Source organism: Sphingomonas sp. BL-S-30 (assembly GCF_055521475.1).
In genome coordinates this window covers 3,112,164-3,167,989 of record NZ_CM145481.1, presented here as the reverse complement: position 1 = coordinate 3,167,989, position 55,826 = coordinate 3,112,164, and the positions used below count along the sequence as shown (strand labels likewise).

52 protein-coding genes and 1 tRNA gene (2 of these 53 cut by a window edge) are annotated in these 55,826 nt (G+C 66.6%); 33 read left to right on the top strand and 20 right to left on the bottom strand.

The annotated features are described in order from the left end of the window. From ACZ1I5_RS14670 to ACZ1I5_RS14635, 8 genes are all read left to right on the top strand, one after another. Window positions 1-1,050: the 3' portion of a sensor histidine kinase gene (locus tag ACZ1I5_RS14670; RefSeq protein WP_465169980.1), read on the top strand. It extends 330 nt beyond the left edge of the window; the window shows 1,050 of its 1,380 coding nt (coding positions 331-1,380); its start codon lies off the left edge, out of view; it ends in the stop codon at window positions 1,048-1,050. Continuing rightward, window positions 1,035-1,670: a LuxR C-terminal-related transcriptional regulator gene (locus ACZ1I5_RS14665; RefSeq protein ID WP_465169979.1), complete on the top strand. Its 636-nt coding sequence runs from the start codon at window positions 1,035-1,037 to the stop codon at window positions 1,668-1,670. The genes ACZ1I5_RS14670 and ACZ1I5_RS14665 overlap by 16 nt, the downstream gene beginning before the upstream one ends. Before the next feature lie 81 nt (window positions 1,671-1,751). Next, a complete protein-coding gene (locus ACZ1I5_RS14660; RefSeq protein ID WP_465169978.1) occupies window positions 1,752-2,372 on the top strand; it encodes a CerR family C-terminal domain-containing protein in 621 nt (206 codons plus the stop codon). After that, window positions 2,369-3,376: a secretion protein HlyD gene (gene hlyD, locus ACZ1I5_RS14655; protein ID WP_465169977.1), complete on the top strand. Its 1,008-nt coding sequence runs from the start codon at window positions 2,369-2,371 to the stop codon at window positions 3,374-3,376. The genes ACZ1I5_RS14660 and hlyD overlap by 4 nt, the downstream gene beginning before the upstream one ends. 4 nt (window positions 3,377-3,380) lie before the next feature. Continuing rightward, window positions 3,381-5,111: an ATP-binding cassette domain-containing protein gene (locus ACZ1I5_RS14650; RefSeq protein ID WP_465169976.1), complete on the top strand. Its 1,731-nt coding sequence runs from the start codon at window positions 3,381-3,383 to the stop codon at window positions 5,109-5,111. Beyond that, a complete protein-coding gene (locus ACZ1I5_RS14645; RefSeq protein ID WP_465169975.1) occupies window positions 5,108-6,241 on the top strand; it encodes an ABC transporter permease in 1,134 nt (377 codons plus the stop codon). Before ACZ1I5_RS14650 ends, ACZ1I5_RS14645 begins: the two co-directional genes overlap by 4 nt. Continuing rightward, on the top strand, window positions 6,241-7,344 hold the full coding sequence (locus ACZ1I5_RS14640) for an ABC transporter permease (RefSeq protein WP_465169974.1): 1,104 nt from the start codon (window positions 6,241-6,243) through the stop codon (window positions 7,342-7,344). Before ACZ1I5_RS14645 ends, ACZ1I5_RS14640 begins: the two co-directional genes overlap by 1 nt. A 5-nt stretch (window positions 7,345-7,349) precedes the next feature. Continuing rightward, window positions 7,350-8,747: an efflux transporter outer membrane subunit gene (locus ACZ1I5_RS14635; RefSeq protein ID WP_465169973.1), complete on the top strand. Its 1,398-nt coding sequence runs from the start codon at window positions 7,350-7,352 to the stop codon at window positions 8,745-8,747. On the opposite strand, the gene ACZ1I5_RS14630 is transcribed toward ACZ1I5_RS14635, so the two are convergent. Next, window positions 8,744-10,333: a DHA2 family efflux MFS transporter permease subunit gene (locus tag ACZ1I5_RS14630; protein WP_465169972.1), complete on the bottom strand. Its 1,590-nt coding sequence runs from the start codon at window positions 10,331-10,333 to the stop codon at window positions 8,744-8,746. The two genes, ACZ1I5_RS14635 and ACZ1I5_RS14630, sit on opposite strands and share 4 nt — an antisense overlap. A 43-nt stretch (window positions 10,334-10,376) precedes the next feature. Here ACZ1I5_RS14630 and ACZ1I5_RS14625 point away from each other — a divergent pair, with 43 nt between their 5' ends. Genes ACZ1I5_RS14625 through ACZ1I5_RS14615 form a run of 3 tightly spaced genes read left to right on the top strand, consistent with a single transcriptional unit; the run spans window position 10,377 to window position 12,549 of the window. Next, window positions 10,377-11,000, top strand: coding sequence for a TetR/AcrR family transcriptional regulator (locus tag ACZ1I5_RS14625; protein WP_465169971.1), 624 nt, complete (start codon window positions 10,377-10,379; stop codon window positions 10,998-11,000). Continuing rightward, a complete protein-coding gene (locus ACZ1I5_RS14620; protein ID WP_465169970.1) occupies window positions 10,997-11,443 on the top strand; it encodes a PaaI family thioesterase in 447 nt (148 codons plus the stop codon). The genes ACZ1I5_RS14625 and ACZ1I5_RS14620 overlap by 4 nt, the downstream gene beginning before the upstream one ends. Continuing rightward, window positions 11,440-12,549: an HlyD family secretion protein gene (locus tag ACZ1I5_RS14615; protein WP_465169969.1), complete on the top strand. Its 1,110-nt coding sequence runs from the start codon at window positions 11,440-11,442 to the stop codon at window positions 12,547-12,549. The genes ACZ1I5_RS14620 and ACZ1I5_RS14615 overlap by 4 nt, the downstream gene beginning before the upstream one ends. A gap of 126 nt (window positions 12,550-12,675) precedes the next feature. Here the strand turns inward: ACZ1I5_RS14615 and ACZ1I5_RS14610 are convergent, their stop codons facing one another. Continuing rightward, on the bottom strand, window positions 12,676-13,824 hold the full coding sequence (locus ACZ1I5_RS14610; RefSeq protein ID WP_465169968.1) for an isovaleryl-CoA dehydrogenase: 1,149 nt from the start codon (window positions 13,822-13,824) through the stop codon (window positions 12,676-12,678). A 114-nt stretch (window positions 13,825-13,938) separates the two neighbouring features. Here ACZ1I5_RS14610 and ACZ1I5_RS14605 point away from each other — a divergent pair, with 114 nt between their 5' ends. After that, the gene (locus ACZ1I5_RS14605) at window positions 13,939-15,375 is read left to right on the top strand and encodes an amino acid permease (RefSeq protein ID WP_465169967.1); all 1,437 of its coding nucleotides are present in this window, start codon (window positions 13,939-13,941) and stop codon (window positions 15,373-15,375) included. A gap of 194 nt (window positions 15,376-15,569) precedes the next feature. On the opposite strand, the gene ACZ1I5_RS14600 is transcribed toward ACZ1I5_RS14605, so the two are convergent. Beyond that, window positions 15,570-15,941, bottom strand: coding sequence for a hypothetical protein (locus ACZ1I5_RS14600; protein ID WP_465169966.1), 372 nt, complete (start codon window positions 15,939-15,941; stop codon window positions 15,570-15,572). 11 nt (window positions 15,942-15,952) lie between these two features. Beyond that, window positions 15,953-18,637: an aconitate hydratase AcnA gene (gene acnA, locus ACZ1I5_RS14595; RefSeq protein WP_465169965.1), complete on the bottom strand. Its 2,685-nt coding sequence runs from the start codon at window positions 18,635-18,637 to the stop codon at window positions 15,953-15,955. A gap of 291 nt (window positions 18,638-18,928) precedes the next feature. Between acnA and ACZ1I5_RS14590 the strand changes: the two genes are divergently transcribed. Together ACZ1I5_RS14590 and ACZ1I5_RS14585 are read left to right on the top strand one after the other, a co-directional pair. Next, window positions 18,929-19,177, top strand: a complete 249-nt coding sequence (locus ACZ1I5_RS14590) for a type II toxin-antitoxin system Phd/YefM family antitoxin (protein ID WP_465169964.1) — start codon at window positions 18,929-18,931, stop codon at window positions 19,175-19,177. Next, the gene (locus ACZ1I5_RS14585) at window positions 19,174-19,560 is read left to right on the top strand and encodes a type II toxin-antitoxin system VapC family toxin (RefSeq protein WP_465169963.1); all 387 of its coding nucleotides are present in this window, start codon (window positions 19,174-19,176) and stop codon (window positions 19,558-19,560) included. The genes ACZ1I5_RS14590 and ACZ1I5_RS14585 overlap by 4 nt, the downstream gene beginning before the upstream one ends. 41 nt (window positions 19,561-19,601) lie before the next feature. Here ACZ1I5_RS14585 and ACZ1I5_RS14580 read toward each other — a convergent pair whose 3' ends face one another. The 4 genes from ACZ1I5_RS14580 to ACZ1I5_RS14565 form a co-directional block, all read right to left on the bottom strand. Then, on the bottom strand, window positions 19,602-19,799 hold the full coding sequence (locus tag ACZ1I5_RS14580; protein WP_465169962.1) for a hypothetical protein: 198 nt from the start codon (window positions 19,797-19,799) through the stop codon (window positions 19,602-19,604). Between the two features lie 170 nt (window positions 19,800-19,969). Beyond that, a complete protein-coding gene (locus ACZ1I5_RS14575; RefSeq protein ID WP_465169961.1) occupies window positions 19,970-20,281 on the bottom strand; it encodes a hypothetical protein in 312 nt (103 codons plus the stop codon). Continuing rightward, window positions 20,278-21,801 carry a L,D-transpeptidase family protein gene (locus ACZ1I5_RS14570; RefSeq protein ID WP_465173977.1) on the bottom strand — a complete coding sequence of 508 codons (1,524 nt, stop codon included), beginning with the start codon at window positions 21,799-21,801 and terminating at the stop codon, window positions 20,278-20,280. Before ACZ1I5_RS14570 ends, ACZ1I5_RS14575 begins: the two co-directional genes overlap by 4 nt. A gap of 127 nt (window positions 21,802-21,928) precedes the next feature. Next, entirely contained in the window at window positions 21,929-22,696 is a 768-nt protein-coding gene (locus ACZ1I5_RS14565) for an energy transducer TonB (protein ID WP_465169960.1), read from the bottom strand. Between the two features lie 178 nt (window positions 22,697-22,874). Between ACZ1I5_RS14565 and ACZ1I5_RS14560 the strand changes: the two genes are divergently transcribed. Next, the gene (locus ACZ1I5_RS14560; RefSeq protein WP_465169959.1) at window positions 22,875-25,454 is read left to right on the top strand and encodes a TonB-dependent receptor; all 2,580 of its coding nucleotides are present in this window, start codon (window positions 22,875-22,877) and stop codon (window positions 25,452-25,454) included. Window positions 25,455-25,521: 67 nt separating this feature from the next. After that, window positions 25,522-26,058 carry a superoxide dismutase family protein gene (locus ACZ1I5_RS14555; RefSeq protein WP_465169958.1) on the top strand — a complete coding sequence of 179 codons (537 nt, stop codon included), beginning with the start codon at window positions 25,522-25,524 and terminating at the stop codon, window positions 26,056-26,058. A 139-nt stretch (window positions 26,059-26,197) separates the two neighbouring features. On the opposite strand, the gene ACZ1I5_RS14550 is transcribed toward ACZ1I5_RS14555, so the two are convergent. The 3 genes from ACZ1I5_RS14550 to thpR form a co-directional block, all read right to left on the bottom strand. After that, window positions 26,198-27,757 (bottom strand): MFS transporter, encoded by a 1,560-nt coding sequence (locus tag ACZ1I5_RS14550; RefSeq protein WP_465169957.1) that lies wholly within the window; start codon window positions 27,755-27,757, stop codon window positions 26,198-26,200. A gap of 83 nt (window positions 27,758-27,840) precedes the next feature. Next, window positions 27,841-28,677 (bottom strand): DUF4253 domain-containing protein, encoded by an 837-nt coding sequence (locus tag ACZ1I5_RS14545; RefSeq protein ID WP_465169956.1) that lies wholly within the window; start codon window positions 28,675-28,677, stop codon window positions 27,841-27,843. A gap of 9 nt (window positions 28,678-28,686) precedes the next feature. Then, entirely contained in the window at window positions 28,687-29,229 is a 543-nt protein-coding gene (gene thpR, locus ACZ1I5_RS14540; RefSeq protein WP_465169955.1) for an RNA 2',3'-cyclic phosphodiesterase, read from the bottom strand. Window positions 29,230-29,398: 169 nt separating this feature from the next. Here thpR and ACZ1I5_RS14535 point away from each other — a divergent pair, with 169 nt between their 5' ends. From ACZ1I5_RS14535 to ACZ1I5_RS14520, 4 genes are all read left to right on the top strand, one after another. Then, window positions 29,399-30,133, top strand: a complete 735-nt coding sequence (locus ACZ1I5_RS14535) for a Bax inhibitor-1/YccA family protein (protein WP_465169954.1) — start codon at window positions 29,399-29,401, stop codon at window positions 30,131-30,133. Window positions 30,134-30,214: 81 nt separating this feature from the next. Continuing rightward, window positions 30,215-30,997, top strand: a complete 783-nt coding sequence (locus tag ACZ1I5_RS14530) for a transglutaminase-like domain-containing protein (protein WP_465169953.1) — start codon at window positions 30,215-30,217, stop codon at window positions 30,995-30,997. An 88-nt stretch (window positions 30,998-31,085) separates the two neighbouring features. Further along, window positions 31,086-31,394 (top strand): hypothetical protein, encoded by a 309-nt coding sequence (locus ACZ1I5_RS14525; protein ID WP_465169952.1) that lies wholly within the window; start codon window positions 31,086-31,088, stop codon window positions 31,392-31,394. A gap of 269 nt (window positions 31,395-31,663) precedes the next feature. Beyond that, a complete protein-coding gene (locus ACZ1I5_RS14520; protein ID WP_465169951.1) occupies window positions 31,664-32,203 on the top strand; it encodes a hypothetical protein in 540 nt (179 codons plus the stop codon). A gap of 42 nt (window positions 32,204-32,245) precedes the next feature. On the opposite strand, the gene ACZ1I5_RS14515 is transcribed toward ACZ1I5_RS14520, so the two are convergent. Together ACZ1I5_RS14515 and ACZ1I5_RS14510 are read right to left on the bottom strand one after the other, a co-directional pair. Then, entirely contained in the window at window positions 32,246-32,968 is a 723-nt protein-coding gene (locus tag ACZ1I5_RS14515; RefSeq protein WP_465169950.1) for an extensin-like domain-containing protein, read from the bottom strand. Window positions 32,969-32,981: 13 nt separating this feature from the next. Then, window positions 32,982-33,734 carry an NUDIX hydrolase gene (locus ACZ1I5_RS14510; protein ID WP_465169949.1) on the bottom strand — a complete coding sequence of 251 codons (753 nt, stop codon included), beginning with the start codon at window positions 33,732-33,734 and terminating at the stop codon, window positions 32,982-32,984. A 159-nt stretch (window positions 33,735-33,893) separates the two neighbouring features. Between ACZ1I5_RS14510 and ACZ1I5_RS14505 the strand changes: the two genes are divergently transcribed. The 3 genes from ACZ1I5_RS14505 (at window position 33,894) to ACZ1I5_RS14495 (ending at window position 38,679) form a co-directional block, all read left to right on the top strand. Continuing rightward, window positions 33,894-34,889, top strand: coding sequence for an RraA family protein (locus ACZ1I5_RS14505; RefSeq protein WP_465169948.1), 996 nt, complete (start codon window positions 33,894-33,896; stop codon window positions 34,887-34,889). A gap of 26 nt (window positions 34,890-34,915) precedes the next feature. Further along, a complete protein-coding gene (locus ACZ1I5_RS14500; protein WP_465169947.1) occupies window positions 34,916-36,163 on the top strand; it encodes a mandelate racemase/muconate lactonizing enzyme family protein in 1,248 nt (415 codons plus the stop codon). 272 nt (window positions 36,164-36,435) lie between these two features. Next, the gene (locus ACZ1I5_RS14495) at window positions 36,436-38,679 is read left to right on the top strand and encodes a transferrin receptor-like dimerization domain-containing protein (protein WP_465169946.1); all 2,244 of its coding nucleotides are present in this window, start codon (window positions 36,436-36,438) and stop codon (window positions 38,677-38,679) included. Between the two features lie 184 nt (window positions 38,680-38,863). Here ACZ1I5_RS14495 and ACZ1I5_RS14490 read toward each other — a convergent pair whose 3' ends face one another. Further along, window positions 38,864-39,460: a TetR/AcrR family transcriptional regulator gene (locus ACZ1I5_RS14490; protein WP_465169945.1), complete on the bottom strand. Its 597-nt coding sequence runs from the start codon at window positions 39,458-39,460 to the stop codon at window positions 38,864-38,866. Between the two features lie 189 nt (window positions 39,461-39,649). On the opposite strand from ACZ1I5_RS14490, the gene ACZ1I5_RS14485 reads away from it, so the two are divergent. Continuing rightward, window positions 39,650-43,066, top strand: a complete 3,417-nt coding sequence (locus ACZ1I5_RS14485) for an acyl-[ACP]--phospholipid O-acyltransferase (protein ID WP_465169944.1) — start codon at window positions 39,650-39,652, stop codon at window positions 43,064-43,066. Between the two features lie 26 nt (window positions 43,067-43,092). On the opposite strand, the gene ACZ1I5_RS14480 is transcribed toward ACZ1I5_RS14485, so the two are convergent. Next, window positions 43,093-43,168: transfer RNA gene (locus tag ACZ1I5_RS14480), tRNA-Ala, on the bottom strand. 245 nt (window positions 43,169-43,413) lie between these two features. Here ACZ1I5_RS14480 and ACZ1I5_RS14475 point away from each other — a divergent pair. Both ACZ1I5_RS14475 and ACZ1I5_RS14470 read left to right on the top strand, forming a co-directional pair. Then, window positions 43,414-44,469 carry a DUF2171 domain-containing protein gene (locus ACZ1I5_RS14475; protein WP_465169943.1) on the top strand — a complete coding sequence of 352 codons (1,056 nt, stop codon included), beginning with the start codon at window positions 43,414-43,416 and terminating at the stop codon, window positions 44,467-44,469. A gap of 127 nt (window positions 44,470-44,596) precedes the next feature. Then, complete coding sequence (locus ACZ1I5_RS14470; RefSeq protein WP_465169942.1) at window positions 44,597-45,307, top strand: DUF6058 family natural product biosynthesis protein; 711 nt, start codon at window positions 44,597-44,599, stop codon at window positions 45,305-45,307. A 112-nt stretch (window positions 45,308-45,419) separates the two neighbouring features. Here the strand turns inward: ACZ1I5_RS14470 and ypfJ are convergent, their stop codons facing one another. Then, window positions 45,420-46,343: a KPN_02809 family neutral zinc metallopeptidase gene (gene ypfJ / locus ACZ1I5_RS14465; protein ID WP_465169941.1), complete on the bottom strand. Its 924-nt coding sequence runs from the start codon at window positions 46,341-46,343 to the stop codon at window positions 45,420-45,422. 153 nt (window positions 46,344-46,496) lie between these two features. Between ypfJ and ACZ1I5_RS14460 the strand changes: the two genes are divergently transcribed. The 3 genes from ACZ1I5_RS14460 (at window position 46,497) to ACZ1I5_RS14450 (ending at window position 49,244) form a co-directional block, all read left to right on the top strand. Further along, window positions 46,497-47,651, top strand: coding sequence for a patatin-like phospholipase family protein (locus tag ACZ1I5_RS14460; protein ID WP_465169940.1), 1,155 nt, complete (start codon window positions 46,497-46,499; stop codon window positions 47,649-47,651). A 23-nt stretch (window positions 47,652-47,674) separates the two neighbouring features. Continuing rightward, entirely contained in the window at window positions 47,675-48,460 is a 786-nt protein-coding gene (locus tag ACZ1I5_RS14455; RefSeq protein ID WP_465169939.1) for a 3-hydroxybutyrate dehydrogenase, read from the top strand. Window positions 48,461-48,542: 82 nt separating this feature from the next. Beyond that, complete coding sequence (locus tag ACZ1I5_RS14450; protein WP_465169938.1) at window positions 48,543-49,244, top strand: DUF4893 domain-containing protein; 702 nt, start codon at window positions 48,543-48,545, stop codon at window positions 49,242-49,244. Here ACZ1I5_RS14450 and ACZ1I5_RS14445 read toward each other — a convergent pair. Both ACZ1I5_RS14445 and ACZ1I5_RS14440 read right to left on the bottom strand, forming a co-directional pair. Beyond that, the gene (locus tag ACZ1I5_RS14445) at window positions 49,145-49,825 is read right to left on the bottom strand and encodes a hypothetical protein (protein WP_465169937.1); all 681 of its coding nucleotides are present in this window, start codon (window positions 49,823-49,825) and stop codon (window positions 49,145-49,147) included. The two genes, ACZ1I5_RS14450 and ACZ1I5_RS14445, sit on opposite strands and share 100 nt — an antisense overlap. Continuing rightward, entirely contained in the window at window positions 49,819-50,775 is a 957-nt protein-coding gene (locus ACZ1I5_RS14440; RefSeq protein WP_465169936.1) for a cation diffusion facilitator family transporter, read from the bottom strand. Before ACZ1I5_RS14440 ends, ACZ1I5_RS14445 begins: the two co-directional genes overlap by 7 nt. A 94-nt stretch (window positions 50,776-50,869) precedes the next feature. Between ACZ1I5_RS14440 and ACZ1I5_RS14435 the strand changes: the two genes are divergently transcribed. From ACZ1I5_RS14435 to ACZ1I5_RS14420, 4 genes are all read left to right on the top strand, one after another. Beyond that, window positions 50,870-51,127, top strand: a complete 258-nt coding sequence (locus ACZ1I5_RS14435; RefSeq protein ID WP_465169935.1) for an AbrB/MazE/SpoVT family DNA-binding domain-containing protein — start codon at window positions 50,870-50,872, stop codon at window positions 51,125-51,127. 3 nt (window positions 51,128-51,130) lie between these two features. Then, window positions 51,131-51,514: a type II toxin-antitoxin system death-on-curing family toxin gene (locus tag ACZ1I5_RS14430; protein WP_465169934.1), complete on the top strand. Its 384-nt coding sequence runs from the start codon at window positions 51,131-51,133 to the stop codon at window positions 51,512-51,514. 282 nt (window positions 51,515-51,796) lie between these two features. Then, window positions 51,797-53,185: a helix-turn-helix domain-containing protein gene (locus tag ACZ1I5_RS14425; protein ID WP_465169933.1), complete on the top strand. Its 1,389-nt coding sequence runs from the start codon at window positions 51,797-51,799 to the stop codon at window positions 53,183-53,185. Between the two features lie 132 nt (window positions 53,186-53,317). Further along, complete coding sequence (locus ACZ1I5_RS14420; RefSeq protein ID WP_465169932.1) at window positions 53,318-54,913, top strand: isocitrate lyase; 1,596 nt, start codon at window positions 53,318-53,320, stop codon at window positions 54,911-54,913. Window positions 54,914-55,096: 183 nt separating this feature from the next. Here ACZ1I5_RS14420 and ACZ1I5_RS14415 read toward each other — a convergent pair whose 3' ends face one another. After that, on the bottom strand, window positions 55,097-55,537 hold the full coding sequence (locus ACZ1I5_RS14415; RefSeq protein WP_465169931.1) for a hypothetical protein: 441 nt from the start codon (window positions 55,535-55,537) through the stop codon (window positions 55,097-55,099). A 45-nt stretch (window positions 55,538-55,582) separates the two neighbouring features. After that, window positions 55,583-55,826, bottom strand: partial view of a helix-turn-helix transcriptional regulator gene (locus ACZ1I5_RS14410; RefSeq protein ID WP_465169930.1) — the final stretch only. It continues 482 nt past the right edge of the window; only the last 244 of its 726 coding nucleotides appear in the window; its start codon lies off the right edge, out of view — the gene reads right to left on this strand; its stop codon occupies window positions 55,583-55,585.

Below are 55,826 nucleotides of genomic sequence, written 5' to 3'. Positions count from 1 at the left end.
ATCCTGCTGCCGCCGGCCGACAACGATCTGCGCATGTTCGCGATCTTCCTCTATGTCTGGTTCGTCGCGATGGTGATGATGACGGGGGGCGATGGACTGTCGGCGCTGAGCTGCCTCGCGCTCATCGTGTCGCTATCCGCCTTCGTGCTGACTCACGACGTGCCGTTCGCCACGCCGCTGGCACTTTTCCTGCTCATGGCCGGTGTTGCGATCGTCGGCATTCGCGGCCTCATCTGGCGTGCCGCCAACGATGCGTCCGACGCGCGGGCAATGACTCAGCGTGCCGCGGAATCGCTCGAACGCGCGCTCGCCATCGTGCGGGCCGAACGCGACGCCAAGACGCGCTTCATCGCCTCGGCCTCGCACGATCTCCAGCAGCCGATCCAGGCAGCGCATCTGTTCATGGATCAGGCGCTGGAAAGCGAGGACCCGGTATCGCGCAGCCGCGCGGCGCGCGGCGCGAAGAGTGCGTTCCAGTCAGTCCAGGCGCTGCTTGAAACGATGCTCGATCATTTGCGGCTCGACGCGGGTGCCGTCATTGCGCGCATCGGCGACGTGCCGATCGACCAGATTGCCGGCGCGGTAATGATGGAACATGGTCCGGCCGCCCACTCGGCGGGCATCCGCCTGATCCTGGTGAAAAGCCGGGTAGTCGTGCGCGCCGATGCGCGCCTGTTGCAGCGCGCGCTGGCCAATCTGGTCGGCAATGCCATTCGCCACGCGCACGGCACGCGCATCCTGGTCGGGGCACGTGTGCGGCAAGAGGCGGTCGAACTCAGCGTGATCGATGACGGCCGCGGCATCGCACCGGGCGATGTGGAGCGGTTGTTCGACGATTTCGCCCAGGGCTCGGACCATGGGCTCGAGAATCGCGGTGGCTTCGGTCTCGGGCTGTCTTCGGCGCGGCGCCTGGTCGAATTGCAGCGCGGCACCCTCGTGCTGGATCGGCGATGGCGGCGCGGCGCCGCTTTTCGTATTCGCCTGCCCGTCGGCCACCGCGTTGCGCCCGAGCCAGCCGTCCTTCGGGAGCCGACATGCGAAGCTGCCTGATCTGCGACGACCATCAATTGGTGCGCGAGGCGTTGGCGGGTGCGGTCGCTCGACGCTGGCCCGACGCGACGATCGAGCAGGCGGGCAGTTTTCCCGAGGCATGGCATCAGGCGGCGGCGGCTCCGGACCTTTGCCTGGCTGACCTGACCATGCCGGGCGCCGCCGAACGCGAGGGCATCGCGCACCTGGCGCGCCTGGCACCCGGCACACCCATTCTCGTGATCACCGGTTCGCATGACGACCAGCTGTTGCTTGATCTGATCGCGGACGGTGTCGCCGGCTTCGTGCCCAAGACATCCGGCACTGACATCATCCTGGCGGCGATCGAGCTCGTGCTTGCCGGTGGCCGCTATCTGCCGCCGCGCCTCGCCGAACTGGCGGCGGGCGCGCAAGGCGATGGCGAGACGCCAACTGCCCGTATCGCCAAGCCAGTCGTGACGGCACGCCAGGCCGATGTCCTCCGGCTGGTGGCCCAGGGTTATTCCAACAAGGAGATCGCGCGCGATCTGGTATTGTCGCCGGCGACGGTAAAGACTCATGTCGCCCAGGCTCTGGCGGCGATCGGCGCGGCGAACCGCACCGACGCCGCGATGCGCGCACGGGCGTTGGGCCTGATTTAGCGCAGCAGCCTGTTGAACCGACATGGCGGTATCGAGCAGCGCCAGTTGTACTGTTCGATCGAACGAACTAAAAGCGGAGTCGTGAAAAGCGAACCTCTTCTCGACACCGCCATCGAGCAATTCGGCCGGCTCGGCTTCGAAGGCGCCAGTACCCGCCAGATCGCGAAGGCGTCGGGCGCTGCGATGTCCTCGATCACCTATCATTTCGGCGGCAAGGAAGGGCTGTACCTTGCTGCGGCCGAGCGGATCGCGTCGGGCATTTCGGAGATGCAGGCACCGTTGTTCGCGGCGGCGCGCGCGGCCGCGATCGAGTCGCGCGAGCAGGCGGTCGACTGGCTGCTGCGGCTGATCGACGGCTTTGCCCAGATGATGCTGCGTCCTGAAACCGAACTCTGGGCGCGCTTCATCATCCGTGAACAGCTCGACCCGACCGAGGCGTTCGACCGCCTCTATCGCGGCGCGATGGAGCCACTGGCCGAGACGTTCGTCGCCTTGCTCGGCCGCATCCGCACCGATCTGGACCAGAAGGACGTGCGTGCGCTGGCACTCCTGTTCTTCGGCCAGGCGCTGGTGCTGCGCGCCGGCCGCGCCTCGGTCTGCCGGGTCATGGGCATCGACCGGATCGACGAGGAAACCGCCACCCTGTTGCGCGCCCGCTTGCGCGCGAATGTGCACTGCATCCTGATGGAGAAGCTGGCATGAATCGCCGCATCATCGTGTTGATCGTCGTGGTCGTCGGGCTCGTCGTCGCGGCCGTCGCCACCCGCGGCTTCGGCCTGTTTCCGCGCGCGAGCGACGGTGAGCTGACCCTGCACGGCAATGTCGATATCCGCGAGGTCGACATGGCGTTCCGCGTCGGCGGACGGATCAGCGGAATCGCGGTCGAGGAGGGCGCCAAGGTCAAGCAGGGCCAGACGCTTGCCGTCCTCGATACGGCGACGCTCGACAGCCGGATCGGCCAGGCCGATGCGCAACTCGCCCAGGCGCAGGCGCAACTCGCCAAGCTGCGCAACGGCAATCGCAGCCAGGATATCGCGCAGGCGCGCGCCCGTGTCGCCGCGGCGCAGGCCGTGGTGGAGAATAGCGAGCGCGACTATCGCCGCCGCGAGCCGCTGGTCGGCCCCGGCGCGATCAGCCGCGACGTGTGGGACCAGACGGTGGCGGATCGCGACCGGGCCCGCGCTCAGCTTGCCGAGGCACAGCAGGGCCTGTCGCTGCTGAATGCCGGCACCCGGCCCGAGGACATCCAGGCGGCGAGGGCGCAAGTCCAGGCAGCGGCCGAGGCGCGGCGCAATGCGGCGACCGACCTGTCCGACACGCGGCTCATCGCGGCATCGCCCGGCACGGTCGTCACGCGCGCCCGCGAGCCCGGCGCGATCGTCCAGCCGGGCGAGACGGTGCTGACGCTGTCGATCGACCGGCCGCTGCGCGTGCGCGCCTATGTCGACGAATCCGCGCTGAGCCGGATCAGCCCCGGCATGGCGGTGCAGGTGACGGCGGACGGCAACCCCAAAACCTATCGCGGCACGATCGGCTATATCTCGCCACGCTCCGAATTCACGCCGAAGTCAGTCGAGACCGAGAGCCTTCGGACCGACCTGGTCTATCGCCTGCGCGTCATCGTGACCGATCCCGACGATGCGTTGCGGCAGGGCCAGCCGGTGACCGTGCGCGTGCCCGGCGCCCGCCCGGCGCACCGGAACTAGGCGGGTGGCCGATGCCGTCGCCAGCGTCGAGGGCCTGGTCAAACGCTTCGGCGCCGGCCAGCCAGCGCTCGACGGCGTCAGGCTGTCGATCGTGCCGGGGCGGCTGACCGGGCTGGTCGGGCCGGACGGCGCGGGCAAGACCACGCTGATCCGCATCCTCGCCGGGCTGATGGCGCCGACTGAGGGCAAGGTGGAGCTGCTTGGCAAGGCGCCGGCCGATGCGCTGGACGACCTCGGTTACATGCCGCAACGCTTCGGCCTGTACGAAGACCTCACGGTGATCGAGAACCTGACGCTCTATGCGCGGGTCCGCGGGCTTCCCGAGGAAGAGCACCGCGCGACGTTCGACCGGCTGCTCGATTTCACCGATCTCAGGCGATTCCAGGACCGGCTCGCCGGCAAGTTGTCAGGCGGCATGAAGCAGAAGCTGGGCCTTGCCTGCGCGCTGGTGCGCACGCCCAGGGTACTGCTGCTCGACGAACCCAGCGTCGGCGTCGACCCGGTGTCGCGGCGCGAGCTCTGGTCGATGGTCGGCGACCTGACCGGCGAGGGCATCGGCGTGCTCTGGTCGACCGCCTATCTCGACGAGGCGGAGAAATGCGACTGGGTGTATCTGCTCAGCGAAGGCAAATTGCTGTTCGAAGGCCCACCCGCCGAACTGACCGGCAAAGTGAAGGACCGGGTGATCCGCGCGACCGGGTTCGAGGAACGGCGGCGGCAGTTCCTCACCCATGCGCTCGACCGCGACGACGTGATCGACGGATCGATCCAGGGGCGGTCGGTGCGGCTGCTGCTCGCGAAGGATGTGCCGGCGCCCGATGCGGCGGCGTTCGAGGCCGGGCCGAAGGTCAGGGTTGACAAGGCCGAGCCGCGTTTCGAGGACGGGTTCATCGAAATCCTGGGCGGCGGGCCGCCGGGCACGAGCGCGCTTGCCCATGCCTATCGCACGATCGAGCAAACCGAGACGCCGGCGATCGAGGCCAGGGGGCTGACCAAACGCTTCGGCGATTTCACCGCGGCACGCGACATCAGCTTCGAGATTCCGCGCGGGCAGATCTTCGGGCTGCTCGGGCCGAACGGCGCGGGCAAGTCGACGACGTTCAAGATGCTGTGCGGGCTGCTCACCCCGAGCAGCGGCACCGGATCGGTAGCGGGCAACGACCTGCGCTCGGCCCGGGCGGATGCGCGTGCCTCGCTTGGCTATATGGCGCAGAAATTCTCGCTCTATGGCGATCTCAGCGTCCGGCAGAATCTCGATTTCTTCTCCGGTGCCTATGATCTCGACCGGGCGCGGGCGAAGCGCGCGATCGACGAGATGATCCATATCTTCGCGCTCGGCGAGCATATCGACGAGAATGCGGCGCTGCTGCCGCTCGGCATCAAGCAGCGCCTCGCGCTTGCCTGCGCCGTGATGCACGAGCCGCCGGTGCTGTTCCTCGATGAGCCGACCTCGGGCGTCGACCCGGTTGCCCGGCGCGAATTCTGGACTCACATCAACGGACTGGTCGAGAAGGGCGTGACCGTGCTCGTCACCACGCACTTCATGGACGAAGCCGAATATTGCGACCGGGTGACGCTGATCTACCGCTCGGAGCAGATCGCCACCGGCACGCCCGATGCGCTGAAGGCCGATGCGGCCAAGATCGCGGGCGTCGACGATCCGACGATGGAGGACGCCTTTATCGCACTGATCGAACAGTCGGATCGCGACCGCGACACGGCGGAAGCGGCATGAGCGGTATCCGGTTCGACCGTCGTCGGCTGGCGGCGCTGGTGCGCAAGGAAGGCGCGCAGATCCTGCGCGATCCCTCGACCTTCCTGATCGCCTTCGTCCTGCCGCTGATCCTGCTGTTCCTGTTCGGCTATGCGGTGTCGCTGGATACGCCGCGCACGCGGATCGCGCTCGTGCTGGAGGACAGCAGCGCGTCGGCGCTCGGCCTCGCCCAGGCCTATCAGAACTCGCCCTATTTCGACGTGACCACGGCACGGTCGGTGGCGGCGGTGCGCGGCATGATGGTGGGCGGCGAAGTCCGTGCGATCATCGTCATCCCACAGGATTTCGGCAAAGGCGCGACCCGCGGCAAGGCGCCGCCGATCCAGATCATCACCGACGGATCGCAGCCCAACACCGCCAATTTCTCGGCCGCTTATGGCGAAGGCGTGCGCGCGAGCTGGGCTGCGGCCGAGGGGCTGGACGGCGGAGGACGGCAGGCGACCCCGCTGATCAGCGTCAACCCGCGCTACTGGTACAATCCCGGCCTGCGCAGCCGCTTCTTCCTCGTGCCCGGGTCGATCGCGATCGTCATGACGATGATCGGCACCCTGCTGACCGCTTTGGTCGTCGCGCGCGAATGGGAGCGCGGCACGATGGAGGCGATGATGGCCACGCCGATCAGCATGGTCGAGTTCATCGCGAGCAAGGTCATCCCCTATTTCCTGCTTGGCCTCGCCTCGATGGCGTTGTGCAGCGTCATTGCGGTCGTCGCCTTCGGGGTGCCGTTCCGCGGATCGGTGTTCGCGCTGTTCGCGATCGCCGCTGCCTTCCTGATGCCGGCATTGGGGCTCGGCCTGTTCATCTCGTCCGCGACCAAGAACCAGTTCGTCGCGAGCCAGGTCGCGTTGCTCACCGCGTTCCTGCCGACTTTCCTGCTGTCGGGTTTCCTGTTCGAGATCGGCTCGATGCCGTGGCCGATCCGCATGATCACTTATGCGGTGCCGGCACGCTATCTCATCCCGTCGCTCCAGACGGTGTTCCTGGCCGGCGATCTGTGGGCGCTGATCCTGCCCAATATCGCGATCATGCTCGGTTTCGGGGCGTTCTTCTTTTTCCTCAGCTTCCGGGCCACCCGCAGGAGTCTCGACTGATGCGGCGGCTTCGGGCGATGATCGTCAAGGAGATCTGGGCGGTGCTGCGCGACCCCAAGTCGCGCGTCGTACTGGTGGTGCCGCCTTTGCTCCAGCTCTTCATCTTCACTTTCGCGACCACGCTCGAGGTGCGCAATGTCGATATCGGCATTCTCGATCGCAGCAGCGGGGCGCACAGCGTGGAGATCGTGTCGCGCATCGCGGGCAGCCCGAACTTCCAGGAAATCCGCCGGCTTGAGTCCCCTGAGGCGCTGGAAAAGGCGATCGACCGGCAGGAGGTGATTGCCGCGGTGGTAATCGACGAGGATTTCGACCGAGCCGTGACGGCGCATCGGCCGGCGACGATCGGCGTGGTGCTCGACGGGCGCCGGTCCAACGCGGCGCAGATCGTGTCGGGCTATCTCTCGCAGATCGCCGGGAGCGTCGGCGCCGATCTTTCGCCGAACATCCGTGGCGATGTCACCGGCGGCAGCGTGGTGACCAACTGGTACAACCCCTCGCTCGATTATATCTGGTTCACCCTGCCGTCGCTGATCGCGATCATCACCTCGGTGGCGGGGCTCGCCGTCACCTCCCAGACCGTGGCGCGCGAGCGGGAGCTGGGCACGTTCGACCAGCTGATGGTCTCGCCGCTGCGCGTGCACGAGGTGCTGATCGGAAAGATGGTCCCGCCGATGCTGGTCGGCCTATTCAATGGCACGCTCTATCTGATCGTCGCGCCTTTGGTGTTCGGCGTGCCCTTCACCGGATCGCTGATCCTCTTCTACCTCTCGCTGGTCGCGTACATGCTGGCGTTGATCGGGATCGGCATGCTGGTCTCGGCAGCCTCGGCGACGCAGCAACAGGCGTTTCTCGGCTCCTTCCTGGTGACGACGCCGCTGATCCTGTTGTCGGGTTATGCCAGCCCGATCGACAACATGCCGGGCTGGCTGCAGGTTGTGACCTACGCCAACCCCGCGCGTTATTTCCTGGTCATCGTCCAGGGCCTGTTCCTCAAGGCGATGCCCGCGGCCGCGGTGTTCCACCAGCTCTGGCCGCTGATCCTCATCGCCTGCCTGACCCTGAGCGCGGCCGCCTGGCTGTTCCGCGCCCGCATGGAGTGACCCCGATGCCTCGTTTCCTTGCCGTACTGCTCGCAAGTGCGGCGCTGGCCGGCTGCACCGTCGGGCCGGACTACAAACGGCCCTCGACGCCGGGCGCCACCGCGAACTGGGTCGAGGCGGGAACGCCCGGCGAGGTCGATCTGGCATGGTGGAATCGCTTCGGCGATGCGCAGCTTTCGGCGCTGGTCGCGCGCGCGGTCGAGAGCAGCCCGGATCTGGCGGAGGCAGAAGCGCGGCTGGCAGAAGCACGCGCCAATCGCGATGCAGTGGCCGGCACGCGCCTGCCGTCCGTAACGGCCAAGGGATCGGCGACCGAGAATGTGCTGAGCCGTAACGGGCAATTGCCGATCGGACAGATCCCCGGATTCCAGCGCGAGTTCCGCCTGTTCGACGGTGGCTTCGACGCTAGCTGGGAGATCGACCTGTGGGGCCGCCAGGTCCGGCAGGGCGAGGCGGCGGCGGCGCGCGAGGACGCCGCGCTGTTCGCGCGGCGCGACGTGATGCTGTCGCTGATCGCCGAGGTGGCGCGCAATTATCTCGACCTCCGCAATGCGCAGGCCGTTGTCGCCACGACCAAGGCGACGGCGGGAGCCGATGCTGACCTTGCGCGGCTGACCCGGCTGCGCTTCGCGGCGGGCGAGGCCTCGCGGATCGATGCCGAGAGTGCCGAGGGCGCTGCCCGGGCCAGCGCGGCTGCGGTGCCCGATGCCGAGGCAAGCGCGACCGCGGCGGCCTATCGAATCGCTGTGCTCGTCGGGTCGACGCCCGAGGATGTCGGCGCGATGTTGCGCGCGCCCGCGCCGCTGCCGGCCAGCCCCGACGAGATACTGGTCGGCCTGCGCTCCGACTTGCTCGAACGCCGCCCGGACGTGCGCCGTGCCGAGCGCGAACTTGTCGCCGCAACTGCTGACATCGGCGTCGCGACTGCCGATCTGTTCCCGCGCTTCAGCCTGTTCGGCAGCCTCGGCCAGCAGGCGCGCAATCCCGGCGACCTTTTTTCCGGCGACAGCACGCGGTTGCAGATCGGCCCGAGCATCTCCTGGCCGATCTTCTCGGGCGGCACGATCCGCGCGCAGATCCGCGCCGCCGATGCGCGCGGGCAGGGCGCTGCGGCGCGTTATGAGAAGGCCGTGCTGGGCGCGCTGTCGGACAGCGAGACCGCGATCAACCGGTTCCTGAATGCACGAATCGCGGCGCAGGAAGCGGGCGCGGCGCTGGACCGCGAACGCGCTGCCTTCTCGCTGTCGGAGCGGCGCGTGGCGAGCGGCGAGGACGATCGGCTGGCGCTGGCGCGCGGGCGCAAGTCAGTGCTGGTAGCGGAACGGCGCGAGAGCGACGCCGCGGTGCGCAAGGCGCAGGCAGCGGTGGCGTTGTTCAAGGCGCTAGGGGGTGGTTGGAGCTAATGCGCGTCGACCGGTGCTGCGCTCACCTGTTTCGGCGGGCGGCAGAAGGGCACCATCACCAGCGCTGCGATGAACAGCCAGGCCATGATGCGAAACACGTCGTTGAACGCCAGGGTCAGCGCCTCGCGGCCGACGACGCGGCCCATGACGGCCTCCGCCATCAGCAGCGCGCGGGCGGGATCGGGCGTCATCTGCTGCATCATCCGCGCGAGGTCGCCGAGCGTGTCGGTCGCGATCCGTGACGAGGCGCCGAGCGACTCGCTGATGCGCAACGCGTGGAGGCGCGTCATGTCCTGCAGCCAGGTGGTGACCAGCGCGATGCCGATCGCGCCGCCGAGGTTGCGCATCAGGTTGAACAGGCCCGAGGCGTAGCGCAGTTCCGGCCCGGCAAAGCCGTTGAGCGCGAGGCCGACGCTGGGGACGATGCACAGCATGATCGCGAAGCTGCGCACTGCCTGGGGCACGAGCAGGGCGGCGAAGCCCCAGTCGGGCGTCATATAGGAGAAGAGCCACAGCCCCGCGGCGAACAGGCCGAGGCCGAAAGTGATGACGATACGCTGGTCCACCCGCTGCGACAGCGCCGCGGCGATGGGCACGCCGCAAAGCTGGACCAGACCGGCGACGAACACGGTGGTGCCGATCTCGTTCGCATTGTAGCCGCGCACCCGGCCGAGGAAGAGTGGGACCAGATAGGTGCCGGCATAGAGGCCGAAGCCGATTACCAGGTTGAACACGCAGGCGAAGACGAAGGTCGGCTTGCGGAAAGGCGAGAGCTTCACGATCGGACTGCTCGAGCGGAAGGACCGTTCGAGGAACAGCAGGAAAGCGATGAACGCCACCCAGGCGGCCGCGGCAATGCCGGTGTCGCCGAACCAGTCGTTTTTCGGGCCTTCCTCCAACACATATTCGAGGCCGGCGAGGAACACCGCCATCGCAGCGAGATGGACCCAGTCGATCCGTTTGAGCATCGACAGGTCGGCGCGGTCGACCCTGATGACCGAGAGGGCGAGGATGGTGACGAGCGTGCCGGGCAGCACGTTGACATAGAACACCCAGCGCCAGCCCGCCGCATCGGTGATCCACCCGCCGAGCGTCGGCCCGAGCGTCGGCGCAAGCACGGAGACCATGCCGAGGATCGCGGGGATCATCGCGCGCTGCTTGCCCTCGAACATGGCAAAGCCGGTGGCGAACACCGTCGGGATCATCGCGCCGCCGACGAAGCCTTGCAGTGCGCGAAAGGCGATCATCGATTCGATGCTCCAGGCGAGGCCGCACAGCGCGCTCGCCACGGTGAACAGGCCGGCGGAAAGCGCGAACAGCCAGCGGGTCGACATCGACTGGGCAAGGAAGGCAGCAAAGGGAATCATCACCAGCTCCGCCATCAGATAGGCGGTCTGGACCCAGCTGATCTCGTCCGGTCCGGCAGACAGGCCGGCCTGCACTTCGTTGAGCGACGCAGCGACGATCTGGATGTCGATCAGCGCCATGAACTGGCCGAATGCCATCACCCCGAAGATCAGGAATTTCCGCGCGTCCGGCAGCGCCATGGGATCGATCGGCGCACCGACGGCAGGGGTGGATGACATCGGTACTTGTCCTTGGGCTTGCCCTTGGCGGCCTTTATATTATATGCGTCATATAAAGGAGATCGACAAGGCCATGCGCTACGACAGCGATCACAAGAGCGAGACCAGGCGCCGTGTGCTCAAGGAAGCGGCCCGTGAAATCCGTGCCAAGGGCCCGGGCGGCGTGGCCGTTGCCGGCATCATGGCGCGGGCAGGGCTCACCCATGGCGGTTTCTACGCGCACTTCGAATCGAAGGACGCGCTGATCGCGGCGGCGATCGAGGCGATGTTCGAAAGCGCCGGGCGCCGGTTCGATGTGACCAAGGCCGCGAGTGATCCGCAAGGTGCGCTGATGGCCTATGTCGATTTCTACCTGTCGACCGGGCATCGCGATTCGCGCGAATATGGCTGCCCGCTGCCAGCCTTGTCCGGCGATCTCGCGCGGCTCGACCCGGAAGCACGGGTGCGCTTCGGGCAGGGCGTGGCCGGCCTGACCGGGCGGCTGGCGGCGTTGCTGGGCGGGCACGGTATCGCCGACCCGGAGAGTGCCGCCGCATCGATGCTGGCCGAGATGGTCGGCGCGGTGACGCTGTCGCGCGCGGTCGCCGACGCCGCGCAGTCCGATGCGATCCTCGCCCGGGCACGGCGATCGGTGATCGAGCGCTTCGGGCTGGAGAAGGCGCAATGACCGACATTGGCGATCGTGCCGCGATGAGCGGCATCGAGCAGCTGCGCGCGATACTCGACACGAGCCGTCAGCCGCCGATCGGCGAGACGATGGGCTTCTCGCTGGTCGAGGTCGAGGAGGGCCGCGCCGTGTTCGAGGGCAATCCCGATCACCGGGTCTATAACCCGATCGGCAGCGTGCATGGCGGCTATGCCGCGACCCTGCTCGATTCCGCCTGCGGCATCGCGGTGCATTCGAAGCTGGCGCCGGGGCAGGGCTATACGACGCTCGAGCTCAAGATTTCCTATGTGCGCGGCATGACGGTCGACACTGGCGTGGTGCGTGCCGAAGGGACGGTGATCAGCATGGGGCGCCGGGTGGCCTTTGCCGAGGCGAAGCTCACAGATGCGGCGGGTCGTATCCTTGCGACCGCCACCTCCACCTTGCTGGTGATCTCGTCATGAACATGGCCGCGACGATCGATGTGCCGGTCGAGGCGACGCAGCGCCGCAGGATCAGCCGCAACCCGCTGATCGCCGCGGCGATCGCCATCCTGATCGCGGTGGCCGGTGTGGCCTGGCTGCTTTCGCCGCGCACGGTGGAGAGCACCGACAATGCCTATCTCAAGGCCGACAGCAGTTCGGTCGCGCCCAAGGTCGGCGGCCTCGTGTCGGCGGTGCTGGTGCGTGACAACCAGGCCGTGAAGGCCGGCGATCCGCTGGTGCAGATCGACGCGCAGGAATTCAACGCGAAGCTGGCGGCGGCGCAGGCGGCGGTGGCGGATGCCGATGCGGGTGTCGCCACCGCGCGGGCCGCGCTGGCGGGGCTTGGCGCTGATGAAGGCCTTGCTGCCGCGCAGGTCCGGGCGGCGCAGACCTCGATCCAGTCGGCCGATGCCGAATATAGCCGTGCCGCCGCCGACCGCGTCCGCTTCGAGGCGCTGGTGGCGCAGGGCTTCGCCACGCGGCGCGACATGGAGCGAGTCCGCGCCACCGCGATCGGTGCTCAGTCGGCGCGAGCGCGCGTGCTGGCCGATCGCGACGTGACGAGCGAACAGGCCGCGGTGACTCATGCCCGCCGCCCGGTGCTGCTGGCGCAACTCGCGCAGGCCGAGGCCGCCGCCCTGCGCGCGCGAGCCGCGCTCGAGCTGGCGCGGCAGGATCAGGGTCATACCGTCATCCGCGCGCCGGTCGATGGCGTGGTGGGCAATCGGCAGGTCCAGACCGGCGACTTCGTTCAGCCTGGCTCGCGGATGCTGACATTGGTGCCCTCTCAGGCGCTCTATGTGGTCGCGAACTTCAAGGAGACTCAGACCCGGGCGATGCTTCCCGGCCAGGCCGCGACGATCAGGGTCGATGCGCTAGATGGGGATCGCCTGACCGGCAAGGTCGAGAGCTTTGCGCCGGGATCGGGATCGGAATTCACCCTGCTGCCGTTCGAACCGGGATCGGGCAATTTCACCAAGATCGTCCAGCGGGTGCCGGTGCGGATCAGGCTCGATCCGGGTCAGCCGGCGGTGGCGCGGCTGCGGCCGGGGCTGTCGGTGACCGCGAAGGTGAGCTTGCGGTAACTTCCGCGACCCATTCCAACTCCATCGTCACCCCGGACTCGTTCCGGGGTCCATCTCTCCTCTCGCGACGGCAGTGCTTGTTGCACGATGGATGCCGGAACAAGTCCGGCATGACGGAGGAAGTGGTCAAGCCCCGATCAATTCCCGCCCGATCAGCATGCGCCGGATCTCGTTCGTCCCGGCACCGATATCGAGCAGCTTCGCATCGCGCAGGAAGCGTTCGACCGGCCAGTCCTTGGTATAGCCGGCGCCGCCCAGCGCCTGAACGGCCTCGCCAGCGACGCGGAAGGCGTTCTCGCTCGCCAGCAGGATCGCGCCGGCCGCGTCGAAGCGGGTGGTCCTGCCGCTGTCGCACGCCCGGGCCACTGCATAGACATAGGCGCGGGCCGAGTTGAGCGCGACATACATGTCGGCGACCTTGGCCTGCATCAGCTGGAACGCGCCGATCGGCTTGCCGAACTGCTTGCGCTCGCGGATGTAGGGAATGACCACATCGAGACAGGCCTGCATGATGCCGAGCTGGATGCCGGCGAGCACGGTGCGCTCATAATCGAGGCCCGACATCAGCACGCCGACGCCGCCATTGAGCGGGCCCATGATATTCTCTTCGGGCACTTCGCAATCGTTGAAGACGAGCTCGGCAGTGGGGGAGCCGCGCATGCCCATCTTGTCGATCTTCTGGCCGATCGAGAAACCGGGCATGTCCTTTTCGATCAGGAACGTGGTGATGCCGCGGCTGCCGTCACCGGTCTTGGCATAGACGACCAGCGTGTCGGCATAGGCCGCATTGGTGATCCAGAACTTCGTGCCGTTGAGCACATAGCCGCCCTGCACCTCGTCGGCGCGCAGCTTCATCGAGACGACGTCGGAGCCGGCCCCCGCCTCGGACATGGCGAGGCTGCCGACATGCTCGCCCGAAACCAGCTTGGGCAGGTATTTCGCCTTCTGCTCGGGATTGCCCCAGCGGCGGATCTGGTTGACGCAGAGGTTGGAATGGGCGCCGTAGGAAAGGCCGATCGAGGCCGAGGCACGGCTGACTTCCTCGCAGGCGATGACATGCTCGAGATAACCGAGCCCGAGACCGCCATATTCCTCCTCGACGGTGATGCCGTGCAGGCCGAGCTCGCCCATGGCGGGCCACAGCTCTTTCGGGAACCAGTCCTCGGCGTCGATCTTCGCGGCCAGCGGCGCGATCTTCTCGCTGGCGAAGCGCTGCGTCACGTCGCGGATCATGTCCGCATTCTCGCCAAGGGCGAAGTCCAGCGTCATGTCCATACTCGTCTCTCCTGAAACCTGTTGGCTGGCGCTGTAGCGTCCCGCAATCGCCCGCGCCAGCATTGCACCGGTGCGGCGAACACGCCTAGGCTTGCGAAAAATTCGGGGAACGAGATGCGCAGCCTGTTCAGATTGAAGACGATCGTCGCGGCGGAGGACCAGCCGGAACAGCATCGCATGGCGCGGACACTTTCCTGGCCGCATCTGGTCGCGATGGGCGTCGGCGCGATCGTCGGCACCGGCATCCTCACCCTGATCGGCGTCGGCGCGGATCGCGCCGGTCCCGCGGTATTGCTCAGCTTCGCCGTTGCCGGCGCGATCTGCGCCTGCGCCGCGCTCTGCTATGCCGAGATGGCGACGATGATCCCGGCCTCGGGCAGCGCGTACACTTACAGCTATGCGGTGCTGGGCGAGATCATCGCCTGGTTCGTGGGGTGGAGCCTGATCCTGGAATATTCGCTGGTCGTATCGACCGTCGCCGTCGGCTGGTCAGGTTATGCGGTCGGGTTCCTGAAGGGGCTGGGCATCATCCTGCCCGACTGGATGACGCACGGGCCGACTCTGATGACGGAAGGCGGCATGCATCTCACCAATACGGGCATCAACGTGCCGGCGATCCTGATCATTGCCGTCGTGGCCGGCCTGTTGATGCTCGGCACGCGGGAGAGCGCGCGGATCAACAGCGCGCTGGTGATCCTGAAGATCGCGACGCTGACCCTGTTCGTCGCGGTGGCGCTGCCGCATTTCGATCCGGCCAATCTCCACCCGTTCGCGCCGAGCGGCTTCGGCAGCGTGGCGGACGATCACGGCGTGAAATATGGCGTGATGGGCGCGGCGGCGATCATCTTCTTTGCCTTTTACGGCTTCGACGCGATCTCGACCGCGGCGGAGGAAGCGAAGGACCCCGAGCGCGATCTGGCGATCGGCATCGTCGGGTCGATGCTGGCCTGCACGCTGATCTACATCGTCGTCGCGGCCGCAGCAGTCGGGGCGGTGCACTATACCGTCTTCTCGAAAAGCGCCGAGCCGCTGGCGCTGATCCTGCGCGAGCTGGGCAGCGGGGGCGTGGCGACGGTGGTCGCGGCTGCGGCGGCGATCGCCCTGCCGACGGTGCTGCTGGCGTTCCTGTACGGGCAGAGCCGCATCTTCCTGGTGATGGCGCGCGACGGCTTCCTGCCGCCCTCGCTGGCCGCGATTTCGAAGCGTGGGACGCCGGCGCGGATCACGGCGGTGACGGCGGTGTTCGTGGCGATCCTGGCGGGGCTGCTGCCGCTCGACGTGATCGCGTCGCTCGCCAATGCCGGGACGCTGGTGGCCTTTGTCGCGGTGGCGGCGTGCGTGCTGGTGTTGCGGCGGCGCAGCCCCGATGCGCGGCGGCCGTTCCGGACGCCGCTTGCCTGGGTGGTGGCGCCGGGCGCGATCCTCGGATGCTGCTATCTGTTCATGAGCCTGCAGCATGTGACCCAGATGTCGTTCCTGGTGTGGAACGGGGTCGGGCTGCTGGTGTATTTCCTCTATGCGCGGGCTCGGGCGGTGGAGGGGCTGCGTTAACGACCATCGTCATGCCGGACTTGTTCCGGCATCCATTCATCCGCGAGCGCTTTCGCTACTGATACGCGAGCCATCGCCAAGAGGAGGTATGGACCCCGGAACACGTCCGGGGTGACGGTGTGGTTGGGGATTGCGATGGGAAAGAGCGGCCATGCGAATGCCGCTCTTCCACGGCCGGATACTCGCCGTTTGACTCAACCCGTGCAGACCAACGCCGCGATCTCGTCACCCGAGGGCTGGTCGCTCATCGGTTCGATGAACGGCTTGGCCGGGTCGGCTTCCCGCGTACCCGTCTGGACCCCGTTATTGTAGAGCGCGACCCGGCCGAGCATCAGCATCTTGCTCGGGCAATCGAGGATGGCGTCGGCGACCGCCATATGCGTGTCGCCGACCTTGCCCAGGCGCAGGCGGAAGGCGCGCTGTGCACCCGCGGTCCTGATCGACCCGGTCGCGACGGCGCTGGAATAGCCGTCCGCCGTCACGAATTCCTTCCAGTCCTCCGCCGCCGCCGCGACGGGCGCGGCGGCGATCGAGAGGGCGAGCGACCAGAAAATCGCCTTACGCATGTGTCACTTCCTCAGGCGGCCAGCTTGCGCAGCACATACTGCAGAATGCCGCCGTTGAGGAAATATTCCAGCTCGTTGATCGTGTCGATCCGGCACCGCGTCATGAAGGTTTCGGTCGTGCCGTCGGCGCGGGTGAGGATCACCTCGACATCCTGGCGCGGGCGGATGTCCGCGACGTGCTGGATGGTGAAGCTCTCCGACCCGTCCAGGTTCAGCGTCTGGCGCGTGATCCCTTCCGCGAACTGCAGCGGGAGCACGCCCATGCCGACCAGATTCGAGCGGTGGATGCGCTCGAAGCTCTCGGTGATGACGGCGCGGACGCCGAGCAGGTTGGTGCCCTTGGCCGCCCAGTCGCGCGATGAGCCGGTGCCGTATTCCTTGCCGGCGATCACGACGAGCGGCACGCCGTCCGCCTTGAAGCGCATCGCGGCGTCGTAGATCGGCATGATCTCGCCTTCGTACTTCGACATGCCGCCTTCGACGCCGGGGACCATCTCGTTCTTGATGCGGATATTGGCGAACGTGCCGCGCATCATCACGTCATGGTTGCCGCGGCGCGCGCCATAGCTGTTGAAGTCGGCGCGGCTGACCTGATGTTCCTGCAGATAGGTGCCGGCCGGGCTGTCGGCCTTGATCGAGCCCGCGGGGCTGATGTGGTCGGTGGTGATCGAATCGCCGAGGATCGCGAGCGGGCGCGCCTCGATGATGTCGGTCACCGGCGCCGGGGTCATGGTCATGCCCTCGAAATAGGGCGGGTTGGCGACATAGGTGGAACCGGCGCGCCAGGTATAGGTGTCGGATCCCTCGACCTCGATGCCGCGCCATTTCTCGTCGCCGGCATAGACATTGCCGTAGCGCGAGCGGAACATGGTGTCGTCGATGTTCGCCGCCATCACTTCGGCGATCTCGGCGTTCGAGGGCCACACGTCCTTGAGGAACACGTCATTGCCGTCCGAGCCCTTGCCGAGCGGCGTCTCGACCATGTCCTCGGTCACCGTGCCCTTGATCGCATAGGCGACGACCAAAGGCGGCGAGGCGAGGAAATTGGCGCGCACGTCAGGCGAGACGCGGCCCTCGAAGTTGCGGTTGCCCGACAGCACCGAGGCGGCGACGATGTCGTTCTCGTTGATCGCGGTCGACAGCTCGCTCGCGAGCGGACCCGAATTGCCGATGCAGGTGGTGCAGCCATAGCCGACCAGGTTGAAGCCGAGCGCGTTCAGGTCCTCGGTCAGGCCGGCCTTGTTGAGATAGTCGGTGACGACCTGCGAGCCGGGGGCCAGCGACGTCTTGACCCAGGGCTTGGAGGTCAGGCCGAGCGCGCGCGCCTTGCGGGCGACGAGGCCGGCGGCGACCAGCACCGAAGGGTTGGACGTGTTGGTGCAACTGGTGATCGCGGCGATGACAACGTCGCCGTCGCCGATATCGTCCGGACGGCCCTCGACAGCGGCGCGGACCGGCTGTTCCTTGTGATAGACCTTGAACAGGTCGCCGTTGAACACTTCGTCGACCTTGTTGAGCGAGACGCGGTCCTGCGGGCGCTTCGGCCCGGCCAGGCTGGCCTGGACGCTGCTCATGTCGAGCTCGAGCGTATCGGTGAAGACCGGATCGACGCTGTCGGCATCGTGCCACAGGCCTTGCGCCTTGCAATAGGCCTCGACCAGCTCGACGGTTTCGTCGGGGCGGGCGGTGAGCTTGAGATACTCGATCGTCTTGGCGTCGATCGGGAAGAAGCCGCAGGTCGCGCCATATTCCGGCGCCATGTTGGCGATGGTCGCGCGGTCGGCGAGCGTCATCGAATCGAGGCCAGGGCCGTAGAACTCAACGAAGCGGCCGACCACACCCTTGGCGCGGAGCATCTGGGTCACGGTGAGCACGAGATCGGTGGCGGTGATGCCCTCGTTCATCGCGCCGGTCAGCTTGAAGCCGACGACCTCGGGGATCAGCATCGAGACGGGCTGGCCGAGCATAGCGGCCTCGGCCTCGATCCCGCCGACGCCCCAGCCGAGCACGCCCATGCCGTTGACCATGGTGGTGTGGCTGTCCGTGCCGACCAGCGTATCGGGGTAGGCGACCGTCGTGCCGTCGCCATGCTCGCCCCAGCTCGCCGAGGACCATACGCCCTGGCCGATATATTCGAGGTTCACCTGATGGCAGATGCCGGTACCCGGGGGGACGACCTGGAAATTGTCGAGCGCCTTGGAGCCCCATTTCAGGAATTCATAGCGTTCGAAGTTGCGGCTGTATTCGAGATCGACATTGTCCTCGAACGCCTTGGGCGTGCCGAACTCGTCGACCATCACCGAGTGATCGATGACGAGATGGACGGGGACCAGCGGGTTGATCTTCGCCGCGTCGCCGCCGAGCTTGGTGATGGCGTCGCGCATCGCGGCAAGATCGACCACACAGGGAACGCCGGTGAAATCCTGCATCAGCACGCGTGCGGGGCGATACTGGATCTCGCGGTCCGAGCGGCGCTCCTGCTGCCAGTCGATGATCGCCTTCACATCGTCGGTCGTGACGGTCTTGCCATCCTCGAAACGGAGCATGTTCTCGAGCAACACCTTCATCGAGAAAGGCAGGCGGCTGATGTCGCCATATTTCTCGGCCGCGTCGGCCAGCGAATAATAGTCATACGACTTCGAGCCGACCTTGAGCGTCTTGCGGGCGCCGAGCGTATCCTGGCCAATAGCGGTCATCTGGGGCGGGTTCCTTCCCTGTCTGGCCGGGCGCGGCGGGGAGGCGGAAGGTTCCGCGCGGGCGCGCTCCGGGATGTGCGAATGCGAAGAGTCGCGCGGGCCTTAGCAAGAGGGGTTCGGTTGGGGAAGGGTGGCGATGACGATCGGATCAGCCATTGCGCCCGGATGGCGGCGACGCCGTCAGGGTTGAATCGACGCGGTGCGTGTCGGGAATGTCAGTAAGGTCGCTGACATTTTGTTGCCCCTGACCGTCGGCTGAACTAAGTTCACTTGGTTTAGTCTGGAGGCTTTATGCTCACCGTCAATATCCACGAAGCCAAGACGCACCTGTCGCGCCTGATCGAACGCGCGTTGCGCGGCGAGCCGTTCGTGATCGCCAAGGCGGGCAAGCCGCTGGTGAAAGTGACCGCGCTCGATGTCGTCGAGCCGGCGGAGAAGCGCCGGACCGGGTTTCTAACGGGCATGATCGAGGTACCGGACGATTTCGACACGATGGGCCGGGACGAGATCGAGTCGCTGTTCGAGGGTGGCGCCAGGTGAGGCTGCTCCTCGACACCCATCTGCTGCTCTGGGCGGCGGGCGACCCCGCGCGGCTCTCCGCCGAAGCACGCGGGTTGATCGAGGACTCGCAGAATGTGCCGCTCTTCAGCGTCGCCAGCCTGTGGGAGATCACGATCAAACGTGGGCTCGGGCGTGAGGATTTCCAGGTCGATCCCCGGCTGCTGCGCCGCGGGCTGATCGACAATGGTTATGAGGAGCTGGCGATCACCGCCGAGCACGTGCTGGCGGTCGACGCGCTACCGCCGATTCACCGCGATCCGTTCGATCGCGTGCTGGTCGCGCAGGCGACGGCCGAGGGTGTGACATTGCTGACGGGTGATGCGTTGGTGAAGGAATATGGCGGGGTCGTTGTTGGGGTGTGAGCCTCGCCCTTGTCAAAAATCACTCTGACCCCTTTTTCTCGTTACGGCAGCGTCACCCAGATATCGACGGGCGCGATGAACTTGCCCGGCGCGGGCTTGCCGATATCGACGCGCTGCGCGGTCACGCGCTCGCCCGAGGCGAGGACGAAACCGGCACCGGGGCGCGGCATGCGGCCGAAGGTCATTTTCTGGATGGGGGCGCCGGTGGCGGCGTTCATGATGGTCGCGATGATGCTCATCGCCGGGCGATAGACGCAGGCCGGGGACACTGTCGATGGGGTGAAAACAGGCACCTCACCCGTTCGCCCTGAGCTTGTCGAAGGGCTGTTCTGCCTTTGCCGGAAGAAAAGGGCAGTGCTCCGACAAGCTCAATACGAACGGGGATAACGGCGTCCGGGGCCTCCGGTGCTTACTGAATCGTCTCGTTCGCCGACGCCTCGTCGCGGCGGACGCGGGCGGTCATGCCGGTCGCGTCGGCATCTTCCTGCGTCTGGGCATCCGGATCCGGTGGGGTCTCGCGCGGTGCCTCCACCGTGGCGGCGTTGAGCGTCTCCGGCACGGGCACCTCCTCGGGCACCACGACGTTCACGGTTTCGGCGTTGTCGGCGATATTCTCTGCCGGCGCGGCGGATTCCGGCGTCGACGAGTCGCAGCCGGCCAGCGCCGCGAGCGCTATCAATCCAGCCGCCAAACCTGCGATCTTGCCCCGGTTCATGCTCATGATCGTGTCATCTCCTCGAGTTCAGGCAGAACCAGCCGGCCGGACGACCGCGCCTCGATCTTTGCGGCCAGGCTCTTGTCCCAGCCATAAGGGTCGGCGCGGAAATTCATCTGGCCGCTCGCGCTGGCGAACGCCGTCCAGTACAGCAAATAGACCTCGACCGGCCGGGTCAAGGTCACGCGCAGCGTCTTGCCCTTCGCCACCTGTGCCGCGATCGCCTCGGGCGGCCAGGCCGGGTCGCCCTTCAACAGCAGTTCGGCGAGCTCGGCGGGCTTTTCCAGCCGCACGCAGCCATGGCTGGCGAGGCGGCTGAAGCTGGCGAATTTGGCGCGCGACGGCGTGTCGTGGAGATAGACCGAATAGGCGTTGTTGAAGTCGAACTTGAACCGGCCGAGCGCGCTCTGGTCGCCCGCCGCCTGTTGCAGGCGCGTCCCGTCGATCACCTTGAAGCCGTTGCGCTTGAAATAGCCCGGGCTCTTCTTCTCCTTCGGCCACAACTCCTTCGTCGCGATCGAGGTCGGCACGTTCCAGGGCGGGTTGATCACGATGCTGTTGATGGTCGAGGACAGCATCGGCGTCTCGTCGCCGGGCCGGCCGGTGACGGCGCGCATCGACATGACGGGCGTGTCGCCGTCGAACACGGTCAGCACCGCGGCGGCGATGTTGACCTGGATGCGGTCGCGCGGAAGCTCCTGCGGCAGCCAGCGCCAGCGCTCCAGATTGGCCATGATCTGGTGGACGCGGTCGATCGCGGGCACGTTGAGCGCGGCCAGGGTCTGAGTGGAGACGACGCCCGCCGGGTTCAGGCCGTAGCGGCGCTGCGCGCGCTGCACTCCGGCGGCTAGCTCGGCGTCGAAAACGTCGCCGGTGGCCACGACCTGCGAATCCTCCACCGCGAGCCGCTGGCGCAGCGCGAGCACGCGCGGCCCCTTGGCGCCGAGGGCGAGATCGGGGCCCGCAGGTACGGGCTGCCAGCCGCCCGCCGCCTCGATCGCGCGATAGGTGGCGAGGCCCTTCAGCAGCCCGTCATAGCCGGCATAAGGCGGCGGGAGGTTGGCGATCCATGACGCGACCCGGTCGCGCCGGAGCGCGTCCACAAAGCCTGGCAGGGGATCGTAAGGCGGCGGGCGCAGGCCCCAGTCGCTGTTGAAATCGGCGGTGTCGAGCCGGCCGGCATGCACGGCGCGCGCATGATCGAGCACGGCGTGGACAAGGGCATCGCCATCGAGCCTGCCCGGCGCGGCAGCGGGGACGGCGCGAAGACCCTGCGCCATCGCATTGGCATCGAGCATCGCGCGGAGTTGGTCCGCCTGGGCCGGGCTGGGGACCGGCAGCGGCATCGGTGCGGCGGGCGGCAGCAGTTGCTGCGGCGGGGGGACGGTCCGGACGATGGGCGGGGGAGCGACGGTCTGCCCGGCCTGGGCCGGCGCGGCCAGCAGCGCGGGCGCGACCGCCAGGCTGGTGAACCACCGCGCAAACACGCGTCCTTGCCTGTCACCCTTGTCGAAGTCGCGTGCCATCATCTTCCTGTCGTTTCGTGGCGTCGGGGCCATGTGGCACGCCGCTGATCGCCCTAATATGAATGGAATAGGGATTTCCAGTGCAGGCCGCCACCCGTGGCCAACAATGTTTGCGGGCATTGGAGTTTCAAGGCTTGGGAGTCGCAGTTGGTTCCGGGCGGTCGTCGATCAGCCAGCTATGATTCTCGACGATGACCGATTCGACCGGCGTGCCGTCCTCGTCCTTCGACGGCTTGAAGCGGAAGCGTTCCTTGATGAGGCGGCAGGTCGTCGCGTCGAGTTCGGCGTTGCCGCTCGATCCGGTGACGCTGCATTCGGTCACCCGGCCGCTCACCGCGACGACATAGCGCACCGCGACGGTGCCGGAAATCAGCGCTTCCTTCGCGGCGGGTGGATAGTCCGAATCCTTGAGACGGCCGCGGATCCAGCGCGGGGGTGTCCCGCCGCCATCGCCGTCGCCGTCACCCGCGCGGCCGCTGCCGGTGCCGTTTCCTTCGCCGCCCGCGCCCGTGCCGGGACCGGGCACGTCGGACGCGCCGCTCGAGGCCTGGGTGCCGATGCCGGGTTTCAGCGCCGCGACCACCGGCGGCGGCACGGTGACCTGCACGATGGGAACCGGCGCGACGATCTCGGTCGCTTTCGAGCGCAGATTGGCGGGCGACGCGGCGCCTTCGGGTTTTGTGCTCCGGATCGGGTGGGGCGTGATCTTCTCGGGCGGTGGCGGGACGGGCGGCGGCAGCACGCCGAACAAGGTGAGCGGGCTCTCGGCCGATCCGGGCATGCGTACCGCGAGCCCGGCGATCAGGGCGTAGACCAGCAGCCCCATCAGGGCGGCGGCGGCAAGCGCGGCCCTGATCCGGTCATTGGGGCTGGATTGCCGGTAGCTCATGATCATTTGCGGGCTTCCACGGGGAAACAACGATCCTGAACGCAAAAGGGATGAACCCGTGCTTGCCAGTCCTCTGTTCGATCCGCGTCGTTTCTTTTTGCGCTGCAACATAACGGTCACGGCACTGCAACACAGGCGACGCGGTCGGCACCTAGGCGCCCCTGCAACAATAAAGGGGCCTATCATGACGATCCGTTCGACGATTCTCGCGCTCACCTGCCTGCCCGCGCTGGTGATCGCTCAATCCGCCCATGCCCAATCGGCCCAGACACAGTCCGCGCCCGCGATCGATCAGGCCGCGCCCGAGCCAGGCGCGACGGATGACGGGGGCGACATCGTCGTGACGGCGCAGCTGCGCAGCCAGAATGCGCGCGAGGTGCCGATCGCGCTGACCGCCTATTCGGGCCGCTTCCTCGACGAGCTGGGCATCACCGATTTCGAGAAGCTGTCGCGCTACGTCCCCGGCTTCGTCGTGCAGAATCAGTCGCCCAACAATCCCGGCTTCGTCATTCGCGGCATCACCTCGGACAGCGGCAGCGCGTTCAACGAGCCGCGCGTCTCGGTCTTCCAGGACGGCGTCTCGATCTCGAAGTCGCGCGGATCCTATGTCGAGCTGTTCGATCTGGAGCGCGTCGAAGTGGCCAAGGGCCCGCAGTCGACGCTTTATGGTCGCGGCGCGCTGATCGGCGCGGTCAACATCGTCCAGGCCAAGGCCGATCCGAACGAGCAATACGGCTATTTCCGCGCCAGCTACGGCAATTTCAACGCCTATCAGGTCGATCTCACCGCCAACGCGCCGATCACCGATACGCTGGCGATCCGCATTGCCGGCCGGTCGAAGAAGCGCGACGGTTTCGTCGACAATCTGCTGGTCAAGGGCAATGACCGGGATTTCAACTCGGTCGACACCCAGGCGATCCGTGGCTCGCTGCGCTGGGCGCCGGGCAAGCTGACCGTCGACCTGATCGCCAATTATCAGGAAGACCATGCGAACGGCACGCCGTTCAAATCGATCGCCTATAATCCGACCGATCCGGTGACGGGCGCGGTGATCGGCGATCGCGGGCGCAATTCGGGCGCGGCGCTGGCGCCGCAGCCGGGCTTCGAGAACAGCGCGCCGCTGGGTCTCAACCGCACCGTCTGGGGCGCGACCGGCATCGCGAATTACGCGATCGACGATCACTGGTCGATCAACGCGATGGGGTCCTATCGCCGCTTCGACGCGCTGGAGATATTCGATGCGGACGGCATCTCGCTGCCCGCGCTGACCGCGGCGGAGGACGCCCGGGGCAACCAGACCATGGGCACGCTGCGCCTGAGCTACGACAGCGAGCGGCTGACCGCTTTCGTCGGCGGCACCTATTTCCATGAAGACGGCCTGCAGCGCACGCCGGCCTCGTTCGACGAACGCGTCGCGCTGGCGCGGGTGGCGAACGCGCTCAACGGCGGCGGGCTGATCCCCGGCCGGCCGGCGACCGACCCGGCGCCGATGAGCGTGCTCGGCAATCCGGCTTTCACGTCGCAACTGCTGCGCGGCATCGCCGGCGCGAGCGGCTTCGTGCTCGACGCGGCGACCGCGACGGGCATCGCCAACAATCTCAAGGCGAACCACCTCGAAAGCTCGACCAACTTCGGCCGTACCAACAGCATCGACCTCTTCGCCGATGCGACCATCCACGTCACTGACCGCTTCGATATCGGCGGCGGCATCCGCTACAGCCATGACGACAAGTCGACCGGCATCACCGCGGCGGTGCTGAACGGCCGCTCGATCCTGGGCGGCTTCATCGGCGCGCTGGGCCTGCCCGCGGCGCAGCGCACGCCGCTGCTCCAGGCGCTGGCGCTGCCGGGCGCGGTCCTGAACACGCTGCCGGCCAGCGTCGTGCCCTTTTTCGGCATCGGCCTCCAGCCGACCGCGGCCAATGGCACCCGGACCGACCGGGGCCTCAAGGACGAAGGCCTGACCTGGCGCGCCACCGCGCGCTACGAGGCGAGCGCCGACGCGAGCATCTACGCGACCTATGCCCGGGGCCGCCGCCCCGAAGTGCTGAGCGTATCGGCGCCGGGGGTTCCGTACGGTGCCCCGAATTTCAAGGTCCTGCCGTCCGAAACGGTCGACAGCTACGAGATCGGCGCGAAGACCGCTTTGCTCGATCGCCGGCTGTTCGCCGACGGATCGGTCTATCTGTACAATTACACCAACTTCCAGACGACCGAGCAGATCGGCACCCAGTTCATCCTCACCAATGCCGGCAAGGCGCGGACCTACGGGTTCGAGGGCCAGCTCCGTTATGTACCGTCCGAGGCGCTGACCGTGTTCGCCACCTATGCCTATACGCATGGCCGCTTCACCGAGGGCGCCCGCGACGGCAATCATTTCCGCCTGTCGCCCGACAATGCCGCCTCGGCCGGCTTCGTGCTGAAACAGCCGGTCGGCCCGGTGAAGATCGATTTCACCCCGAGCGTGACCTGGCAGTCGAGCGTGTTCTTCGACGACGACAACGACAAGCCCTCGCTCCAGACCGGCAACCTGATCCCCGATCTGGTGCAGGACGAATTCCAGAAGGGTTATGCGCTGGTCGATGCGCGGCTCGGCGTGGAATCGGCCAATGGCATCTGGCGGGTCGAGGGTTTCGTGACCAACCTGTTCAACCGCAAATATATCAAGGATGCCGGCAATACCGGCGACTCCCTGGGCCTGCCGACCTTTATCGGTGGCGAGCCGCGTTTCTACGGCCTGTCGCTGACGGTGCGCAGCCGCTGAGCGGTTGCGCGGAACCGTGCCGGCCCGTAGCGGTTGGAAATGGCGGGACGCCAACGGGAGACATCAGATGCGGATCGTGACGATCGGAACTGCGGCAATCATGGCGCTCGGACTTTCGGCTTGCGACAAGCATGGCATGGAGGTCGGGGCACCGATCGCCAATGGCGCCGGGGCGACCGCGAACCTGCGCACGGGCACCGGTGCCGATGCCGGCCGGGCCACCGCGCATGAAGTCGCGGGCGGCCTGCGCTTCACCATCGACGCGAAGGGCCTGCCGCCGGGCACTCACGGCGCGCATGTCCATATGACGGGCGCGTGCACGCCGCCCGACTTCGCGAGCGCGGGCGGGCACTGGAACCCGACCGCGATGAAGCATGGCTCGATGAACCCGGCAGGACCGCATGAGGGCGACCTGCCCAACCTGATCATCGGTACGGACGGGCGCGGCACGATCGGCATCACCATTCCCGGCGCGACCATGGCCGGGCTGCTCGATGCGGACGGCTCGGCGATCGTGGTGCATGCCGCGCCGGACGATCTGATGACCGACCCGTCGGGCAATAGCGGCGCGCGGATCGCGTGCGGCGTGTTCGCGGCGGGGTAATTTTTCCTTCTCCCCCTGTGGGAGAAGGTGGCCTTAAGGGCCGGATGAGGGGGAGTGAGGTTCGCGACACGAGCGAGTGTCCCCCTCACCCTTCCGTCGCTTCGCTCCTCCCTCCCTCTCCCACAAGGGGAGAGGGACTTCAGATCGCCTCGCCCGCTTCCCGCGCCCAATTCTCGCGATTGGCCTCCGCCTTCGGCACTAGCCGATAGGCCGCGATCGCTGCCGCCAGGGTGATCGGCACCGTCAGCAACAGGGAGAGCACGCCGACCGACAGGCTGCCGCTCAGGGTCGAGACCCGGCCGGCCAGATACGGCCCCATCGCCAGCCCGAGCAGCGTGGTGCCGATAAAGAAGGTCCCCGTCGCCGTTCCGCGCATCCTGGGCAGCACCAGATCCTGCATGGTCGCCGCCGAGGCGCCGAGCGCTGACGCCGCGAGGATCTGCGCGATCGGCAGCATCGTATAATAGAGCCACAGGTCGTGCGTGGTGAAGGCGACCCACACGGCCGGCACTGGGGCGACCGCGCCGAAGATGATCACCATCACGCGCCCGTTGGCGAAGCTCCGCCGCAGCCGGTCGGCGACGATGCCGCCGATCGTCACGCCGATGAACCCGCCCGCCGCGCCGCCGCCACCGATCAGCAGCCCGGCGGTCGCGGGGGAGGCGGCGAGATCGCGCAGCGCATGAGGTGCTGCCCAGAAGCTCACGGCATAGGCGATGAAGGCGTTGAGGCCATAGGCCACGACCACGCAGAGAAAGGCGGGATTGCCGATGATCAGGCGGAAGGTCGGCGGATCGCGCCGCTTGAGCGCCGAGGCCCAGGAGAAGACGGCATAGACGCCGATTCCGATCGCCACCCATTGCGGCCAGGGCTCGCCGATCGAGATCAGGCCGAACACGCAGGCGATAATGATCGCCAGGCCGATCAGGTTGAACAGCAAGGCGCGGGTGCGGCCCCGCGCCGCACCGATCAGGGTCAGCGGCGGCAATATGGTGAGCAGTTCTTCGAGGAACTCGCGGAACGGGGCGGGGTGGGGCGCCGGCTCGGGCAGCCCTTCGGACGCACCGCGCTTCGGCTCGCGCAGGGTCGCGATCCACAGCGCGACGAGCAGGCCGGGAATGCCGACGATCAGGAACGCCGCCTGCCAGCCGTGCAGGCCGAGCGGCCCGCCCTCGGGCCAGGCCTTGTTCCAGCGCTGCACGATCAGCCCGCCGATGCCGAGCGACAGCCCGCCCCCGACGTACAGGCCGGAGGAATAGATGGCGAGCGCGGTGGCGCGCAGGCGTTTGGGGAAATAGTCCGAGATCAGCGAATAGGCCGAGGGGCTGGCGGTCGCCTCGCCGACGCCGACGCCGATCCGCGCCGCCGTCAGCATCGCGCCGTTGCGGGCGAACCCCGAAAAGGCAGTCATCGCCGACCAGAGCGCCAGGCCGACCGTCATCAGCCGCACCCGGTTCCAGTTGTCGGCGAGGCGGCCGAGCGGAATGCCGAACAGCGAATAGAACACGCCGAACGCGGTGCCGTAGAGGAAGCCGAGATCCTCGTCCTTCAGCCCCAGGTCGCGCTTGATGTCCTCGGCCAGGATCGAGATGATCTGCCGATCGACGAAATTGAGGATGTAGACGAGAAACAGGATGCCGAGGACGTACCAGGCATAGGCTGGCGTGCGCGCTGGCGCGCCTGTCGGTGTGGTAGCCATCTCGATCCCCTCGCTATTTTCGGCGATGCTAGGGGGCGTATTGACCGGCCGCAATGGTCGTCATCGTCACCGACCCAAGCGCTTCAATCCCACCAGAAGAACCACCAGTCGTTCCCCATCAGCGTGGCGGCGAGCGCCGAAAGCGTCCCCACACCCTGATCGACGATATCGGCGCAATAGAGATATTGCTCGCGCGCGAGGTCGAGCGCTTCCTCCCTGTTCGCCGGGCGATGTGCGACGCGAAGGTTCATGGTGTCGCCGTTCAACCCGATGAGTTCGGCGCCGAAGCGTGCATGCCAGGCCTTGAGCGCAGCGACATGATATTCGGCTGACGGATTGTCGTTCCAGCCGCCCCATTTGAGATGGGCGATCGCTTCCCAGCCAGCCGTGGCGGGGATCAGGGCGATATGGACTCGATCGAGCGGACGTCGCTTCAAAATATCCTCGGTGACGGTAAGCGCTAGGCCGGTGTCTACCCGGGCCGGCCAGGCACCGAGTTCCGGTTGATGATCAGGCGCGACGTCGCCCACCCGGCCGTTGTCGGCGAGCCACTTTCGGGCTGCCTCGTCTTCCGCCCTCTTGCGCGCGCGCAGGCCCTCCGGATGGCCAAGCGCAGCCGCCGCGCCGAGGATAGCCGCGACGTCACGCTCATCCAGATCGTCGATCCCCTCGGCGATCCTCGCGAGATCCTCGTCGCTGCCGATGACGACCGGCCAGATGCCGGGCTTCTTCCTCTGCCGTTCCCATTCGGCAAGCGCCGCGTTGCCGTGGACGGTGACGAGCGGGAAGGGAAAGACGGGATCCGGCACGGGAGGTGTCGGCCCTTCCTGGTCAGCAGGTTGCGCCCGAGCCGCGCTACCGAGCCCTATTAGGGTTGCAGCCGCGGCGGCGGCAAGAAGCAGGGTGCGGCGGATCATCATGTTCTTGTCCTAATCGAGCCGCCAGCGCTCCACCACCTCGTATCGCGCGGCTTCGCCGCCGAGATGGCTTTCGAACAGGGTCATGTGCCCGATCGTGAAGCTTGGGCTGGCGAGGCCCGCATGCGTCGCCAGCCAGCGCTCGACTTCGGGGCCGAAGCCCGCGCCACGGCTGATCCGCGCGACAGTGATGTGCGGCAGATAGGCGCGGCCTTCCGGCGGCAGGCCCAGGCGGACCAGCGCATGGTCGACCTTGCGATGGAGCGCGGCGAGCGCGTCGTGCGGCGCGACGCCGGCCCAGAGCGCATCGACCCGGCCCTTTTTGTCGAACGCGCCGACGCCCGACAGCGCGACCTCGATCGGCGGCGCATGGACCTGGCCCAGCGCGAGCACGACATCCTCCGCCATACGCCCATCGACCTCGCCAATGTAGCGGACGGTCAGGTGAAGTTGATCATCGTCCTGCCAGCGTGCCTGGGGCACGCCGTCCATCGTCGCGGAAACGGCGGCGCGGACCGCGGGAGGCGGGCGCAAGGCGACAAACAGGCGGTGCATGAAGCTGATTTTACCGCACTTCCCGGTATTGTCATCCGCAAGCTGGTCAATTGTAATAAAGTGTTGCTGGCCTCTGCTGGGAGCCCACCGGATTATCTTGAAAACCCCCCTGATAAGGGCGATATTCCGGCTATCCGGCATGATGCCGGGTCAAAGGAGCTTTTTCGAAATGGCTAACTGGTCCGACCCCCAATCTGGCGCGACATCGTTCGCGACGGCAACGGGCGCACGCACCGAGGCGTTTGACGCGGGTCTGCGCCGCTACATGCTGTCGGTCTATAACTACATGTTCTCGGGCATCCTGCTGACGGGTATCGTCGCCATGGGCTTCGCCGCCTCCGGCATGGCCGCGCAGGTGTTCGGCGGCCCGGGTATCCTGAAATGGATCATCACCTTCGCGCCGCTCGGCTTCGTGTTCGGCATGAGCTTCGGCGGCGGGCGGATGTCGTCCGGCGCGCTGCAGGCGATGTTCTGGGGTTTCGCGGTGGCGATGGGCCTGTCGCTCTCGACCATCTTCCTCGCCTATACCGGCACCTCGATCGCGCAGTCCTTCTTCGCGACGGCGGCGGCGTTCGGCGGTCTCAGCCTCTATGGCTACACCACCAAGCGTGATCTGTCGGCGTTCGGCACCTTCCTGATCATGGGTCTGGTCGGCCTGATCGTGGCGAGCCTGCTCAACCTGTTCTTCCAGTCGGGCCCGTTCGCGCTGGTGATCAGCATCGTCGGCGTGCTGCTGTTCGCGGGCCTCACCGCCTACGACACGCAGCGCACCAAGAGCATGTACGCCCAGGTTGCCGGCACCGGTGCCGAGCAGCATGTGGTGATCATGTCGGCGCTGAACCTGTACCTCGACTTCATCAACATGTTCCTGTTCATCCTGCGCCTGTTCGGCAACCGGAACTAGAACGGGGCTTGAACGCTCAGGCGAGAGGCCCGGCGGGGAAACCTGCCGGGCCTTTTGTTTTACCTCCCGCAAAGGACCGCCATGCGCCTCGCGATCGACGTGATGCTCGATTACTGGATCGAAGACGCCGCCGATGTGCTGTTGCTGGTCGAGGCGGCGGCGATGGCGGACCAGCGGCTCGAGCAGCAGGACCTGCGCGTCTATTGCCCCGAGCCGCTGCGCGCGGTGCCGGGCGAGGAAGGGATCGGCCAGCGGACCTGGGCGCGCGGCCAGGGCAATTTCCGCGTGGAATATAAGGCGGTGGTCGCGATCGAGCGATCGGCGATCGATCTCGCATCGCTGGCGCCGACGGCGGCCAGGATGCTGCCGGCCGAGACCGTCGCCTATCTGCTGCCCAGCCGCTATTGCGAATCCGACTCGTTCGAGGGCTTTGTCGAGCAGCAGTTCGGCGGGCTCGAGGGCGGGAAACTCGCCGCCGCGATGCGCGACTGGGTGCGCACCAACCTGACCTATGCCTCGGGCGCGAGCAGTGGCGTGACCACCGCGCTGATGACCTTTGCCGATCGCCGCGGCGTATGCCGGGACTATGCGCATCTCCTCGTGACGCTCGCCCGCGCCGGCGGCATTCCGGCGCGCTGCGTCTCGGCCTATGCGCCCGGGGTCGATCCGCCCGATTTCCATGCGGTTGCGGAACTGTGGCTGGACGGGGCGTGGCATCTGGTCGACGCGACCGGCATGGCCTCCTGCGGCGATCTCGCCCGGGTGGCGGTGGGGCGCGATGCGACCGATATCGCCTTCATGACGGTGTTCGGCCGGACCACGATGAACGAACAGCGCGTCACAGTCCGCCGGATCGACGGCTGAACCGATTCCGGCGTCTTTGGGTCTCATGCGCAGGAACGCATCTGCGGAGTCGTTCGTTCTCCCCTCGTAACAGCCCAGGAGAGTGGCGATGACCGAGGACCAGAAGATAATCGATCAGAAGACGCCTGACAGCCAGGACGTGGCGCCGGGCCATCCCGAGGAGAATCAGGCGATTCATCATCCGCGCCAGGAAGCGGGCCAGGATGCGTCGATCGCCGCGCGCCTCGAGCGCAATCCCGAGAGCAAGGAAGCGCGGCTCGACGCAGCGCTGGACGAATCGATGGACGCGTCCGACCCGCCATCCTCGACTCAGCCCGTGCACAGCCATGAGCCGCCGGCATCCTCCGGCTATGACGCGGCCGAAGAGGCGCGGCTGAAGGAAGAAAAGGCGGGCTGATCCGCACGGATTGCCGGAATGGAATCTTGCCGCCCCCGTCCGCCCCGCGGGCTGGGGTGGCGTTGTTTATGTTGCTTAACTAGCGCACTCCACAGCCGTTTTCGTCGTGCGACGCACCGTTCGTCGCAACCTTTGTTGCATCGCAGCAGAAACTATGATTCGATGCTTAATGCCGGACGACGGCGCGTTAAGGGAGCTGCCAACTAACCTGGCGCATCATCGGCACCGGTTCCACATTTGCGGGGTGGGGTGACGATATGAGTGCAAAGATGAAACCGGCGAATGGCGCGATGACGCTGGCCGAAATGAAGGAATTTGCGAGCTTCAGTTCCTCGACGCAGCGCTATATCCGGCGCTCGCTCGACATTGGCCTCGACCGCGACGATGCGATGAGCCGCTGGTCGCGCGATGTCGTGGAAGCCGCCAGCATCCGCGCCCAGGCGCGCCTTTATGCCCGTCTCCCCGACATTCGGGTGATGATCCCCGATGACAGCGGCCTGGATGCGGTCGAGCCGTTCCTGGCGCCGCTGATGACGGTGACGGCGTTCGATCTGGGGCAGGGGCGCCTCACGACCTTTTCGGCCTATCGTTTCCTCTATGAACGGCTGATCGGCGCCGAGGTGCGGCCCTGGCTGCCCGCGGCCTTCTGCTCGGCGGCGGCATTGCCGCATCTGCATCCCGATCTGCGGCGCAAATTGCTCCAGTCGATCAGCGAAGCGGCCGCGACCGCATCGGGCTGGTCGAACCGCCAGCCTGCCTTCTTCCCCAAATGGGTGGAGAAGGTCGAGGCAGCCGCGCTGCCACACTGAGATCCGCCAAAAAGCCCCTCCCTCGGGGGGAGGGGTTCTTTCCTATCTGCACGCCCGCCAGCCGAACTCCCCCCGCTCGGCCTGGTCGAGATGAAGATGGTCACGGTGCGCCGCATTATAGTCCGGCGACAGGGTGGTCGAGAACAGCCGGCAGGCACCGTTGCGCACTTCGTGCAGGAAGGTCGCTTCGGGCCCGTCACCCTTCCAGTCCGCCGCCACCGTGACGCGCTTGCCGCTCGCCATGCGGAAGCCGGCGATGTCGATCGCATCGGCGGTGGCGTGCTCGCTCCAGCTGTTGCTGCCGCCGATGCGGCGGCAATTATAGCTGCCGAAATGCTCGATCGAGGCGACCGGGCTTCCCAGCAGCCGCCGCGCCGCGGGTTGCACGACATTCCATTCCCATACCGACAGCGCCGCCGCGACCGGGCAGGACGTGCCGAGATCGGCGGGCGCATAAAGCGCCCGGCGCGATCCGCCGGGCGCGAAACGCACGCCATCGGCATAGCTGCAGGTGCCGTATTTCACCGGCGCCAGCACCGTGTAGCGCACCCCCGCCTTGTCGAGCAGCGCCCGGCAATGCGGAAAATCGTCCGTCAGCCCGGCGAGCTTGCGTCCGGTCATCATCCCGACCGGCTGGCCGAGATCGAGCGGCGTCCAGGGCAGGTCCTGCGGCCGGCCACGCACCGCCGCGAACAGCAACAGTCCGACTGTCAGCAGGATCGCGGCGATCGTCATGCCGGCGACCAACCTTCGCACTGCCAGCATCAGCCGCGCTCCCTCAGCCTCGCATCGCGCTCGTGATCGGCTCGAAGGTGACGGGATAGCCCAGATCGTCGGGAATGCGCAGGTGCGGCACGCCGTCGATATCGTCGGTCCAGGGCGTGACCGGGCGGATCGGGTAGCGCGCCGCGTCGGCGGCCGCCTCCTCGAAGCTGGCGAAGCGCGCGAGCCGTTCGAGGTTGCGGCGCGTGGGAAAGATGATCCGCACGCGGCCGGCATCGGCGTCGTCGAGCACGCGCTGCGCGGTTGCCCAGAAGACGCGGACATTCTCGGTGTCGTCGACCACCGGCTCGGACACGCCCTCGGGCATGCGCGCGAGATAGAAGCGCGTGTCGAAGATCCGCAGATGCGCATGCGCCGGCAGCCAGCGCGCGAAGGGGACCAGCGCCGGATCGAGCGCGAGGCCGGCGTCACGCAGCGCCTCGCCAAGCGAGATGCCCGAGTGCAGCGAGGCGCGCAGGGCCGACAGCGTCGCGCCGTCCGGCACCGGGTTCAGCCCGATCGGCACGCCGACTTCCTCGATGGTTTCGCGGATCGCGGCGATGCGGGCCGCGATATCCTCGGGCTCGCCGGCAAAGGTCAGGGCGAGGGCATGGTCGCCCGGATCGACCCGGCCACCCGGGAACACCAGCGCGCCGCCCGCGAACACCATCGCCTTGGATCGCTCGACCATCAGCAGCTCGGGCGCGCCAGGCCCTTCGCGGAACAGGACGAGCGTGGCGGCGGGAATGGGCTGCGGCGTTTCGGACATCGTCCCGGTGTAGGCCGGGGGACTTCTATTGTCATTCCCGGGCTCAACCTGCTGTCGATATCATATACAATATGATTGGCACCCTACTCGTCTCGTTCTAGGAAGGCGTTGCGACGACTCCGCGGGAAGGGGCGCGCGAAACGAAAAGGGGAGAGAGATATGCGATCGCGCCTGTTGTCCGCCGCCTGTAGCGGCATCCTTGCCAGCTGCCTGATTGTTGCCGCCGCCACGCCGGCGCTCGCGCGGGACGGGTTCTTCTCCCGCGAGCAGGTGATCTCCTACACCCCCGAGTGGACCGGCGAGCGCTTCCCCGACGGGCGGCCAAGGGTGTCGGACGACATCATCGAACGCATGAAGTCGGTGACCCTGGAGGAGGCCTGGGCGACGTTGCGCGGCGCCGGCTATAATTATGAATATGAGGATGGCTGGCTGTCGATCTTTCCGGACAAGGTGCTGGTCGGTCGCGCGCTGACTGCCCAGTGGATGCCGGGCCGCCCGGACATTCAGAAAGTGATCGAGGCACAGGGCAAGCAGGATGCGCGCAAGGGCGCGATGAACGCCTGGCCGGTCGACATGCTGCAAAAGGGCGACGTCTATGTCGCGGACCATTTCGGCCTGAAGAAGGACGGCCCGTCGATCGGCGACAATGTCGGCAACGCGATCTACGCCCGCAGCGGCAACGGCATCGTCTATGACGGTGCGGTGCGCGACATCGAAGGGCTGAAGGAGCTGCCCAATTTCACCTCCTTCGTGCGCTCCTATGATCCGTCGCACCATTTCGGCGCGATGGCGACGGGCGCGCGGCTCAACTCGACTATGGTCGGCATCAACGGTCCGACCCGGATCGGCATGGCGACGGTGATGCCGGGCGACGTGGTGCTCGGGCGTGACGGCGGCGTGGTGTTCATCCCGCCCCAGCTCGCCGAGAAAGTGGTCAAGCAGTCCGAGATCACGCGCCTGCGCGACGAGTTCGGCCACAAGCGCCTGGCCGAAGGCAAATACACCGCGGGCCAGATCGACGCGAAGTGGAGCGAGCCGATCGAGGCCGATTTCACTGCTTGGCTCAAGGCCAATCAGGACAATCTCCCGGTCAAGAAGGAAGTCATCCAGGAGATGCTGAACAACAAGGCCAAGGGCATTCCTTACGAAGGCTGAGCCTTTCCTCCCGCGCGGATAAAGCCATGATCAATCGACGGACGATGCTCGGCCAGGCGGCCGCGCTTTACGGGGCCTTCCTGCTCGCGGCCAATGCGGGCGCGGCGACGCGCCCGCCCAGGCTGAAGATCAGGGAGATCCGCGCGGTCCGGCTGAAGAACGGGTTCAACAGCCGGTTCGTCCGCGTCTATACCGAGGAAGGCCTGACCGGCACCGGCGAGTTCCTCGACACGGTCGGTGCCGAATATATCATCAACAACAATTTCAATCCATTGCTGACGGGTCGCGATCCGCTGGCGATCGAGGCGATCATGAACGATCTGTGGGGCTGGCGGCGCGGCAATTTTGCAGGCGCGCCGTCGCCCTTGTTCATCCGCGGCACGGGCGGACCCTATTATGCCGCGATGAGCGGCGTCGAGATGGCGCTGTGGGATCTGGCGGGCAAGGCGCTGGGCGTGCCGATCAGCCAGTTGATGGGCGGGCGGCTGCGCGAACGCGTTCCGGTCTATCTCCATGCCAACGACCCGGCCGACGCAAAGCGTATCGTCGCCTCGACCAGGGTGCGGGCGCTGAAGATCGGCACCGATTACACGCCCGATGCGTGGCTGGTCGGCAAGGGGCTGAACCCCGACCGGCTCTGGGGCCAGCATCTCACCACGGCGCAGCTCACCGATGTCGAGAAGTTCGTCGGGGGTTTCCGCGACGCGCTCGGCCCGGACTACGATATCGGGGTGGAACTGCACGCGCGCTACGATGTCGAGACCGGCATCCAGATCTGCAACCTGCTCGAGAAATTCCGCCCCTTCTTCGTCGAGGAGCCGGTGCCGAGCGACAATGTCGATGCGATGGTCCGCATCCGCGACAACACCCGAGTGCCGCTGGCCGCGGGCGAGAATGTCTATGGGCGCTACGGCTTCCGGCCCTATCTCGAAAAGCAGGCGCTGAGCATCATCCAGCCCGACATGGCCAAGGCCGGTGGCCTCGCCGAAACCCGCAAGATCGCGGCGATGGCGGAGACGTACAATATCCCCGTGGCGCCGCACGGCGTGGCCTCGCCCTTCGCCACCATGGCGTTCGCGCAGGTGTGCACGACCATCCCGAACTTCCTGATCCAGGAATTCACCTATTACGAGAACAAGGCGTATACCGAGCTGTGCGACCCGGTCGCGCTGGTCGACGGCTATCTGCCGGTATCGACCGAGCCGGGAATCGGGATTTCGGTCAACGACGAGGTGTTGAAGGCCCGGACGGATCCGGAGTTCAAACCGCTGTGAAGATTTCCCCTCCCTGAAAGGGAGGGGGCAGGGGTGGGTCAGCGGCGAGCGGGGCTCGATGCCCCGATCGGCGCTTCGGAGCTTGGCGACCTGATTCTTTTGGCGCGCAGACGCGCGCACCCACCCCCAACCCCTCCCTTCCAGGGAGGGGCGTAAGAAGGCACTCGCCGCCGCGCCTTAAAAAGCATCGAACGGCCTCCCGCGCCCGATTGCGCTCCCGCCCGCGAGTGGCGCATGCTGCACCCACACAGGTCGCAGGGGGATTCACGGACATGGCGAAGCTCGGATTTCTGATGGCGGGCGCGTGCGCCCTCGTTCTCGCGCAGGCAGGCCTTGCTGCCCCGGCCGACCAGAAGGCGAATGAGGCGGCGTTCGATGCCGGCGTCAACTCGCAGGACCAGCTCGACTGGCTGAAGACCATGTCCTCCGCGCCCAACCATGTCGGATCGCCGCACGACAAGGCCAATGCCGAGTTCATCCTGGCGAAGTTCAGGGAATGGGGCTGGGACGCGAAGATCGAGACCTTCCAGGTGCTCTACCCGACGCCGATCTCGACCAATGTGGAAATGGTCGCGCCGGAGAAGATCGTGCTCGGTGGCCAGGAGCCGGCGGTGCCGGGCGACGACACCTCGGCCAACCTCGCCGGCGCGCTGCCGCCTTATGTTGCGTTCCAGGGCGACGGCGACGTCACGGGCGACCTCGTCTATGTGAATTACGGCCTGCCCGACGATTACAAGGCGCTCGAACGGCGCGGCATCAACGTGAAGGGCAAGATCGTCATCGCGCGCTACGGCGCCGGCTGGCGCGGGCTGAAGCCCAAGCTGGCGCAGGAGCATGGCGCGATCGGCTGCATCATCTATTCCGACCCGCAGCAGGATGGCTATGGCGATGGCGACACCTATCCCAAGGGCGGCGCGCGGCCCGATTTCGGTGTGCAGCGTGGGTCGGTGGCCGACATGACCGTCTATCCGGGCGATCCCCTCACGCCCGGGGTGGGCGCCACGGCGGATGCCAGGCGGCTCGACCGCAAGGATGCGGCGACGATCCTCAAGATCCCGGTCCTGCCCATGTCGTACGGCGATGCGGGCAAGCTGCTGGCGCGCCTGGGCGGTCCCAATGCGCCGAACGGCTGGCAGGGCGGCCTGCCGCTCGCCTATCACACCGGCGGCGACGGCGCGGTGAAGGTGCATCTCGCGGTCAAGTCGGAATGGTCGCTCAAGACCGTCTATGACGTGATCGCGAAGCTGAAAGGGTCCGACTATCCCGATCAATGGGTGATCCGCGGCAACCATCATGACGGCTGGGTGTTCGGCGCGTCCGATCCGCTGTCGGGCAACGTCGCCATGCTGTCCGAGGCCAAGGCGCTGGGCGGGCTGTGGAAGCAGGGCTGGCGGCCGAAACGCACGATCGTCTATGCCAGCTGGGATGCCGAGGAGCCGATGCTGCTCGGCTCGACCGAATGGGCCGAGACTCATGCCGCCGAGCTCAAGGCCAAGGCGGTCATCTATATCAACACCGACGGCAACGGACGCGGCTTTCTCGGCGCCGAGGGCAGCCATGATTTCCAGCATCTGGTCAGTTCGGTGGCCGCCGACGTGACTGATCCGCAGACCGGCGTCAGCGTCGCGGAACGCGCGCGGGCCGCGGTGCGGGTGCGCGCCTATGACAAGACCGGCCAGGTCAGCGACGCCGCGCTGGCGGCGGCGGAGAAGGGCGGGGACCTGCCGATCGGTGCGCTAGGGTCAGGCTCGGACTATTCCGCCTATCTGCAGCATCTCGGCCTGCCGGCGCTGAACATCGGCTTCGGCGGCGAGGACGAGAGCGGCGGCGTCTACCACTCGGTCTATGACAGCTATCATCACTTCACGACCTTCGACGATCCCGGCCTGAAATATGGCGCGGCGCTGTCGAAGACGGTCGGGCGGCTGGTGCTGCGCGTCGCCGATTCCGACACGCCGCCGCAGCGCTTCGGCGATTTTGCGGATACGGTCTCGACCTATCTCGGCGAAGTGAAGAAGCTCGCCGAGGATCGCCGCACCGAGGATCGCAAGCGCGAGAAGCTGCTGACCGACAAGGCTTTCCTCCTGGCGAGCGACCCGACCAGGCCGGTGGCCCCCGCGGCTGCGGAGACGAACACGCCGCACATCGAACTCGCGGCGCTCGAGGATGCGGTCGACCATCTCAAGGCGGCGGCCGCTGCCTATGACAGCGCTTATGCCGACAAGGGCGCGAAGCTCGATCCAACCCGGCGCGTGAAGCTCAATGCGCAGCTTCGCGACATCGATCAGCTGCTGCTCGACGATCGCGGCTTGCCGGGACGGAGCTGGTACAAGCACCTGATCTACGCGCCCGGCCGCTTCACCGGCTATGGCGCGAAGACGCTGCCCGGCGTGCGCGAAGCGATCGAGGAGCGCCGCTTCGACGACGCGAATGTCTATGCCGGGCGCACCGCCAGGGTGCTCGAGGCCTATGCCGCACGGCTCGAGGCAGCGAAGGCGACGATCGAGGGGAAGTAGAAGGAGGGGAGAGGGATTTCACCCGGGTGAGATACCCTCTCCGTTCGTGTCGAGCGAAGTCGAGACACCCTGAGCCTGGCGTGCGGATGGTTTCTCGACTGCGCTCGACACGAACGGAAAGAAGAAGTCCGCGATCGGATCAACCATCATGCCGGAACACGTCCGGAATTATGGTTCGGCTTGATCAGGTCCGACCCGCCACCGCCAGCACGTCCCGCACCCGCGCCAGCGCGACGCCTTGCGGGTCGGCCTCGCCCAGCAATGCGAAGGTGCCATTGAGCGCGAACTCGCAATGCCCATGGACCAGGGCGACCAGCGAGCGGGCGAGGGCGGGGGCCCTGTCGCGCCGTTCTTCGGGCAGCAGCAGCGCGATCTCGGTCTCGACGATGCCGGTCAGGCCGCTGCGTAGCCGCCGATAGCTCTCGGGCATCTCGGTACCCGGCGGCCGGCGATGAGCGTAGATCGCGACCCAAAGATTGGGATTGCGCTCGGCGAAGTCGAAATAGCCCGCGACCAATGCCGCGATCCGGTCGTCGCCCGCCGTCGCCAGCTTTTCGCGAAGCCAGGCGGCCCACAGGGTGAAGGTCCGGCTGTTGATCGCCAGCAGCAGCGCATCGAGGCTGCCGAACACATTGTAGATCGTGCCGATCGAATAGCCGATCCGCTTCGCCACCTCGCGCGCCGAGAAATCGGCATAGCCCCTTTCGGCCATCAGCGCATGGCCCTCGGCGAGGATCAATGCCTCGAGCTGTTCGCGCGAATGATCCGATCTCCGTCCCATGAGGATAGGAATAGGGTTAAAACTGAACACTGTCTAATTTATTTATTGAACAGTGATCAATTTTGTCGCATTGGAGCGTCGTCCGGCGAATCGCCGGGATGTTGTCGGGTGTCGGACGCGGTGAAGGTACGCCTTGGTGATGAGGCCCCGGTCCGCCATGATGCCCGCCCGCTGGGAGAGGCACAGCATATGTCGGCACCCGATTTCTCGTTGCTCGCGAAACGCCGCTTTGCGCCGATGTTCGTCGTCCAGTTCCTTGGGGCGTTCAACGACAATGTCCTGAAGTTCGCGATGCTCAGCCTCGCGACCTACACGCTGTTCCCGCAGGACCCGAACCATGTCGCCCTGCTCGGCAACATTGCGACCGGCCTGTTCATCCTGCCCTATTTCCTCTTCTCGGCGATGGCCGGGCAGATCGCGGACGCCTGGGACAAGGCCCGGCTGGTCCGCATCATCAAGGGGGCGGAGGTGCTCATCATGGGGCTGGGGCTGGCCGGCTTCTGGTTCCAGTCGGTGCCGGCGCTGATGGCCGCGCTGTTCATGATGGGCATGCACTCGACCTTTTTCGGGCCGGTCAAATATTCGATCCTGCCCCAGCATTTGCAGCATAACGAGATCGTCGGCGGCACCGGGCTGATCGAGGGTGGCACCTTCCTCGCCATTCTCGGCGGTCAGCTGCTCGCGGTGACCGGCGTGCTGCCCGCCTGGGAATGCGGCGTGGCGGCGACGGCGCTTGCCGGCCTTGGTTTCGCCGCGAGCTGGGCGATTCCGCCCGCGCCGCCGGCCGCACCGAACCTGACGATCGACCGCAACCCGTTCCGCAGCACCTGGCAGATCCTGAAATCGGCGCACCAGGGCGAAGGGGTGTGGCTCTGCATCCTCGGGATCAGCTGGTTCTTCGCGGTGGGGGCGATTCTCGTCACCAATTTCCTGCCGCTCGTCTCCGGCGCGCTGGGCGGCACCCAGGGCGTGGTGACGCTGTTCCTGATCATCTTCTCGGTTTCGATCGCGCTCGGCTCGACTCTGGTCAACCGGCTGCTCAAGGGCGCGGTGTCGGCGAAGTTCGTTCCGGCCTCGGCGCTGGCGATGGCCGCGTTCATGATCGACCTGTGGCTGGCGACGCGCCATTATCCGATCCCGGGCACGCCCGTGACGTCCTGGGAATTCGCGCGGAACCCGGGCAACTGGCGCGTGCTGGTCGATCTGGTCGGCATCTCGGCGGCGGGGGGCATGTTCGTCGTGCCGCTCTACGCGATCCTGCAGACGGCGACGGCGCCCGAGGAGCGGTCGCGCATCATCGCCGCCAACAACATCGTCAACGCGGCGGTCATGGTCGCGGTGGTCGCGGTCGTGCTGTTCATCCAGGCGCAGGGCGCGAGCATCCCCGGCGTGATCGGCGCGCTCGGCTTCTCCACTCTGGCGATCGCGCTCATCTCCTGCTGGCTGCTGCCGGAGACGGTGATCAAGGCGGTGCTGCGTACGATCCTCCGGCTGATCTATCGCATCGAAGTGCACGGCGCCGAGAACATGCCGCAGCCGGACGACCGCGCGGTGGTCGTGGTCAACCACGTGTCCTGGCTGGACGGGCTGCTGCTCGCGGTGTTCCTGCCCGGCAAGCCGGTGTTCGCGGTCAACAGCCAGGTGGTGAAGCTGTGGTGGATCCAGCCCGCGCTCAAGCTGTTCCGCGCCTTTCCGGTCGATCCGACCAATCCGATGTCGGCCAAGTCGATGGTCAAGGCCGTGCGGGGCGGCAACACGCTGGTGATCTTCCCGGAAGGGCGCATCACCGTCACCGGCGCGCTGATGAAGATCTTCGACGGCCCCGGCATGGTCGCCGACAAGGCCGACGCGCCGATCGTGCCGGTGCGCATCGACGGTGCGCAGTTCACCCCTTTCTCCTATCTCAAGGGCAAGGTGCGCCAGCGGACCTTTCCGCAGATCAGCCTGACCATCCTGCCGCCGCGCCGCTTCGTCATCGAGGGCCAGATGAGCGCCCGCGCCCGCCGCGCCATCGCGGGGCGGCAGCTCTACGACGTGATGAGCGAGATGATCTTCGCCACCTCCGACATCGACCGGACCCTGTTCCAGGCGCTGCTCGACGCGAAGGACATTCACGGCGGCAGGACCGCGGTGGTCGAGGACATCAAGCGCGATCCGCTGACCTACAAGCGCCTGATCACCGGCAGCCTGGCGCTGGGCCGAGCGTTCGAGCGCGGCACGAAGCAGGGCGAGGCGGTCGGCGTACTGCTGCCCAATGTGTCGAGCGTGGTCGCGACCTTCTTCGCGCTCCAGGCGATCGGGCGCGTCCCGGCGATGCTCAACTACACGGCGGGCCTGGCCAACCTCAAAGCAGCGTGCGTCGCGGCGGAGATCCGCACCATCGTCACGGCCCGCGCCTTCGTCGCCCAGGCCAAGCTCGAGGCAGTGGCCGAAGGGCTGGCGGCGGACGGCATCAGGGTCGCCTATCTCGAGGATATCGCCGCCGGGATCGGCGGCGGCGCGAAGCTGCGCGCGCTGCTCGCCACGCGCTTTGCCGGGCGGCTGCATCGCCGCCGCGGCGTTTCGCCCGGCAGCGGCGCGGTGATCCTGTTCACCAGCGGATCGGAGGGGCTGCCCAAGGGCGTGGTGCTGACTCACCGCAACCTGCTCGCCAATTGCCTGCAGCTGTCGGCGCGGATCGACTTCAACCAGAGCGATCTGGTGCTGAACGCCCTGCCGGTGTTCCACAGCTTCGGCCTGACCGGCGGCACGCTGCTGCCGATCCTCAGCGGCATCAAGACCTTGCTCTATCCGAGCCCGCTGCATTACCGGATCGTGCCCGCGCTGGCCTATGATGCCAATGCGACGATCCTGTTCGGCACTGACACCTTCCTCGCCGGCTATGCGCGCATGGCGCACAGCTATGATTTCTATTCGCTGCGCTACATCTTCGCCGGGGCCGAACGCGTGCGCGACGAGACGCGGCGTGCCTATGCCGACAAGTTCGGCCTGCGCATCCTCGAAGGCTATGGCGCGACCGAGGCCGGGCCAGTGATCGCGGTCAACACGCCGATGTATTTCCGCAGCGGCAGCGTTGGCCGCCTGCTGCCGGGGATCGAGGCGAAGCTGGAGACCGTGCCGGGTATCGAAGAGGGCGGCCGGCTGTCGATCCGCGGGCCGAACATCATGGCAGGCTATCTCAAGGTTGACGCGCCCGGCCAGCTCCAGCCCCCGGCGGGCGGCTGGCACGACACCGGCGACATCGTCACCATCGACGCCAATGATGGAATTGGGGGCGGCTTCGTCACGATCCGCGGCCGCGCCAAACGCTTCGCCAAGATCGGCGGCGAAATGGTCTCGCTGCCCGCGGTCGAGGGTTATGCCGCGGCAACCTGGCCCGACGCCGAGCATGCCGTGGTCACCCGGCCGGACCCGAAGAAAGGCGAACAGCTCGTGCTGTTCACCACCCACGCCGGCGCGAAGCCCGCCGATCTGCTCGCCTGGGGCAAGGCGAACGGCGTGGCCGAACTCGCCATCCCGCGCGAGATACGGGTGGTGGAGGCGCTGCCCGTGCTCGGCACCGGCAAGCTCGATTATGTCACGATGGGGGAGATGGCGGCGGGTTGATCGCGGGCATCACAGGGGGCGGGCGCTGGTGGAGCTGAGGGGAATCGAACCCCTGACCTCTGCAGTGCGATTGCAGCGCTCTCCCATCTGAGCTACAGCCCCGCACCCGCTCCGCGCCCATCTTTCGGGCCGGAAGCGCGCGTTTAGCGAGCCTTTTCGGGCGATGCAACCGGGTCGCCCCGGCCCCTCCAACTTTCGCTTTGTCCAACCGTCCCCGAGGCGCGGCGGGATATCGCTACGGCGGCGTAACTATCGGAACAAACACGGCTTTCGATCCTTTCCTGAGTGGTCGAGCGGGCGCGCCAATGCGCCCGCCGCCACCGCAGAGTCGAAGGAAGGACGCCGTCATGGATAATGGACGCTATCTCCGTAACACCAACCCGCAGGCCGATTATTCGGATCGCGGCGAGGGTGACTATACCCGCGACTATGGGTCCGGGCAGGATTATACCTATTCCAGTGCCCGCGAATATCAGGCGGCCGGAGAGTTCGGTCGCGGCCGGGGCCGGGAATATGGCCAGCGCGGCTATGGGCAGCCGGATTATGGCCAGCGGAACTACGGATCGCGCGATTACGGGCCCCGCGAATATGGCAATTCGGCCTATGGCCAGCGCGACCAGCGCAGTGTGAACCAGCGGCGTCGCGACGCCGGGTTCCAGGGCGAGTATCGCGGCAGCTATGGCTCGGACGGGCATCGCTTCACGGAGACCGGGGACCGCGATGGTGGCCGCGATTCCTATGGCCCGCGCCGCGATCGCGGCCGGCCCGAGGGGTATGATTATCAGGACCGCGACTTCTTCAGCCGCGCCGGGGACGAGGTCCGTTCCTGGTTCGGCGACGAGGAAGCCGAGCGTCGCCGCGAGATGGATTCGCGCTATGACGGCCGCCAGGGCAGCGGACGCTGGGACAGCCCCTATGCCCGCGACGACCACCATCGCGACGGGGACTATCACAGCTGGCGCCGCTCCCAGATCGATGCGCTCGACCGCGACTATGACGAATATCGCCGCGAGAACCGCTCGAAGTTCGAGAACGAGTTCGGCAGCTGGCGGACCGAGCGCCAGACCCAGCGCGGTGCGCTGGCCAAGGTCACCGAGCATATGGAAGTGCTCGGATCGGATGGCGAGCATGTCGGCACGGTCGACAAGGTGCGGGGCGACCGCATCCTGCTGACCAAGGGCGATACCGACGCCGGCGGCCGGCACCATTCGATCCCGTCGCGCTGGATCGAATCGGTCGACGACAAGGTGACGATCCGCAAGACCGCCGAGGATGCCAAGGCGCATTGGCGCGACGAGGAACGTAGCGGCGCGTTCTTCGGGGACGAGCAAGCCGGGGATCGCAACGAGGACGGCGACAAGGGTCCGCACATCCTCAACCGGAGCTTCTCGGGCACGTACTGAGTCGCGGCCGACGTCACTCCTGGCCCCTCTCCCCGCAAGGGGGGAGGGGTTTTGGTTTGCGTGACGTTGTCGGCACCCTTCGGCCGTTTCCGAAGCATGTCAGCGGACCCGGTGCCAAAGCGGATGCATGACGCATCAAACCTATGTCGAGCGCTGGTTCATGACGCCCGCGCTATTCCATCGCCGGATCGGCGCCACGCCCGGACATGTCGAGCGGCTCATCGAGGCCCGTGCGATGCCGGGCGCGATCTATGCGGAGCATGAAGGCGTCTGGTGGAGCGCGCTTGGCGCGACGGAGCCTCCTGCCGGCACGATCTGGTATGCTCCGGCCGCTTTGTGGTGGGGTCGACGGGCGATGCTTGGCCTGAAGCTGGGACTGTCCGTGGAGGACGCGGCGGCGCGGAACCGGGCCTGTTTCATCGAGACTTTTGTCCGTGCCCTGGCCGATGAACCCCTTGCCCTCGTCGCCTTTCCCGCGGCCTTCCCGAACGAACGCCTCGACTCTGATGCCGCGGTGCGTTGCGCCGCGGCTGAATGGGAAAGCTGGATTGACGGCGGTTATGCCGTCTGCCTGCGCCGCTTCTCCGGCGAAAGCTGCGTGCGCAAGGAGTCGCTGGCGAAGCGCATCCGCCTGCATCTGGATCAGGCGCCGGGATACCATCTCGACGCCGCCGCGCTGTTCGATCTGGTCGAACGGCTGGAGAGTCTGGTGCTGCCCTTTGCCCCTTGGCAGCGCGACGGGGGAACGCCCGGCAGGGCCATCGACGCGCCGCTCGCGCAGCTGGGGTTGGGTGTCGAGCTTCCCTACGAAGCTGAAAGGGAGTCGCGCGGCGTTTGATTGGTTGTTATATAAATATTTGATTTATATGGATATTATGTGAAAAATACCGTGAGGGGCGGATGAAGATATGGGACATGCTGGTGTCCCATATCTCCCACCGATCCTCGCCTCAGATCGCCCCGCTGAACGTGTCGCACTGGTTGGGATCGCCGCTGTCGAGCCCGCGCCGCAGCCAGGCCATGCGCTGCGCCGAGGTGCCATGGGTGAAGCTGTCGGGCACCACGCGGCCCTGCGCCTCTTTCTGCAGCGTGTCGTCGCCGATCGCCTGCGCGGCGGTCATGCCTTCCTCCAGATCGCCCGGTTCCATCCGGTCGCGATTCTGCGCGGCCCAGACGCCCGCGAAACAGTCCGCCTGAAGCTCGAGCCTGACCGACAGCGCATTGCCCTCGGTGCGGCTGGCGCGGGCCATCTGCTGCTGGACTTGATCCGAGGTGCCGAGCAGATTCTGGATGTGATGGCCGAATTCATGCGCGATCACATAATCCTGCGCGAAATCGCCCTTGGCGCCGAAGCGGGTGCCGAGCTCGTCGAAGAAGCTGGTGTCGAGATAGATGCCCTGGTCGGTCGGGCAGTAGAAGGGGCCCATCGCGCTCTGCGCGGCGCCGCAGCCCGACTGGCCCTGGCCGCCGTAAAAGACCAGCTTGGGCTGGGCGAAGCGCTCGCCGTCCTTGCTGAACAGCGCCGCCCAGGTCTTGTCGGCCGAGCTGAACGCGTTGCAGGCGGCCTTGCTGGCGGCGTTGAGCGTGCAGCTCGATGCCGTGTCGCTTCCCGCGACCGGGCCGTTTCCGGCGCGTTCGGTCGGCGCGGATACCGAACTGCCGCCTCCGCCGCCAGTGAGCGAACCGAGTCCGCCGAACAGCGCGAAGGCGATCAGCAGCACGACCACGCCGCCGCAGCCGAAGCGGCTGAACACCAAAGGCAGCAGGCCGAACAGCATGCCGCCGCCGCCTCCGCCGCCGCCCAGTCCGAATCCGCCGCCCTGACCGCGCTGATCCTCCACATTGATGTTGGGATCGAAATCGTCGAGGCGCATTGCTGGTATCCCGGGATCGTTGCCGATGCGGCATGAATGCGCGGGAGCGCCAGTTGTTGCAAGGACCGCGCATTTCGTCACCGTGCGGCGGTGAAGCGCTTTTCATCAAACTGCCCGTTGATCCGGCCGCGCGGGCGGCGCATGGGCGCAGGGATGGCCGATGCCGAACCCACCAGAACGCGCCGCCGCGTCGAGGCCCTGCCGCTGCCCGACTGCGTGGCGCTGGTGCTGCAGGGCGGCGGCGCGCTGGGCAGCTATCAGGCCGGCGTGATCGAGGGTTTGCAGACCCGCGGGATCGAGATCGACTGGGTCGCCGGCATCTCGATCGGTGCGGTCAACGCCGCGATCTTCGCCGGCAACCCGCCGGAAAAGCGCGTCGAGATGCTCACCGCCTTCTGGGACATGGTGACGTCCTCGCTGCCGAGCTTCCCGATCTATCCCGACGATCATGTGCGCGAATGGCTGCACGAATGGTCGGCCGGTTATGTCATGGCGGCGGGCGTGCCGGGCTTCTTCGCGCCGCGCATGGTCTCGCCCGTCTTTGCCGCACCGGGCACGCCCGAGGCGCTGAGCTTTTATGATTCGGCGCCGCTGAAGGACACGCTGGAGTCTCTGGTCGACTGGGATCTGCTGAACAGCGGCGCGGTGCGCCTGTCGGTCGGCGCGGTCGATGTCGAGAGCGGCAATTTCAACTATTTCGACACGACCGATACGCGGATCGACGCCCGGCACATCATGGCGTCGGGCGCGCTGCCGCCGGGGCTGCCGCCGATCGAGATCGACGGGCGGCTGTGGTGGGATGGCGGGCTCGTCTCGAACACGCCGCTGACTCACATACTCGATCATCAGACCGGGCCATTGCTCGCCTTTCAGGTCGACCTGTTCGCGGCGGCCGCCGAGCGGCCCAGGACGATCATGGACGTCGCGGCGCGCGAGAAGGAAATCCGCTTCTCCAGCCGGACTCGGCAGGTGTCGGACCAGGTGATCCGCATCCGCAAGGACCGCGAGATCGCGCGGAAAGTGCTCGCCAAGCTGCCCGCGGCACTGCGCGACGATCCCGATGTGCTGGCGCTTGCCGGCCGCTCGGCGGAGCATCCGGTCAGCCTCGTCCAGCTGATCTATCGCACCAATGCCTGGGAAGGCGGATCGCGCGATTTCGAGTTTTCCGCGCGCACGATGCTCGAGCATTGGCATGCCGGGCAGGAAGCGGTGGCCGAGACGATGGTCAATGCGCGCCTCGTCGCCGCCAATATCGAGACCGGCAAGAGCGCGGCGTTCGACCTGACGGCGAAACCGCCGACCATCTGAGACTTTCAACCACGGAGAACCCCATGTTCCTCAAGGGCAAGAGCGCGATCATCACTGGTTCCACCTCGGGCATCGGCCTGGCCTATGCCAAGGTCCTGGCCGGCGAGGGCGCCAGCGTGATGATCAACGGCTTCGGCGATGCCGCCGCGATCGAAACCGAGCGCGCCGCGCTGGAGACGACGAGCGGAGCCAGGGCGCTGTACGACGCGGCCGACATGACCGATCCGGCGGCGATCGCCGCGATGGTCAGGCGCTGCCATGACGAGCTGGGCGGGCCGGACATCATCATCAACAATGCCGGCATTCAGCATGTCGCGCCGATCGAGGATTTCCCGGCCGACAAGTTCGAGGCGATCATCAAGATCAACCTCACCTCGGCCTGGTACATGATGCAGGCGGCGGTGCCGTACATGAAGGCAGCGAAATGGGGCCGGATCATCTCGACCGCCTCCGCCCATTCGCTTGTCGCGAGCCCGAACAAGAGCGCTTATGTGATGGCCAAGTTCGGCATCGCCGGCCTGACCAAGACGATCGCGCTCGAGACGGCCACGCACGGCATCACCGTCAACTGCATCTCGCCCGGCTATGTCTGGACGCCGCTGGTCGAGAACCAGATTCCCGACACGATGAAGGCGCGCGGGCTGACCCGCGAGCAGGTGCTCAACGACGTGCTGCTCTCCGCCCAGCCGACGCGCGAATTCGTGACGCCGGAACAGGTTGCGGCGCTCGGCCTGTTCCTGTGCCGGGACGAGGCGAAGTCGATCACCGGCGCCAATCTGTCGGTCGATGGCGGCTGGACCGCGGCCTGACGGAACGGACCCCGTTCTCCCGGGTTGGCAAGTGGGGCAGGGCGTGGTTAGCTGCGCCCTCGCTGATGAAAGAACCGGTCGCTTGAAAAGATTTTCCCTCGGTCTGTGCGGCTGCGCGCTTCTTGCCGGATGTGGCGGCAAGGCGGAGAAGCCGGTCGAGGTCGCCGCGGCACCGCCGCCCCCGGTGGCGATCGTCCCGGTGACGACACCGCCGCCCGTACCGGTGACCGTGACCCTGAAGGTCGCGAGCATGGACTGGCACCAGGTGGCGACCGACAAGGATCGCGAGCGGCTGCGGACCTGGCGCAATGCCTGGGTTGCCGCGCTCGGCAAGATCCGCGCGGCGGGCCGGGCCGCCGACCTGACCGGGCAGGGCGCGCTGTTCGATCCCGATCGCGCGCTGACCAACGCCGCGCCGCCGCCGGGGCGCTATCGCTGCCGCGTGTTCAAGCTCGGTGCCAACGGCACGGCGATGCGCGACTTCACGGCCTATCCGCCCTATGAATGCCGCATCAATGACGAGGGCGAGGTGTCGAGCCTGTACAAGGTCGGCGGATCCCAGCGACCGATCGGCCTGCTCTTCTCCGACAGCGCCTCGCGCCAGATCTTCCTCGGTACGATGATGTTCGGCGACGAGAAGAAACCGATGGATTACGGCCGCGATGACGGCCGCGACATGGCCGGCTATATCGAACGCGTCGGCGACAAGCGCTGGCGGCTGGTGCTGCCCTGGCCCAGGTTCGAATCGATCGTCGACGTGGTCGAACTGGTGCCGGCGGAGTAAGGTCGCAGTCCGAATTCCCTGACGATCCACTGGTAGAGCTTTGGCGACTTTTCCCGAACCTCTGCCCGCGAGAAGGGTGGTCGTGCCAGCTTGCCGTACAGCACCGCACTTGCCGTCATCGCGAAGAACTCGGTCGGGTGGCTGAGCATATAGGCGCCCGGTGGGTAGAGCCCCGAAGCACGCGCCGCCGCATAGAAGCGCAGCACATCCCGGTTCTCATAGCCATCGCTCAGCCGCAGCAAATGATAGCGATGCAGCATCTCGTGCAGCAGCACCGGATTGTCGGGCGGCACCGCGCGCCGCTCGAAATGCACGCCGTCCGGCGCGATGCGCGACATGCTGCCGGGCATCGGGTCGACCGCGATGCGCTGCCCCGCGAAGAAGGCGATGATGGCCGGGTCGATCGGCAGGGCTTCGATCAACGCGATCTGGGCGGAAAGCGCCGCGGCGATCTCCGGCGTTTCGGGGGCGCCTTGCCAGTCGATCGGGAAATGCGGCTGGAGCGCGAGCGCCGCGGTGGGCAGCACCATCATGCAGAGGCCAGCCGCCAGCAGATCGCGGCGGGCGACCTGCGTCAGCAACCGCCCACTGCCTCATCGGGATGGAGCGCGGTCGCGTCCTCCCGGCGCTCGGGGCGGATATAGATGGACGACAGCTGCGGCAGCGCCGCCTTGAGGTCGGTCTCGATCGCCTCGATCAGCAACTCCGCCTCGCCCATGCTGAGCGAATCGCGGAAATCGGCGCTGATCGCGACGAAGATCCGGTCGGGCGCGGTGTGCAACGTGCGGACGTGATTGACCCAGGTGATCTCCTTGCGCGCGTCGACGATCTTGCGCACCTGGGTGACGACGGCGGGATCGGCGCCTTCCCCGATCAGCAGGCCCTTCGCCTCGCGCGCCAGCAGCGCCGCCACGACGCCGAGCAATATGCCGATCGCGATCGAGGCGAGGCCGTCGATGCGGGGATCGCCCCAGGCATGGCTCGCCCAGACGCCGACGGCCGCGATCAGCAGCCCCGCGAGCGCCGCCGAATCCTCGAACAGCACGATGAAGCCGGCCGGGTCCTTCGAGGCGCGCACGGCCTGCCACCAGTTCGTGCCGCGCACCGATCCGGCGAATTCGCGCATGGCAAAGATCCAGGACGCGCCCTCCATCGCGAAGGCGACCGCGAGCACGACATAGTTGATGGTCGGATCGCGCAGCGGCTCGGGTTCGGCGATATGGACCCACCCTTCATAGATCGACACGCCCGCGCCGACCGCGAAGATCAGGATCGCGACGACGAAGCTCCAGAAATACAGCTCGCGCCCATAGCCGAAGGGATGGTCCACATCCGGCGGGCGCTGCCCGCGCTTCTGACCATAAAGGAGGAGCACCTGGTTGAGGCTGTCGACGACCGAGTGGAACCCCTCGGTCAGCATCGAGGAGGAGCCGGAAATCGCCGCCGCGACGAACTTCGCGACCGCGATGCCGAGATTGGCGGCGAGGGCCGCGTAGATGACGAGATTGGAGCCGTGCTTCGTCGCCGCCAACGTGGAACTCCTTTTGTGCAAGCTACCCTAAGCGCAGATGACAGGAGCGCACCAGCGATTGAAACGATCCAGATGCGTGTGTTATAACTGGCGTATGAACAAGCCGATCTCCGATAGCGACCTGCGCGCCAAAAAGCTCAAGCTCATCAAGGTCGGCAATTCGACTGGGGTGATCTTGCCGCGTGCCGTGCTGGATCGCCTGCGCGTGTCCCAAGGGGACGCGTTATTTCTGAACGAATCGCCTCAAGGATACAGCCTGTCGGCCCACGATCCTGACTTTGCTGAAGCGATGGGCGCGGCGGAGGAAATCATGCGTGAGGATCGCGACGTCCTGGCGGTGCTTGCTCGCTAGACGATGACGGATTTCCGATTTTTGAGTGCCGAGCTGGCCTTCGCCGTGCACGAGCGCCAACTTGCCGAACATGGCGGGCTGGATGGCGCCAAGGATTCGGGCTTGCTTGAATCCGCAGTGAGTCGGCCATTGAACAAGCACGCTTACGGAGAGAATGATCCCTGCGCGCTGGCGGCCGCTTACGCTTTCGGCATCGCTCGCAACCATCCCTTCAACGACGGCAACAAGCGCACCGCTTGGGTGATGGCGCGCTTGTTTCTGCGCCTGAATGATGTGGCCATCGCCTTCGATAAGGCCGATGCCATCAGGATGGTACTGGCTCTTGCCTCAGGCGAACTCGAAGAGAGCGCCGTCGCCGACTGGTTCCGCGCCAGGCTGGTGCGCTAACGGAAATGGCCGCCGGCGTCTCCGCCGGCGGCCATCCTTTCCTCCCCAGGAAACTTTCAAGGCGCCGCTTTAAGCGGCTGCCAATGGTCGAATAATTCGCAACGGGCCGCCTAGAGGAGCCGCCTTGAAGTGCGCACTATCTCGCGGCATCGACGAAGTCAGGCGCGGCGGCGGCCTTTGTGGTGTCGCGTTGTCGCGCCCGCACGCAGGCTTCCTGAAATTCTGTAAACTATTGACTCCGGCCGCCCCGCTGGTGAAGGCGGCAGACGAAGGGACGTGCATATGGCGGACAGAAAACTCTTTGCCGGGCACGCCGTGCGGCGGTTGCGACGCCAGGCGGGCCTGACCCAGGCCGCGATGTCCGACGTACTGACGATATCGCCCAGCTATCTCAATCTGGTCGAACGCAACCAGCGGCCTTTGTCCGCGTCGCTCCTCGTCAAGCTGGCCGAGAGCTTCGATTTCGATCCGCGCGCCTTGGCGGCTGGGGAGCCGGGCGGCGGCGAGTCGGGTATCCGGCGGCGTCTGGCCGATCCGATGTTCGCTGATCTGGAGATCGATCGGAACGAGGTGGAGGAATGGCTGGCCGGCGCGCCCGGCGGGGCGGAAGCTTTTGCCCGCGCCTATGACCGGATCGGATCGGGCGCCGTGGCGGGCGAGGCGAGCGTCAGCGATCCGATCGCTGAAGTACGGCGCGAGATCGAGCGCTGGCGCGGACATTTCGCCGATCTGGACGCGGCGGCCGAGAAGCTGGCGGATGAGCTGCGTCTCGGCGCCGGCGACCTTTATGGCGCCATTGCCGAACGGTTGCGGGTCAAGCACCAGCTCACCATTCGCATCCTTCCCGTCGACGTCATGCCGGATCTGTTGCGCCGGCTCGATCTTCATGCCCGGCAATTGCAGTTGAGCGAGATGCTCGACCCCGCATCGCGTACCTTCGCCGCCGCCTTCCAGCTCGCCCAGATCGAGGCGCGCGGGGAAATCGATGCCCTCGCGAAAGGCGCGGTGTTCACTGACCGGGCAGCGGAGCGGCTCTATCGCCGCCATCTAGGCAGCTATTTCGCCGCTGCGGTCATGATGCCCTATGCGCGCTTCCTGCGGGCCTGCGAGTCGACGGGCTATGATCTGGAACTGCTTCAGCGTCGTTTCGGCGCAGGATTCGAGCAGGTCGCGCACCGGTTGTCGACGTTGCAGCGCGTCGGTGCGCGGGGATTGCCCTTCTTCATGGTGCGGATCGACCGCGCGGGCCAGGCATCGAAGCGCTTCTCTGGTGCGAGCGGGTCGCCCCTGGCCGAAGCCGAGGGGCGCTGCCCGCTATGGCGCCTGCATCACGCTTTCGACCGCCCCGGCAGCCTTGCCGTGCAACTGGTCGAGCTCGAGGGCGGGGCACGCTGGCTTACCATCGCGAGGACGGTCGCGCCGCAGGGGCGTCGTTATGGCGCGGTGCCGGCCGAGTTCGCCATCGGACTGGGTGTCGCGGCCGAATTCGCCGGCGGCCTGGCGGTGGCGCGGGGCATCGACCTGAAAGGCGAAGCGACCCCGATCGGCCTTGGCTGTCGCGCCTGCCTGCGCGAGCGTTGCCCCCAGCGATCGGCACCGCCCATCGGGCGCGCGTTGCTGATCAACGAGCGCGAGCGAGGCGTGTCGCCCTTTACCTTCGGCGGCGATTAAGAGTCGGCAATTTACAAATTTACTCACAAATCGGGCAAAGTGTGACAGCTTAACGCGGTTCTGCCTTCTGTCCGGGGTTTGATTATTGTCAATTTGTGTACTTGTCCTCGTATCACAACCGAGGGACGTACCGTGACCTACCAAAGCGACATCGCACAGATCGGCCAGCTCATCGGCGGCAAGAACGGCACCTGGGACGGGATCGATGCCGAGTCGGTGGCGCGCATGCGTCTCCAGAACCGCTTCCGCACCGGGCTCGACATTGCGCGCTACACCGCCGCGATCATGCGCAAGGACATGGCCGCCTATGACGCGGATCCGGCCAATTACACGCAGTCGCTGGGCTGCTGGCACGGCTTTATCGGCCAGCAGAAGATGATTGCCATCAAGAAGCATTTCGGCTCGACCGAGCGGCGCTATCTCTACCTCTCCGGCTGGATGATCGCGGCGCTGCGCTCCGAATTCGGGCCGCTGCCCGATCAGTCGATGCACGAGAAGACATCGGTCCCGGCGCTGATCGAGGAACTCTACACTTTCCTCCGTCAGGCCGATGCCCGCGAACTCGGCATGATGTTCCGCGAGATCGATGCCGCGCGCGAGGCCGGCGACCAGCTCAAGGAAAAGCAGCTGCTCGCTGCGGTCGAGAACCACCAGACTCACGTCGTGCCGATCATCGCCGATATCGATGCCGGTTTCGGCAATGCCGAAGCGACCTATCTGCTCGCGCGCAAGATGATCGAGGCGGGCGCGTGTGCGCTGCAGATCGAGAATCAGGTCTCCGACGAGAAGCAGTGCGGCCATCAGGACGGCAAGGTCACCGTGCCGCACGAGGACTTCCTCGCCAAGGTCCGCGCCTGCCGCTACGCCTTTCTGGAGCTGGGCGTGGAGGACGGCATCATCGTCACCCGCACGGATTCGCTGGGCGCGGGCCTCACCAAGCAGATCGCCTTCAGCAAGGAACCCGGTGACCTGGGCGACCAGTATAACGCCTTCCTAGATTGCGAGGAGATCACGCCCGAGAACGCGCGCAGCGGCGATGTCGTGATCAATCGTGACGGCAAGCTGATGCGGCCGAAGCGGCTGGCGTCGAACCTCTACCAGTTCCGCGCCGGCTCGGGCGAGGATCGCTGCGTGCTCGACAGCATCACCTCGCTGCAGAACGGCGCCGACCTGTTGTGGATCGAGACCGAGAAACCGCATATCGAGCAGATCGCCGGCATGGTCGACCGCATCCGCGAGGTCATCCCGAACGCGAAGCTGGTCTACAACAACTCGCCCTCGTTCAACTGGACCTTGAACTTCCGCCAGCAGGTGTTCGACGCCTGGGCCGCGGAGGGCAGGGACGTCTCGGCCTATGACCGGGCACGCCTGATGAGCGTCGATTATGACGGCACCGATCTGGGCGACGAGGCCGATGAGCGCATCCGCACCTTCCAGGCGGACAGCGCGCGCCGGGCGGGCATCTTCCACCACCTGATCACCCTGCCGACCTATCACACCGCCGCGCTCTCGACCGACAATCTCGCAAAGGAGTATTTCGGCGAGGCCGGCATGCTCGGCTATGTCCTCGGCGTGCAGCGCCAGGAGATCCGCCAGGGCATCGCCTGCGTGAAGCACCAGAACATGTCGGGCTCCGACATCGGCGACGACCACAAGGAATATTTCGCGGGAGAGGCCGCGCTGAAGGCCGGCGGCGCGCACAACACGATGAACCAGTTCGCGGCGTAAAGCGGACGGGTAGTAGCGAAGGCGGCTCGGACGAAGTCCCGGGCCGCTTTCCTTCGACCGTCATGCTGAACTTGTTTCAGCATCCATGCGCGGTCGCTTTGAGCTAAGAGCGGCGCTCCTCAGGCCGCTGCCCGCGCATGGACCCTGAAACGAGTTCAGGGTGACGACGGTAAAAAGCGACGCCTAGATCTTCAGCAACAGGATCGGCACGATCACGCCCGCTACCAGCATGATTGTCGACACCCGCCGCGTCGCGCGGTTGTTCAGCGCGATGACGATGCCCAGCACCGCCGACAGGATCAGCCCGATCGACATCAGCACCGCGAAGATCTTGAATGGCAGCGCGGATGGCTTGGGCTTTTGCGGCGCCTTGGGGGCAGGCTTCGCTGCTGGCTTGGCATGCTCATCGGCGCCCTCCGCTTTCGCCTGAGGCAGGCGGTCGTCCTTGTGGACGCTGGCCAGCCAGACGATCCAGGTCGGCGGCGTGCCGCCCCATCCCTTTTCCTCCTGCAGTCGGAAGGTCTGCAACGCGCCGCTGAGCGAGAAGAAGATGACCGCCGGCGCCAGGAACATCCCGATATAGAGATGATAGCGGCGCAGGGATTGCTGGGTCTTGGCTTTCATGAGAATCGCCCTAGCAGGCGGCAAGCCTGGGGCAAGTGCGTAGATTCACTGATGGTCGCGCGCCCCGCTTGCGGAACTCTCCACGATGATTTTCGCCTGAAGCTGCGCGAGCCAGCGACCGCGCAACTGTCCGGGCCGCAGCGGATAGCGTGCGTCGAGCACGTCCGCGGCGACGATTCGGTCGAGCCGGAAACTGCGGAAATCCTCGCGCAGTTCGCACCACGCGATCAGCGCCCGCGCGCTGTCGTGATAGCCGATCAGCGCGGGCCAGACGATGCGCTCGGTCGGC

Bases quoted from the DNA above. Each gene is read 5' to 3' on its own strand.
- ACZ1I5_RS14605 (WP_465169967.1), top strand. From the start codon at position 13,939: ATGCGCAGCCTGTTCAGATTGAAGACGATCGTCGCGGCGGAGGACCAG.
- ACZ1I5_RS14415 (WP_465169931.1), bottom strand. From the start codon at position 55,537: ATGAAAGCCAAGACCCAGCAATCCCTGCGCCGCTATCATCTCTATATC.
- ACZ1I5_RS14535 (WP_465169954.1), top strand. From the start codon at position 29,399: ATGGCTAACTGGTCCGACCCCCAATCTGGCGCGACATCGTTCGCGACG.
- ACZ1I5_RS14490 (WP_465169945.1), bottom strand. From the start codon at position 39,460: ATGGGACGGAGATCGGATCATTCGCGCGAACAGCTCGAGGCATTGATC.
- ACZ1I5_RS14570 (WP_465173977.1), bottom strand. From the start codon at position 21,801: ATGGCACGCGACTTCGACAAGGGTGACAGGCAAGGACGCGTGTTTGCG.
- ACZ1I5_RS14475 (WP_465169943.1), top strand. From the start codon at position 43,414: ATGGATAATGGACGCTATCTCCGTAACACCAACCCGCAGGCCGATTAT.
- ACZ1I5_RS14610 (WP_465169968.1), bottom strand. From the start codon at position 13,824: ATGGACATGACGCTGGACTTCGCCCTTGGCGAGAATGCGGACATGATC.
- ACZ1I5_RS14635 (WP_465169973.1), top strand. From the start codon at position 7,350: ATGCCTCGTTTCCTTGCCGTACTGCTCGCAAGTGCGGCGCTGGCCGGC.
- ACZ1I5_RS14530 (WP_465169953.1), top strand. From the start codon at position 30,215: ATGCGCCTCGCGATCGACGTGATGCTCGATTACTGGATCGAAGACGCC.
- thpR (WP_465169955.1), bottom strand. From the start codon at position 29,229: ATGCACCGCCTGTTTGTCGCCTTGCGCCCGCCTCCCGCGGTCCGCGCC.
- ACZ1I5_RS14510 (WP_465169949.1), bottom strand. From the start codon at position 33,734: ATGTCCGAAACGCCGCAGCCCATTCCCGCCGCCACGCTCGTCCTGTTC.
- hlyD (WP_465169977.1), top strand. From the start codon at position 2,369: ATGAATCGCCGCATCATCGTGTTGATCGTCGTGGTCGTCGGGCTCGTC.
- ACZ1I5_RS14485 (WP_465169944.1), top strand. From the start codon at position 39,650: ATGTCGGCACCCGATTTCTCGTTGCTCGCGAAACGCCGCTTTGCGCCG.
- ACZ1I5_RS14630 (WP_465169972.1), bottom strand. From the start codon at position 10,333: ATGTCATCCACCCCTGCCGTCGGTGCGCCGATCGATCCCATGGCGCTG.
- ACZ1I5_RS14520 (WP_465169951.1), top strand. From the start codon at position 31,664: ATGAAACCGGCGAATGGCGCGATGACGCTGGCCGAAATGAAGGAATTT.
- ACZ1I5_RS14645 (WP_465169975.1), top strand. From the start codon at position 5,108: ATGAGCGGTATCCGGTTCGACCGTCGTCGGCTGGCGGCGCTGGTGCGC.
- ACZ1I5_RS14625 (WP_465169971.1), top strand. From the start codon at position 10,377: ATGCGTCATATAAAGGAGATCGACAAGGCCATGCGCTACGACAGCGAT.
- ACZ1I5_RS14425 (WP_465169933.1), top strand. From the start codon at position 51,797: ATGGCGGACAGAAAACTCTTTGCCGGGCACGCCGTGCGGCGGTTGCGA.
- ACZ1I5_RS14470 (WP_465169942.1), top strand. From the start codon at position 44,597: ATGACGCATCAAACCTATGTCGAGCGCTGGTTCATGACGCCCGCGCTA.
- ACZ1I5_RS14600 (WP_465169966.1), bottom strand. From the start codon at position 15,941: ATGCGTAAGGCGATTTTCTGGTCGCTCGCCCTCTCGATCGCCGCCGCG.
- ACZ1I5_RS14525 (WP_465169952.1), top strand. From the start codon at position 31,086: ATGACCGAGGACCAGAAGATAATCGATCAGAAGACGCCTGACAGCCAG.
- ACZ1I5_RS14560 (WP_465169959.1), top strand. From the start codon at position 22,875: ATGACGATCCGTTCGACGATTCTCGCGCTCACCTGCCTGCCCGCGCTG.
- acnA (WP_465169965.1), bottom strand. From the start codon at position 18,637: ATGACCGCTATTGGCCAGGATACGCTCGGCGCCCGCAAGACGCTCAAG.
- ACZ1I5_RS14460 (WP_465169940.1), top strand. From the start codon at position 46,497: ATGGCCGATGCCGAACCCACCAGAACGCGCCGCCGCGTCGAGGCCCTG.
- ACZ1I5_RS14505 (WP_465169948.1), top strand. From the start codon at position 33,894: ATGCGATCGCGCCTGTTGTCCGCCGCCTGTAGCGGCATCCTTGCCAGC.
- ACZ1I5_RS14455 (WP_465169939.1), top strand. From the start codon at position 47,675: ATGTTCCTCAAGGGCAAGAGCGCGATCATCACTGGTTCCACCTCGGGC.
- ACZ1I5_RS14620 (WP_465169970.1), top strand. From the start codon at position 10,997: ATGACCGACATTGGCGATCGTGCCGCGATGAGCGGCATCGAGCAGCTG.
- ypfJ (WP_465169941.1), bottom strand. From the start codon at position 46,343: ATGCGCCTCGACGATTTCGATCCCAACATCAATGTGGAGGATCAGCGC.
- ACZ1I5_RS14555 (WP_465169958.1), top strand. From the start codon at position 25,522: ATGCGGATCGTGACGATCGGAACTGCGGCAATCATGGCGCTCGGACTT.
- ACZ1I5_RS14435 (WP_465169935.1), top strand. From the start codon at position 50,870: ATGAACAAGCCGATCTCCGATAGCGACCTGCGCGCCAAAAAGCTCAAG.
- ACZ1I5_RS14580 (WP_465169962.1), bottom strand. From the start codon at position 19,799: ATGAGCATCATCGCGACCATCATGAACGCCGCCACCGGCGCCCCCATC.
- ACZ1I5_RS14665 (WP_465169979.1), top strand. From the start codon at position 1,035: ATGCGAAGCTGCCTGATCTGCGACGACCATCAATTGGTGCGCGAGGCG.
- ACZ1I5_RS14575 (WP_465169961.1), bottom strand. From the start codon at position 20,281: ATGAGCATGAACCGGGGCAAGATCGCAGGTTTGGCGGCTGGATTGATA.
- ACZ1I5_RS14430 (WP_465169934.1), top strand. From the start codon at position 51,131: ATGACGGATTTCCGATTTTTGAGTGCCGAGCTGGCCTTCGCCGTGCAC.
- ACZ1I5_RS14495 (WP_465169946.1), top strand. From the start codon at position 36,436: ATGGCGAAGCTCGGATTTCTGATGGCGGGCGCGTGCGCCCTCGTTCTC.
- ACZ1I5_RS14590 (WP_465169964.1), top strand. From the start codon at position 18,929: ATGCTCACCGTCAATATCCACGAAGCCAAGACGCACCTGTCGCGCCTG.
- ACZ1I5_RS14550 (WP_465169957.1), bottom strand. From the start codon at position 27,757: ATGGCTACCACACCGACAGGCGCGCCAGCGCGCACGCCAGCCTATGCC.
- ACZ1I5_RS14515 (WP_465169950.1), bottom strand. From the start codon at position 32,968: ATGCTGGCAGTGCGAAGGTTGGTCGCCGGCATGACGATCGCCGCGATC.
- ACZ1I5_RS14565 (WP_465169960.1), bottom strand. From the start codon at position 22,696: ATGATCATGAGCTACCGGCAATCCAGCCCCAATGACCGGATCAGGGCC.
- ACZ1I5_RS14615 (WP_465169969.1), top strand. From the start codon at position 11,440: ATGAACATGGCCGCGACGATCGATGTGCCGGTCGAGGCGACGCAGCGC.
- ACZ1I5_RS14640 (WP_465169974.1), top strand. From the start codon at position 6,241: ATGCGGCGGCTTCGGGCGATGATCGTCAAGGAGATCTGGGCGGTGCTG.
- ACZ1I5_RS14545 (WP_465169956.1), bottom strand. From the start codon at position 28,677: ATGATGATCCGCCGCACCCTGCTTCTTGCCGCCGCCGCGGCTGCAACC.
- ACZ1I5_RS14500 (WP_465169947.1), top strand. From the start codon at position 34,916: ATGATCAATCGACGGACGATGCTCGGCCAGGCGGCCGCGCTTTACGGG.